Annotated in this window: 50 protein-coding genes and 1 pseudogene (2 of these 51 running past the window's edge); 29 read left to right on the forward strand and 22 right to left on the reverse strand. The window is 70.9% G+C overall.

From position 1 onward, the window contains the following. Positions 1–398, reverse strand: the 5' portion of a protein-coding gene (locus tag KAF39_RS05110) for an RNA polymerase sigma factor (protein WP_246878236.1). It extends 226 nt beyond the left edge of the window; the window shows 398 of its 624 coding nt (coding positions 1–398); it begins with the start codon at positions 396–398; its stop codon lies off the left edge, out of view. An 86-nt stretch (positions 399–484) separates the two neighbouring features. On the opposite strand from KAF39_RS05110, the gene KAF39_RS05115 reads away from it, so the two are divergent. Beyond that, the gene (locus tag KAF39_RS05115; RefSeq protein ID WP_210676247.1) at positions 485–703 is read left to right on the forward strand and encodes an SCO4848 family membrane protein; all 219 of its coding nucleotides are present in this window, start codon (positions 485–487) and stop codon (positions 701–703) included. Between the two features lie 31 nt (positions 704–734). Here the strand turns inward: KAF39_RS05115 and KAF39_RS05120 are convergent, their stop codons facing one another. Further along, positions 735–2,036: an MFS transporter gene (locus KAF39_RS05120; RefSeq protein WP_210676248.1), complete on the reverse strand. Its 1,302-nt coding sequence runs from the start codon at positions 2,034–2,036 to the stop codon at positions 735–737. Between the two features lie 70 nt (positions 2,037–2,106). Here KAF39_RS05120 and KAF39_RS05125 point away from each other — a divergent pair, with 70 nt between their 5' ends. Continuing rightward, positions 2,107–2,697: a transcriptional regulator gene (locus KAF39_RS05125; protein WP_210676249.1), complete on the forward strand. Its 591-nt coding sequence runs from the start codon at positions 2,107–2,109 to the stop codon at positions 2,695–2,697. A 1-nt stretch (position 2,698) separates the two neighbouring features. Here KAF39_RS05125 and KAF39_RS05130 read toward each other — a convergent pair whose 3' ends face one another. From KAF39_RS05130 to KAF39_RS05145, 4 genes are all read right to left on the reverse strand, one after another. Next, positions 2,699–3,811, reverse strand: coding sequence for an aromatic acid exporter family protein (locus KAF39_RS05130; RefSeq protein WP_210676250.1), 1,113 nt, complete (start codon positions 3,809–3,811; stop codon positions 2,699–2,701). A gap of 174 nt (positions 3,812–3,985) precedes the next feature. Then, a complete protein-coding gene (locus tag KAF39_RS05135) occupies positions 3,986–4,672 on the reverse strand; it encodes a hypothetical protein (protein WP_210676251.1) in 687 nt (228 codons plus the stop codon). Continuing rightward, positions 4,672–5,589: an ABC transporter ATP-binding protein gene (locus tag KAF39_RS05140; protein WP_210676252.1), complete on the reverse strand. Its 918-nt coding sequence runs from the start codon at positions 5,587–5,589 to the stop codon at positions 4,672–4,674. The genes KAF39_RS05135 and KAF39_RS05140 overlap by 1 nt, the downstream gene beginning before the upstream one ends. Beyond that, positions 5,586–5,975 carry a GntR family transcriptional regulator gene (locus tag KAF39_RS05145; protein ID WP_210676253.1) on the reverse strand — a complete coding sequence of 130 codons (390 nt, stop codon included), beginning with the start codon at positions 5,973–5,975 and terminating at the stop codon, positions 5,586–5,588. The genes KAF39_RS05140 and KAF39_RS05145 overlap by 4 nt, the downstream gene beginning before the upstream one ends. Positions 5,976–6,086: 111 nt before the next feature. Between KAF39_RS05145 and KAF39_RS05150 the strand changes: the two genes are divergently transcribed. From KAF39_RS05150 to KAF39_RS05180, 7 genes are all read left to right on the forward strand, one after another. Then, positions 6,087–7,283: a class I SAM-dependent methyltransferase gene (locus tag KAF39_RS05150; RefSeq protein WP_210676254.1), complete on the forward strand. Its 1,197-nt coding sequence runs from the start codon at positions 6,087–6,089 to the stop codon at positions 7,281–7,283. A 330-nt stretch (positions 7,284–7,613) separates the two neighbouring features. Continuing rightward, positions 7,614–8,975: a glycine betaine/L-proline ABC transporter ATP-binding protein gene (locus KAF39_RS05155; RefSeq protein WP_210676255.1), complete on the forward strand. Its 1,362-nt coding sequence runs from the start codon at positions 7,614–7,616 to the stop codon at positions 8,973–8,975. Beyond that, on the forward strand, positions 8,975–9,934 hold the full coding sequence (locus KAF39_RS05160; protein WP_210676256.1) for a proline/glycine betaine ABC transporter permease: 960 nt from the start codon (positions 8,975–8,977) through the stop codon (positions 9,932–9,934). The genes KAF39_RS05155 and KAF39_RS05160 overlap by 1 nt, the downstream gene beginning before the upstream one ends. Positions 9,935–10,090: 156 nt before the next feature. Continuing rightward, the gene (locus KAF39_RS05165) at positions 10,091–10,999 is read left to right on the forward strand and encodes a glycine betaine ABC transporter substrate-binding protein (protein ID WP_210676257.1); all 909 of its coding nucleotides are present in this window, start codon (positions 10,091–10,093) and stop codon (positions 10,997–10,999) included. Between the two features lie 145 nt (positions 11,000–11,144). Further along, complete coding sequence (gene bsh, locus KAF39_RS05170; protein ID WP_210676258.1) at positions 11,145–12,122, forward strand: choloylglycine hydrolase; 978 nt, start codon at positions 11,145–11,147, stop codon at positions 12,120–12,122. 56 nt (positions 12,123–12,178) lie between these two features. Next, positions 12,179–13,654, forward strand: a complete 1,476-nt coding sequence (locus KAF39_RS05175; RefSeq protein ID WP_210676259.1) for a lipase maturation factor family protein — start codon at positions 12,179–12,181, stop codon at positions 13,652–13,654. An 82-nt stretch (positions 13,655–13,736) separates the two neighbouring features. Continuing rightward, positions 13,737–14,828, forward strand: a complete 1,092-nt coding sequence (locus tag KAF39_RS05180; protein ID WP_210676260.1) for a hypothetical protein — start codon at positions 13,737–13,739, stop codon at positions 14,826–14,828. A 79-nt stretch (positions 14,829–14,907) separates the two neighbouring features. Here KAF39_RS05180 and KAF39_RS05185 read toward each other — a convergent pair whose 3' ends face one another. From KAF39_RS05185 to KAF39_RS05200, 4 genes are read right to left on the reverse strand one after another with little or no spacing between them, the layout of a single operon-like run. Further along, the gene (locus KAF39_RS05185) at positions 14,908–15,675 is read right to left on the reverse strand and encodes an ABC transporter permease (RefSeq protein WP_210676261.1); all 768 of its coding nucleotides are present in this window, start codon (positions 15,673–15,675) and stop codon (positions 14,908–14,910) included. Beyond that, positions 15,672–16,490 (reverse strand): ABC transporter ATP-binding protein, encoded by an 819-nt coding sequence (locus KAF39_RS05190; protein ID WP_210676262.1) that lies wholly within the window; start codon positions 16,488–16,490, stop codon positions 15,672–15,674. Before KAF39_RS05190 ends, KAF39_RS05185 begins: the two co-directional genes overlap by 4 nt. Then, positions 16,487–16,858, reverse strand: a complete 372-nt coding sequence (locus KAF39_RS05195; protein WP_210676263.1) for a DUF1048 domain-containing protein — start codon at positions 16,856–16,858, stop codon at positions 16,487–16,489. The genes KAF39_RS05190 and KAF39_RS05195 overlap by 4 nt, the downstream gene beginning before the upstream one ends. A 1-nt stretch (position 16,859) precedes the next feature. Further along, entirely contained in the window at positions 16,860–17,204 is a 345-nt protein-coding gene (locus KAF39_RS05200; protein ID WP_210676264.1) for a PadR family transcriptional regulator, read from the reverse strand. 292 nt (positions 17,205–17,496) lie between these two features. Between KAF39_RS05200 and KAF39_RS05205 the strand changes: the two genes are divergently transcribed. Beyond that, entirely contained in the window at positions 17,497–22,695 is a 5,199-nt protein-coding gene (locus KAF39_RS05205) for an isopeptide-forming domain-containing fimbrial protein (protein WP_210676265.1), read from the forward strand. A 56-nt stretch (positions 22,696–22,751) separates the two neighbouring features. On the opposite strand, the gene KAF39_RS05210 is transcribed toward KAF39_RS05205, so the two are convergent. After that, positions 22,752–25,247, reverse strand: coding sequence for a LuxR C-terminal-related transcriptional regulator (locus KAF39_RS05210; protein ID WP_210676266.1), 2,496 nt, complete (start codon positions 25,245–25,247; stop codon positions 22,752–22,754). Between the two features lie 147 nt (positions 25,248–25,394). On the opposite strand from KAF39_RS05210, the gene KAF39_RS05215 reads away from it, so the two are divergent. The 3 genes from KAF39_RS05215 to KAF39_RS05225 all read left to right on the forward strand — a co-directional run bounded on the left by KAF39_RS05215 (position 25,395) and on the right by KAF39_RS05225 (position 27,060). Beyond that, positions 25,395–25,946: an ECF transporter S component gene (locus KAF39_RS05215; RefSeq protein ID WP_210676267.1), complete on the forward strand. Its 552-nt coding sequence runs from the start codon at positions 25,395–25,397 to the stop codon at positions 25,944–25,946. 36 nt (positions 25,947–25,982) lie between these two features. Next, a complete protein-coding gene (locus KAF39_RS05220; RefSeq protein WP_210676268.1) occupies positions 25,983–26,399 on the forward strand; it encodes a DUF6153 family protein in 417 nt (138 codons plus the stop codon). Positions 26,400–26,466: 67 nt separating this feature from the next. Next, complete coding sequence (locus tag KAF39_RS05225; protein ID WP_210676269.1) at positions 26,467–27,060, forward strand: DUF305 domain-containing protein; 594 nt, start codon at positions 26,467–26,469, stop codon at positions 27,058–27,060. A gap of 93 nt (positions 27,061–27,153) precedes the next feature. Here KAF39_RS05225 and KAF39_RS05230 read toward each other — a convergent pair whose 3' ends face one another. The 4 genes from KAF39_RS05230 to KAF39_RS05245 all read right to left on the reverse strand — a co-directional run bounded on the left by KAF39_RS05230 (position 27,154) and on the right by KAF39_RS05245 (position 31,410). Further along, positions 27,154–28,479: a threonine/serine exporter ThrE family protein gene (locus tag KAF39_RS05230; RefSeq protein ID WP_210676270.1), complete on the reverse strand. Its 1,326-nt coding sequence runs from the start codon at positions 28,477–28,479 to the stop codon at positions 27,154–27,156. 1 nt (position 28,480) lies between these two features. Next, the gene (locus tag KAF39_RS05235; RefSeq protein WP_210676271.1) at positions 28,481–29,836 is read right to left on the reverse strand and encodes an anaerobic C4-dicarboxylate transporter family protein; all 1,356 of its coding nucleotides are present in this window, start codon (positions 29,834–29,836) and stop codon (positions 28,481–28,483) included. Beyond that, positions 29,833–30,573 (reverse strand): peptidase E, encoded by a 741-nt coding sequence (locus KAF39_RS05240; RefSeq protein WP_210676272.1) that lies wholly within the window; start codon positions 30,571–30,573, stop codon positions 29,833–29,835. The genes KAF39_RS05235 and KAF39_RS05240 overlap by 4 nt, the downstream gene beginning before the upstream one ends. Positions 30,574–30,672: 99 nt before the next feature. Beyond that, entirely contained in the window at positions 30,673–31,410 is a 738-nt protein-coding gene (locus KAF39_RS05245) for an SGNH/GDSL hydrolase family protein (protein WP_210676273.1), read from the reverse strand. 466 nt (positions 31,411–31,876) lie between these two features. Between KAF39_RS05245 and KAF39_RS05250 the strand changes: the two genes are divergently transcribed. From KAF39_RS05250 to KAF39_RS05290, 9 genes are all read left to right on the forward strand, one after another. Then, positions 31,877–33,709, forward strand: coding sequence for a DUF5979 domain-containing protein (locus KAF39_RS05250; RefSeq protein WP_210676274.1), 1,833 nt, complete (start codon positions 31,877–31,879; stop codon positions 33,707–33,709). Between the two features lie 11 nt (positions 33,710–33,720). Then, positions 33,721–35,136, forward strand: a complete 1,416-nt coding sequence (locus KAF39_RS05255; protein ID WP_210676275.1) for a sigma-70 family RNA polymerase sigma factor — start codon at positions 33,721–33,723, stop codon at positions 35,134–35,136. 104 nt (positions 35,137–35,240) lie between these two features. Further along, positions 35,241–36,980 carry a DUF11 domain-containing protein gene (locus KAF39_RS05260; RefSeq protein WP_210676276.1) on the forward strand — a complete coding sequence of 580 codons (1,740 nt, stop codon included), beginning with the start codon at positions 35,241–35,243 and terminating at the stop codon, positions 36,978–36,980. A gap of 86 nt (positions 36,981–37,066) precedes the next feature. Then, a complete protein-coding gene (gene wecB / locus KAF39_RS05265; RefSeq protein WP_307805087.1) occupies positions 37,067–38,188 on the forward strand; it encodes a non-hydrolyzing UDP-N-acetylglucosamine 2-epimerase in 1,122 nt (373 codons plus the stop codon). Continuing rightward, positions 38,188–38,412: a hypothetical protein gene (locus KAF39_RS05270; RefSeq protein WP_210676278.1), complete on the forward strand. Its 225-nt coding sequence runs from the start codon at positions 38,188–38,190 to the stop codon at positions 38,410–38,412. The genes wecB and KAF39_RS05270 overlap by 1 nt, the downstream gene beginning before the upstream one ends. Further along, a complete protein-coding gene (locus KAF39_RS05275; RefSeq protein WP_210676279.1) occupies positions 38,412–39,770 on the forward strand; it encodes a glycosyltransferase in 1,359 nt (452 codons plus the stop codon). Before KAF39_RS05270 ends, KAF39_RS05275 begins: the two co-directional genes overlap by 1 nt. Then, positions 39,770–40,369 (forward strand): exosortase/archaeosortase family protein, encoded by a 600-nt coding sequence (locus KAF39_RS05280; RefSeq protein WP_210676280.1) that lies wholly within the window; start codon positions 39,770–39,772, stop codon positions 40,367–40,369. The genes KAF39_RS05275 and KAF39_RS05280 overlap by 1 nt, the downstream gene beginning before the upstream one ends. Before the next feature lie 76 nt (positions 40,370–40,445). Continuing rightward, the gene (locus tag KAF39_RS05285; protein ID WP_210676281.1) at positions 40,446–41,117 is read left to right on the forward strand and encodes a hypothetical protein; all 672 of its coding nucleotides are present in this window, start codon (positions 40,446–40,448) and stop codon (positions 41,115–41,117) included. Between the two features lie 26 nt (positions 41,118–41,143). Further along, positions 41,144–42,886 carry a DUF11 domain-containing protein gene (locus KAF39_RS05290; protein WP_210676282.1) on the forward strand — a complete coding sequence of 581 codons (1,743 nt, stop codon included), beginning with the start codon at positions 41,144–41,146 and terminating at the stop codon, positions 42,884–42,886. A gap of 81 nt (positions 42,887–42,967) precedes the next feature. Here the strand turns inward: KAF39_RS05290 and KAF39_RS05295 are convergent, their stop codons facing one another. After that, the gene (locus KAF39_RS05295) at positions 42,968–43,495 is read right to left on the reverse strand and encodes a cytochrome C5 (RefSeq protein ID WP_246878238.1); all 528 of its coding nucleotides are present in this window, start codon (positions 43,493–43,495) and stop codon (positions 42,968–42,970) included. Positions 43,496–43,626: 131 nt separating this feature from the next. Here KAF39_RS05295 and KAF39_RS05300 point away from each other — a divergent pair, with 131 nt between their 5' ends. Then, positions 43,627–45,864: a S8 family serine peptidase gene (locus KAF39_RS05300; protein ID WP_210676284.1), complete on the forward strand. Its 2,238-nt coding sequence runs from the start codon at positions 43,627–43,629 to the stop codon at positions 45,862–45,864. Between the two features lie 69 nt (positions 45,865–45,933). On the opposite strand, the gene corA is transcribed toward KAF39_RS05300, so the two are convergent. The 6 genes and pseudogenes from corA to KAF39_RS05325 all read right to left on the reverse strand — a co-directional run bounded on the left by corA (position 45,934) and on the right by KAF39_RS05325 (position 51,515). Beyond that, on the reverse strand, positions 45,934–46,935 hold the full coding sequence (gene corA / locus KAF39_RS05305; RefSeq protein WP_101847771.1) for a magnesium/cobalt transporter CorA: 1,002 nt from the start codon (positions 46,933–46,935) through the stop codon (positions 45,934–45,936). A gap of 308 nt (positions 46,936–47,243) precedes the next feature. Beyond that, positions 47,244–48,038 (reverse strand): SDR family NAD(P)-dependent oxidoreductase, encoded by a 795-nt coding sequence (locus KAF39_RS05310; protein WP_210676285.1) that lies wholly within the window; start codon positions 48,036–48,038, stop codon positions 47,244–47,246. A 278-nt stretch (positions 48,039–48,316) separates the two neighbouring features. After that, positions 48,317–49,339, reverse strand: coding sequence for a Gfo/Idh/MocA family protein (locus tag KAF39_RS05315; protein ID WP_210676286.1), 1,023 nt, complete (start codon positions 49,337–49,339; stop codon positions 48,317–48,319). Further along, positions 49,336–49,989: a Gfo/Idh/MocA family protein gene (locus KAF39_RS15915; RefSeq protein WP_246878469.1), complete on the reverse strand. Its 654-nt coding sequence runs from the start codon at positions 49,987–49,989 to the stop codon at positions 49,336–49,338. Before KAF39_RS15915 ends, KAF39_RS05315 begins: the two co-directional genes overlap by 4 nt. A 24-nt stretch (positions 49,990–50,013) precedes the next feature. After that, positions 50,014–50,367 (reverse strand): annotated as a pseudogene (locus KAF39_RS15920) (Gfo/Idh/MocA family protein); the annotation flags it as partial. Then, on the reverse strand, positions 50,346–51,515 hold the full coding sequence (locus tag KAF39_RS05325; protein ID WP_210676288.1) for an ROK family protein: 1,170 nt from the start codon (positions 51,513–51,515) through the stop codon (positions 50,346–50,348). The pseudogene KAF39_RS15920 and the gene KAF39_RS05325, both read right to left, overlap by 22 nt. Positions 51,516–51,701: 186 nt before the next feature. Between KAF39_RS05325 and KAF39_RS05330 the strand changes: the two genes are divergently transcribed. From KAF39_RS05330 to KAF39_RS05355, 6 genes are all read left to right on the forward strand, one after another. After that, entirely contained in the window at positions 51,702–52,943 is a 1,242-nt protein-coding gene (locus KAF39_RS05330) for an ABC transporter substrate-binding protein (RefSeq protein WP_210676289.1), read from the forward strand. 64 nt (positions 52,944–53,007) lie between these two features. After that, on the forward strand, positions 53,008–53,913 hold the full coding sequence (locus KAF39_RS05335; protein ID WP_210676290.1) for a carbohydrate ABC transporter permease: 906 nt from the start codon (positions 53,008–53,010) through the stop codon (positions 53,911–53,913). Beyond that, the gene (locus KAF39_RS05340) at positions 53,910–54,815 is read left to right on the forward strand and encodes a carbohydrate ABC transporter permease (protein ID WP_210676291.1); all 906 of its coding nucleotides are present in this window, start codon (positions 53,910–53,912) and stop codon (positions 54,813–54,815) included. Before KAF39_RS05335 ends, KAF39_RS05340 begins: the two co-directional genes overlap by 4 nt. 21 nt (positions 54,816–54,836) lie before the next feature. After that, positions 54,837–55,871, forward strand: a complete 1,035-nt coding sequence (locus KAF39_RS05345; RefSeq protein WP_210676292.1) for an NAD(P)-dependent oxidoreductase — start codon at positions 54,837–54,839, stop codon at positions 55,869–55,871. After that, complete coding sequence (locus KAF39_RS05350; RefSeq protein ID WP_210676293.1) at positions 55,871–56,956, forward strand: dihydrodipicolinate synthase family protein; 1,086 nt, start codon at positions 55,871–55,873, stop codon at positions 56,954–56,956. The genes KAF39_RS05345 and KAF39_RS05350 overlap by 1 nt, the downstream gene beginning before the upstream one ends. Continuing rightward, positions 56,953–57,503, forward strand: partial view of a hydroxyacid dehydrogenase gene (locus KAF39_RS05355; RefSeq protein ID WP_210676294.1) — the 5' portion only. It continues 463 nt past the right edge of the window; the window shows 551 of its 1,014 coding nt (coding positions 1–551); the start codon lies at positions 56,953–56,955; its stop codon lies beyond the right edge, outside the window. The genes KAF39_RS05350 and KAF39_RS05355 overlap by 4 nt, the downstream gene beginning before the upstream one ends.

Raw genomic sequence — 57,503 nt, forward strand, 5'->3', positions numbered from 1 at the left:
GTGGCGTGCTCCTCGGCGGAGGCCTGCTCCGGCAGCAGCGCGTCGAGGTCGTCGGATTCGGCGGTGTCGATGCGTCCGTGCGCCTTGCCGACCTTCCAGGCCTCCCGCCGGGCGGTCGTGGTCAGCCAGGCGGAGACCGCGCGGGGGTCGGCGATCGATCCGTGGCCGCGCACGAGCTGGAGCCAGGTGGTCTGCACCACGTCTTCCGCGAGCGCGTGTCCGAGACCGTAAGCGCGCACGACATGCCAGAGCACGGGCGTCATCAGACGCACGAGCTCGTCCATCGCACGGCTGTCGCCCTCGCGCCACGCACCGAAGAGGTCGGCGGCACGTTCCCATCGCGCGCGGCCGTCGTCGGATGCCGGATCGAAGGCGGCGCCGGGAGCACCGTCGATCATGAAGCCCATTGTGATCACACCTACCAGGAGCGCGGCAAGGCCTCGGTGATACATGCGGCGTCCCGGATGCTCGGTAGCGTGGAGGGGTGATCGCTGTCGTCGTCGTTCTGTTCCTCAATGCGGGCTTCAACGTGCTCGTCTGGCCGCGCTTCTACAAGCGCGTCGCGGACGACCCGCGGGCGCGCGACGAGAACGGCAAGGCGACGCCGTTCCTCCGTGTGCACGTCATCCTCATCGCGATCGCACTGGTGCTCGCCGTCGCATCCGCGGTGGCGGGGGTCACGCTCCTCGCCATCGAGCCGTAGCCCAGCGCCCCGCACGCGCCGCGTCGTGCCCTCAGTCCGTCCCGAACTGGCGGGCATGCGCGGCCCACTGCGCTTCGACCGGGAGGCTGCGCAGGGCGTGGTTCCCGATCGCGAGGGCGGCAGCCACCACGCACAGTGCCGCGCAGAGGAGGAGCGTGCCCTGGCGCCCGACCCACGCCAGGCCGAAGCCGGCGATGAGCGGAGCGAGCGGCATCGCGCCCATCGCGAGGATTCCGATGGCGCTGTTCGCGCGTCCCAGCAGGCGTGACGGCGTGGCCACCATGAAGTAGCCCATCATCCCCGCGTTCAGCGCCGGGACGAGGAAGACGGAGGCGCCGAGGGCGACGGCGACCGCCCACGGGGCCGACACGAACGACAGCACGATAGCGCCCATCGCGACGACCGCGAGGCCGCCGATGGTGAGCAACCCGGCCGGGATCCGCGGCACGAGGAGCGGGGCGACGACCGCGCCCACGAGCATCACGGCGCCGATCGCGGCGCTGATGGTGCCGATGAGCAGCTCGGAGTGCCCCGCCTGCTGCAGCGCGTAGACGACCGTGGTGATCGCGGCGTTGAATCCGAGGTTGATGATCGTCATGATGAGCATCACGCCGCCGAGGTCGGGGCGGGAGAGCAGCCAGGTGAAGCCTTCCCGGAGTTCGCGTCCGGCGTGCGGGCGGACGGCGGGTGCGTCGTCGTCCGCGTCGTCCGCGGCGCCGGTGTCGGCGACGCCCGCGCGCCGGGCCTGACGCCCGAGCAGCCCGGCGGTCACAGCGGCGACGAGGTGGGCGAGGGTCATGACCGCGCCGACGAGCCAGCCGCCCACGCCCAGCAGCAGACCGCCGAGCGGCCCGCCCGCGAGCTGGAGGGCGGCGTCGCGCCCCTGGTTCGCGGCCTGCGCTCGCCCCATCGCGTCGTCCGGGACGATCTCCTTGAGTGCGCTCTCGCCCGCGACGTCGAAGAGGCCGCTGCGTGCGGCCAGCAGCACGTCGATCACGAGGAGGGTGGCGAAGGTGAGCGCGCCGGAGAGGGCGAGGAGGGTGAACGCTCCGGCCAGCGCCACCCCGAGGAGCGAGCCGACGAGCATGAGCACGATGCGCCGGTGCCGGTCGGCGAGGATGCCCCCGACGAGGGTCAGCAGCAGGCGGGCGATCATCCCGGCGCCGGCGATGATGCCGGCCTGGGCCGGATCGTTCGTGACGATGAGCGCCAGGAGGGGCACCGCGAACCCGAACAGGGCGGAGGCCAGTCCCTTGCTCGTGTCGCTCACGAGCCAGGTGACGTAGCGCGTGTTGCGCCACAGGCGGTGGGGCATCGTCGGCGTCGTGGTCATGGCACGAGAATAGTTGCGCAAGAACTATTGCGCAACTATTCGTGCGCAATTGCGTGACTAGGATCGGGGAATGGCCGAGGACGCGGACGCGACTGCGCTGGAGGACGCCGCCTTCATGACGACGGCCATGCTCAAGGCCTACTCGCATCCCTTGCGTCGACAGATCCTCCGCCTCATCGCCCGCCGCGGGTTCCTGCGTGCCGCCGACATCGCGGGAGAGCTCGACGTGCCCGCGAACAGCGCCAGCTTCCACCTGCGGGTGCTCGCCGAGGCGGGTCTCATCGAGGAGGCGCCGGAGAAGGCCAGGGACCGGCGCGACCGGGTCTGGACGGGCCGCAAGGGCGCGCTCAACGTCGGCGGGCCCGGCAACCCCGTCCCGGACGAGGCGCTCGGCGGAACCGTCGTCGCCGCGCTCGCCGAGGATCATCAGGACCTGGTGCGCCGGGTCATCGCCTGGACGCCGGAGTACGTCTCCGGCCGCACCACCGAGGTGCACGCGTCGTTCGTGCAGCGCACGATCCGACTGACCGAGGCCGAGTTCGATGACGCGATGCGGAGGATCAACGATGTGCTCACCGCCGCCGACACCGCGCACGACGACACCGACCCCGAGGGACGCTACTGGCAGATGGACATCGTCGTCGCCGACGACACCATCTGACTCACTCCTCCGCCGGGCGCTCGCCGCTGAGGATGAGGATGCGGCGGAGGTGCATCGCCATCAGAACACCGGGTCCCATCGAGCTGCGCACGTCGAACGTGCGATCGTCGACCCGCTCCAGCAGCACGCGGATCGCCCGTGCCGCTTCCGCACGGCGGCGGTGCGCCGCGTTCGAGGAGGGGTCGTCCTCGGCGATGACGTCGGCGACGGCATGGCAGGCCGCCGACAACGGCTCGGGCAGAGCCGGGTCCAGGGACATGGCGGCCGGACGCTCCCAGATCGTGTCGGCCGTCGCGTCGGCGATGTCCCGGATGAGATGCGCGATGCGGTCGAGCGAGGAGAGCTGCTCGTGGATGTGGGCGGTGCCCGCATGCCGGCGTCGCGCCCGCGGGTTGTAGCGGACGCTCTCGTCGGCCTCGGCCAGGGCCGCACGGAGGTCGGCGGTGGTCTCGGCGAGCGCTGCGGCATCGTCCGCCCACTGCGCGGTCTCCGGGGGCCAGGACTCCGAGACCGCGGAGCCGATGTCGTGCAGGTGCCCCGCGAGCTGTCGTCGGAACTCCTCCACCCGCGCCTCGGCCGATCCGATGAGCGGCGCGGGGGCGAAGAGGAGGTTCACCACCAGACCGATCACGATCCCGATCCCCATCTGCGCCAGGTAGCCGAGGGAGTAGTCGTCCGCGTTCTGACCGCCGATGATGAGCACGAACAGTGCCGCCATCGGGACGTACTCCTTGCCGACGCCGAACCAGCCGGTGCCCGAGACGAGCACGCCCAGCCCCACCACGAGCGGGATCGTCCACCACGTCGGCCCGACCGTGAGCACGATCACCGCCGCCAGGCCGATGCCGGTGGCCAGACCGAACAGGGTCTGCAGGCTCGACCGCATGGACCCCATGAGCGTCGGGTACATGCTCACGAGTGCGCCCAGCGGTGCGTAGTACGGGAACTCGTCGGTGACCCCCGGCATGTGCGGCGCGATCGTCCACGCGAGCCCGACGGCGAGCGCCGTCTTGACCACGAGGAGCAGGCGCGCGGGGCGGACGGCCTCGCGGACGGTGCGGGCGAGGTACGAGCGGCGTTCGCGGACGCGCAGGCGCGAGAGATCGGGCGTCACGTCATCCTCTCCTCGCGGCGGTCGGGTGGTCCTGTCCGGCGAGGATAGGGCGGCGCGCGGCGTGCGGCCACCGGGTTGCCCCGGCTACGGTCGCCGGGTAGAGGGGGGAGACATGGATGCCGCGACCGCGCGAGGTGCGCAGCCGCGGCATCCGCGGGTTCCGGTCTCTGCCGGTCAGGGGGTGGCGCGCCGGAAGGCGAGGAACGAGACGCCACTGAGGATCGCCACGACCACGAGGCCCCACAGAGCGAGCCCGACCGCCCCGAGGTCGAGGATCCCGAGCCACACGTCGCCCCACAGTTCCAGACGCGTCACGAGGAACACGAGCCCGACGAGGAGCAGCGCCAGGGCGACGCCCACGATGGTGAGGACCATCGGACCCCAGCTCTTGTAGATCGTCGCACCGGTGAAGCCGATCACGAAGAAGAACAGAGCGAGCGTGAAGTAGACGATGAAGGCGCCGAGCGGCCCCGCCTCCCACAGCCACGGCAGGTGGAACACCCACCCGTTCACGCCGTACCCGTTCGTGGCGAGCTCGATCGCCCCGCCGAGGAGGAACAGCACTCCCAGGAGCGCACTGCCGAGCATCGCCGTGAGGAGCGTCCCGACGAAGAACTCGCGGCGGGTGACGCTCATCGCCTGCGAGAACGGGAAGGTCAGCGTCATGGCCGACAGCCCGATCGCGAAGAAGTACCACAGCGGGGCCTGGCCGCCTCCGCCGTACTTGGGGGCGTCGCCGGGGATCATCGCGTAGATGAGGACCGAGATCACCACGGCCGAGGCGAGGATGATCAGCGGCACCCAGACGAAGGTCTGCCGGTTGATGAGCTGCAGGCGGATGACGTTGAGTGTGCGTCGCATCAGCGGACTCCTTCCGTGGTGGCGTCGGCTCTGGTGCCGGAGCGGGTCTCGGCCTTCTGGGTGAGGCGGACGATGAGCTGCTGCAGCGAGACGGGGGCGAGGTCGAGGCCGGCGGCCCGCACCTCCGCGCGATCGTCGGCGGTGAGGGCGCCGAGCACGGTGACGGAGGCGACGCGACCGAGCTCGTCCCGGTGCAGCACCTCGCGATCGCCGACCCAGGCGTCGACCTTCGCGGCATCCCCGACGACGGTCACGGCGCGGTCGCGGACGGCATCCGTGTCCTCGTTGAGGAGGATCTGGCCGTTGTCGATCACGATGACCTTCTCGATGAGGTTCGCGACCTCGTCGATCAGGTGCGAGGAGAGGATGATCGTGCGCGGGTGCTCCGCGTAGTCCTCCACGAGACGGTCGTAGAAGATCTGCCGGGCGACGGCGTCGAGTCCCAGATAGGGTTCGTCGAAGAAGGTGATCTCGGCGCGGGAGGCCAGGCCGATGATGACGCCGACCGCGGAGAGCTGCCCCCGGGAGAGCTTCTTGATGGTCTGCTCCATCGGGAGCTGGAACTCGGCGATGAGCTCGTCGGCGAGCTCCTGGTCCCAGTGCGGGAAGAACAGGCGTGCGGCGCGGAAGGCATGCCGCGGGGTCGCGTCGTCGGGGTACTTCTGGCTCTCCCGGACGAAGCAGATCCGGCCGAGCACGTGGGCGTTCTCGTACGGGTGCTCGCCGAACACCTTCACGGTGCCGGACGACTCGAAGTTCTGGGCCGTGAGGATCGACATGAGTGTCGTCTTGCCGGCGCCGTTGCGGCCGAGGAGCCCGTAGATCGAGCCTCCCTCGAGCGAGAGCGATACGTTGTCGAGCGCCCTCTTGTCCTTATAGCGCTTGGTGAGGTTCTGCACCTCGATGACGGCGGTCATGCGGGGGTCTTCCCTTCTGGGGTGGGGGCGGAGGCGGCGCGCTGCCGGAGCAGGTCCGCGAGGTCTTCCGCGCCGAGGCCCAGCGTGCGGGCCTCCGCGAGGAGCGGGTCGATGTAGCGGTCGGCGAAGGCCGCGCGGCGTTCGCCGAGGAGCAGCTCCCTGGCGCCTTCCGAGACGAACATGCCGATGCCTCGGCGCTTGTGGAGCACTCCCTTGTCGGTGAGCATGGCGACTCCCTTCGCGGCGGTGGCGGGGTTGATGCGGTAGAACGCGGCGAGCTCGTTCGTCGAAGGGGCCTGAGCCTCCTCGGCCAGCGAGCCGTCGAGGATGGAGTCCTCGATCTGCTCGGCGATCTGGAGGAAGAGCGGCTTGCCTTCTTCGATCACGAGTCCTCCGTGGTTGCTGGGTTACTTACTTGACTAAGTAACCACGGAACCAGGGTTCCTGTCAACCCCGTGCCGCGGGGGGGGGGTGGACGGGCCGCGTACAGTGGGCTGGTGCCGGAGTTCCCCTACAGTCGTCTGCGTCGCTGGCCCGACGTCGAAGCGGACAACCTCCAGGCGTACGATGCGACCGACCTGCTGCTCGTGGAACGGGCGCTCGCGCTCGACGTGCCAGGGTCCGAGACGGTCGTGATCGGGGACGAGTACGGTGCCATCACGCTGGCTCTCACGGCTGCCGGGCGGAACGGGATCCGGGTGCATCAGGACCTCGCGACCGGTCAGCGGGCTCTGCAGCGCAATGCGGACGAGCTCGGGCTCGACGGCTTCCGCCCTCACGACCTGGAGGAGAGCCTGCTCCGGGGTGCGCGCCTCGTGCTGCTGCAGCTGCCGAAGGCCCTCGCCGAACTGGAGGAGATCGCGGATGCGGTCGCCCGGTGGGCGGCCCCCGACGTCGTGCTCATCGCCGGAGGGCGGGTGAAGCACATGACCCTCGCTCAGAACGAGGTGCTGGGGCGGCGCTTCGCGCGGGTGCAGGCCCAGCGCGCCGAGCGGAAGTCGCGACTGCTCGTCGCCACCGAGGCCCTCCCCGTACCCGAGTCCCCGCCGTTTCCGGTCTCCGCGCGGCACGGCAGCCTCGTCCTCGTCGCCCACGGCGGCGCGTTCGCCGGGCCCCGTCTCGACATCGGCACCCGAGTTCTGCTCGAGGTGCTCGACCTCGACGGTTCACAACTCAGGAGAACACAGACGACACCGGCCGAAAACGCGCCGAACGGCGGCGAGGGCGCCCGGTTTTCCGGAGTTGTGAACAGCTCCGGGCGCCGCGTCCTCGACCTCGGGTGCGGAACCGGAGCGCTCGCCGTGTCCTGGGCGCTCGCTCATCCGGACGATCGGGTCGCCGGCACCGACCGCTCGGCCGCCGCCGTCGCCTCCGCGCGGGCGACGGCGCTCGCGAACGGCGTGGCCGACCGGGTCGGCATCACACACGATGACGCGGGCTCGCAGCTCCCGGACGCATCGTTCGACGTCGTGCTCCTGAACCCGCCGTTCCACCTCGGTGCCAGCGTACACACCCGGGCCGCGACCCGCCTGTTCGAGGCCGCCGCCCGGCTGCTCCGACCCGGCGGAGAACTGTTCACGGTGTACAACTCGAGCCTCGGTTATCGGACAGAGCTGACCCGTCTGATCGGGCCCACCGAACAGCTCCGGCGCACCTCGAAGTTCACCGTGACGCGCACCGTCCGACGGCCGTGAGCACGGCGCGCCGGGATTGCTAGACGGTCGTACTATCCCCCGGTCAGCGCCGGAAACCCGGGCTCGCCTCGGAGGCAGGATTTGCCGCTGACCGGCCATTTCGTTACGTTGGAGGGCGGGCCTGACGGCCCGAAGACCAGTCCGCGGTCACGTCCTTCCTTCGATGAGCTGTGCGGCGAAGAGGCGTGGGCGTATGGTCGATCCCCTCTGCGACGGATCCGAAATCCGCCGCCTGTGCCGCCACAGCGAAGATGTCGAACGGCCTCGTGAGGATCACCCGGGCGTGACCGAAGCAGGCTCAGCCGCCCGAGGCCGAGCCGCAGGGGAAACGTGTCCGAAACAGCACTCGAAGCGCGCCATCTTTACAAGGTGTTCGGAAGGAATCCGAGCGCCGCCGTCCGCCGGCTGAAGGCGGGGGAGAGCCGGACGGCCGTCGCCGACGCGGGGACCGCCGCCGTCATCGACGCCAGCTTCACCGTCAACCGCGGTGAGATCTTCGTCATCATGGGCCTGTCCGGATCGGGCAAATCCACCATCATCCGCATGCTCAACGGGCTGCACGACATCACGGACGGCACCGTCACCGTCGGCGGCGACCCCATCACGGGGATCCCGGCCGGGCGTCTGCGCGAGATCCGCCGCGACCGCATCTCGATGGTGTTCCAGCACTTCGCGCTGCTGCCGCATCGCACGGTCGCCGCGAACGTCGCCTACCCGCTCGAGCTCAAGGGCGTCGGCAAGGCCGAGCGTCAGGCGAAGGCCGAGGAGATCCTCGCTCTCGTCGGGCTCGAGGGCCAGGGCGACAAGCTCCCCTCCGAGCTCTCCGGCGGCATGCAGCAGCGCGTCGGCATCGCCCGCGCCCTCGCGGCTGACAGCGACATCCTGCTCATGGACGAGGCGTTCAGCGCGCTCGACCCGCTGATCCGCCGCGAGATGCAGGAGCAGCTCCTGGAGCTGCAGCAGAAGCTCCAGAAGACCATCGTCTTCATCACGCACGACCTCAACGAGGCCATGTTCCTCGGCGACCGCATCGCGGTCATGCGCGATGGTCGCATCGTGCAGATCGGCACACCCGAGGACATCCTCATGGACCCGGCGAACGACTACGTCGAGCAGTTCGTGCAGGACGTCGACCGCGCCCGCGTGCTCACCGCCGCGAACGTCATGGAGCGCCCGCGACCCGTGGTCGCCGAGTCGGCGGGCCCCCGCACGGCGCTCCGTCAGATGCGCGACGCGTACATGTCGGCGACCTACGTCGTCGGCAAGGACCGCCAGCTCGTCGGCGTGGTCACCGACCGCGACGCCGTCAAGCTCGTCCGGCAGGGTGCCACGCGCCTCGACTCGATCATCAAGCCGGTGCCGCAGAGCGTCCGCGAGGACGACGTCCTCATGAACCTGTTCGTGCCCGCCGTCGAGTCGCCGCTGCCCCTCGCGGTGGTCGACGCCGACGGCCGCCTCGCGGGCGTGATCCCGCGCGTCACCCTGCTCGCGGCGCTCGGCCCCGGGCCCGGAGCGACCGAGGAGATCCTGCTGCCGATGACCCCCATGCCCCAGGCTGAGATCGACGCCGTGCTCGACGACGGGTGGACGGCCGAGCCGAGCCCTTCGACGAGCTCAGGGGCCCAGGGTGGCTCAGGGACCCAGGGGGAGTTCGGCTCAGGGGCCCGGGTTGAGACGGAGGAGGTGCGCTGATGGACGGTTTCCGTATTCCTGTGGGCGACTGGGTCGCCGCCGGCGTCGACTGGATCACCGCCAACCTCGACGGCCTGCTCGACGCGGTGTCGTTCGTCGTGAGCTTCCTCGTCGACGGGCTCACCCGCCTGCTCCTCACGCCCCACTTCGCCGTCATCATCGTGATCGCGGCGCTGATCGCCTGGCTGGTGCGCTCGTGGCAGCTCGCGATCGGCACCATCCTGTCGTTCGGGTTGATCGTCGCCATGGACCTCTGGGTCCCCGCGATGCAGACGCTCGCGCTCGTCCTCGTCGCGGCCGTCGTGGCCGTGCTGATCGCGGTGCCGCTCGGCATCTGGTCGGCGCGCAACGCGACGGTGCGCGCGACGCTGAAGCCGGTGCTCGACTTCATGCAGACGATGCCGGCGTTCGTGTACCTGATCCCGGCGATCGTGTTCTTCGGCATCGGCGTGGTTCCGGGTCTCGTCGCCACGGTGATCTTCGCGCTGCCTCCGGGTGTGCGCCTGACCGAGCTGGGCATCCGCGGTGTCGACGCGGAGACGGTCGAGGCCGGGCACGCGTTCGGGGCGACCCCGGGCCAGATCCTCCGCGGGATCCAGCTGCCGCTCGCGATGCCGACCATCATGGCGGGCGTCAACCAGGTCATCATGCTCGCCCTGTCGATGGCGGTCATCGCCGGCATGGCGGGCGCCGACGGACTCGGGAAGATGGTGGTCGAGGCGATCTCGACGATCAACATCCCGAAGGGCGTCGAGGCCGGACTGGGCGTCGTGTTGATCGCCGTGTTCCTCGACCGGGTGACCGCGGCTCTGGGCGCGCCCGGTGAGAACCGCTCGTCGCTCCTCGGCATGCGGAAGCGACGCGGTTCGTCCCAGCCCTCCGCCCCCGTGGCGTCGGAGCCCGCAGCCGCCGCGCCCGCCGAGCCGGCGCCGGCCGAGTCCGAGCTTACCCGCGCCTGAGGTCCCCGTCCCGCGCCCCACCCCCTTTCGTGCGGGTGCGGGACGGAAAAGGGGCGTCGGGGCCGGGACTCCGGCACGGTTTCGATCCCGGCACAGCTGTCCTGCGGCTCGTCCGCACCTCCTGAATCACATACGGAACGCAAGAGAGAGAGTCACATGAAGAAGAAGATCCTGACCATCACCGCCCTCGGAGCCGCCGCAGCCCTCACCCTCGCCGGGTGCAGCGCAGACGGCGCCGGCGGGACCAGCGGCGGCGGCGACGGCGCGGAGGACAAGGGCACCATCACCCTCGGCTTCCTGCCCTCCTGGACCGACGGCCTCAGCACCGCCTACCTCCTGCAGGACCAGCTCGAGAAGATCGGCTACACGGTCGAGATGAAGACGCTCACCGAGGCCGGCCCCCTCTACACCGGGCTCGCGCAGGGCGATGTCGACATCTACCCGTCGGCGTGGCCGGAACTCACCCACGCCTCCTACATGGACAAGTACGGCGACGACATCGAAGACCTCGGCAAGTACTACGAGAACGCCAAGCTGACCCTCGCGGTGCCGGAGTACTCCGACCTCACCTCCATCGAGGACCTCGCGGGCAAGGGCGCCGACTTCGACGGCAAGATCTACGGCATCGAGCCGGGTGCCGGCCTCACCGCCCAGACCCAGAAGATGATGCCCGAGTACGGTCTCGACGGCGAGTACGAGCTCGTCACCTCGTCGACCGCGGCGATGCTCACCGAGCTGAAGACCGCGACCGACAAGCAGGAGGACATCGTCGTCACGCTGTGGCGTCCGTTCTGGGCCAACGACGCCTTCCCCGTGAAGGACCTCGAAGACCCGAAGGGCGCGATGGGCAAGGCCGAGGGCCTGCACTTCCTGGGCACCAAGGGCTTCGCCGAGGAGTTCCCCGAGGCCGCGGAGCTGATCGAGAAGATCAAGCTCGACGACGAGCAGTACGGCGCTCTGGAAGACCTCGTGGTCAACGAGTACGGCGAGGGCAAGGAAGCCGACGCGGTCGACGAGTGGCTGAAGAAGTACGGCGACCAGTTCGACTGGACCGTCACCAGCTGACGTCCGCCGCACCCCCGGAAGGAGGGTCTCCCCGTGCGGGAGGCCCTCCTTCGTCGTTCCGACCCCTCTTTCATTCGCGCAGGGAAAGTGGAAGCATGGCGCGAAACCGGCGGGTCGACCGGCCCGCGGATGGGGGGATACGACCATGTGCACAGGACTGAGCTTCACGACGGCCGACCACTACTTCGGGAGGAATCTCGATCTGGAGTTCTCGTACAACGAGACCGTGACCGTCACACCGCGGAACTTCCCGTTCCCGTTCCACCGGCTGCCGTCGCTGCCGACGCACCATGCGATCATCGGGATCGCGACGATCGCGGACGGCTACCCGCTCTACTACGACGCGGTCAACGAGAAGGGGCTCGGCATGGCCGGGCTCAACTTCCCGGACAACGCGCACTACCCGGCGCCGGGGTCGGGGGACACCGAGGTCACGCCGTTCGAGTTCATCCCGTGGGTCCTCGGACAGTTCGAGACCGTGGCGCAGGTGAAGGACGCCCTGCGTTCGGTGAGCCTCGTCGACATCAATTTCAGCCCGGAGTTCCCGCTGTCGCCGCTGCACTGGATCATCGCCGACAAGACGGCGTCGATCACGGTGGAGAGCGTGCGCGGCGGCCTCAAGGTGTACGACAACCCGTGGGGCGTGCTCACGAACAACCCCACGTTCGACATCCAGAGCTTCCGGCTCAACGACTTCCAGCACCTGTCGAAGCGGCAGCCGGAGAACACGTTCGCGCCGGATGTGCCGATGGACCTGTACAGCCGTGGCATGGGCGGGATCGGGCTGCCGGGCGATCTGTCGTCGTCGTCGCGGTTCGTGAAGGCCGTGTTCACGCGGATGAACTCGGTGTGCGGCACCTCGGAGTCGGAGTCGATCAGCCAGTTCTTCCAGATCCTCGGCTCGGTCGCCCAGCAGCGCGGCTGCGTGCAGGTCGGCGACGAGGAGAAGTACGAGATCACCATCTACTCGTCGTGCGCCAACACCGCCACGGGCGTGTACTACTACACGACCTACGAGAACAGCCAGATCACCGGCGTCGACATGCACAAGGAGGATCTCGACGGGGCCGAGCTCGCGGCGTATCCGCTGGTGAAGGGTCAGCAGATCGCGATGCAGAACTGACCTGCCGCCCGCGCAACCCCCTGATCGGGCGCGCGCCGGCGGCGTAGCCTGTGGCCGTGGACGGGTTCGCAGCGGTCGACTTCGGGTTCGCCCGTGAGGTCCTGCAGCGGGGCATCGCGGCGCTGTACTTCGTCGCGTTCCTGTCGACGCTGAACCAGTTCCGTCCGCTCCTCGGCGAGCACGGGCTCCTGCCCGCGCCCGCGCTGCTGGACTGGGTGGCGCAGAAGCGCGAGCGCCGGAAGCTGCTGCACCCCACCCTCTTCACCCGCGTCCGCTACACCGACCGGCGCCTCGTCGTGCTGTGCGGGGCGGGGATGGCGCTCGCCGCCCTGCTCGTCGTCGGGGTGCCGCAGCTCGGGCCGCCCTGGGTGCCGATGGTGGCCTTCCTCGCCCTGTGGTTCGGCTACATGTCGGTGGTGAGCATCGGGCAGACATTCTTCTCATTCGGGTGGGAGATGCTGCTGCTGGAGGCGGGGTTCCTTGCGGCCTTCCTCGGTTCGAACGACCAGCCGCCGCCGACGGTGGTGATCGTGCTGTTCTGGTGGCTGCTGTTCCGGCTGGAGTTCGGCGCGGGCATGATCAAGATCCGCGGCGGACGGGAGTGGCGCGACCTGACCGCGATGACCTTCCATCACGAGACCCAGCCGATGCCCGGGCCGCTGAGCCGCCAGGCGCATCTGCTGCCGCGGTGGTTCCACAAGCTCGAGGTCGTCGGCAACCATGTCGCGCAGCTCCTCGTCCCGTTCTTCCTCTTCGCCCCGCTGCTGTCGCTGTGGATGCCCGGTCCGGTGCCGCAGATCGTCGGTGCCGTCGTCGGCGGGATCGTGATCGCGACGCAGCTGTGGCTCGTGCTCACCGGGAACTTCGCGTGGCTGAACTGGGCGACGATCGTGCTGGCGTTCTCCGCGGTCGGCCTCCCCGGCATCGGGACTCCGGAGCGGAGGCCGGAGACCTCAATGCCGTGGACGGTCTCCGGCATGCCGTTGTGGTGGGTCGTGGTGACCTCGGCGGTCGGGGTGCTGTTCGTCGTGCTGAGCGTGCCCGCCGTGCGCAACCTCTTCGCGCGACGGCAGCTCATGAACGCGAGTTTCCACCGCTGGCAGCTCGCCAACGCCTACGGAGCCTTCGGCACGGTCACGCGGGAGCGGATCGAGATCGTCGTGGAGGGGTCGGACGACGAGGAGGGCCAGCACTGGCGCGAGTACGAGTTCCGCGGCAAGCCGGGGGACGTCCGGCGGATCCCGCGGCAGTTCGCGCCGTATCACCTGCGGCTGGACTGGCTGATGTGGTTCCTGCCTCTGGGGCATTCCCTGGACGACTGGTTCTCCGTATTCCTCGTGCGGCTTCTGGAGGCCGACCCTCCGACGCTGCGGATGCTGCGTGTCGACCCGTTCCACGGCGAGCGGCCGCGGTGGGTGCGTGCCGTGTCGTATCGCTACCGCTTCACGACCCGCGCCGAGCACCGCGTCGACGGCGCCGTCTGGGTGCGGACCGGCCGCCGTGTGGTGCTCGGTCCGGTCGGCCTCCGCTGATTCGAGCCGCCCGCTCCACGGCAACTCCGGGCCGGATGGAGCCCCTGGCGCGACTTGAACGGCCGCCGGATACGATCGCGAGGTGACGAACATCGGCTCCCGGAACATGATCCACAGGCTCCGACGGACGCTTGCACGGGCGGGGAGCCTCAAGCCCCACCTCGGTCGCCTTCACGTCGCTCTCGACGCGGCGGAACAGGAGGCGAAAGCGGGCGTCGCCATCGAATGCCTCGTCGAGGCGTGTGCGGAGCGGCCCATCGAATCGCACGTGATCCCCGATGCCTTCCTCAAGAGCGTGGCGGGGTCCGGCCGTCCGATCGCTCCCCACCTGGAGGGTGGGGAGAAGGCAGGCTTCGCTCCTCTGTCGGCGAGAACCACGCCGGTCTTCTCCGGCTACTGCAGCACCCACGACACCGGCCTCTTTCCGTGGGAGACGAAGAAGGACCTCTCGGCGCCCCTCGTGGCGGAGTCCCAGCTCATGCGCGTCGCGGATGCGATGTGGTTCGAGTTCCGGCTGCGTGCACGGATACTCGACAGGACGGCGGCGGCCATCTCGCAGGAGGCGACCGAGGCCTGGGGTGTGTCGATCGGTACCGAGGCGCGGAGCGCCTTGGAGATGTGGCACGACAGCTGGCGGGCGTCGAGTGAGGAGTTGCGCCGCAGCGTCGACGACATGGACGGACTGCGCCTGTCCCTGCGGCGCAATCTGGGGATGGTGGAGGACGGTGGGCCGAGGGCGGTGGTCGGAAGCGTGAGCATTCCTGCCGTGCCCCGCGTCCCTCTTCAGATCGCCGATGGTGGGTGGATCCCGGACTGGCACCCCATCGACGGCGCGTCCCGGCGACCCGCCCCCTTCGTCATCTCTGTGCTCCGCAATGAGCACGGCGCCCGGTTGATGGTGGCCTCGACGCCGGCGGCGGCGACCGTGGTGCAGCGGATGGAGGCCGAGTTCGCGACGGACGCGCAGGCCGCGACGGCGTACGCGATCCACTGGATGAGGCACGGCAACTTCTCCTGGTACCTGGACCCGGAGGCGTGGGACCTCGTGGACGACCAGACCAGAGCGAGACTCGCGGTCGAGCTCGAGCGGAGCCCTTTCGTGGCTGCCGCCATGCATGGCGGGTCACGCCTCGAGTCCCATCCGATTCTCCGATGGGGGAACGGCTGGTCCTAGAGCCGGCCGCCGAGCGCGGCGAAACGCCCCGGCCGGGGGTGAGCCCCCGGTCGGAGCGTTCCGTCTCGCTGGACGTCGATCAGCTGACCTTCTTGCGGTACGAGATGATCGCGAACACGTACGCGACCACGAGGATTCCGACGCACCACGCGAGGGCCACCCAGATATCGGACCCGACCGGCTCCCCCGCGAACAACGCCTGGATCGTGGTGACGATCGACGTGACCGGCTGGTTGTCGGCGAACCACTGCACCGGGGCCGGCATGGTGTCGGTCGGTACGAACGCCGAACTGATGAACGGGAGGAAGATCAGCGGGTACGAGAACGCACTCGCACCGTCGACGGTCTTCGCGTTCAGGCCCGCGATGATCGCCAGCCAGGTGAGCGCCAGGGTGAACAGCATCAGGATGCCGATGACCGCGAGCCAGGCCCCGACGCTCGCCCCGGTGCGGAAGCCCATCAGGAACCCGACCCCGAAGATGATCGCGAGGGTGATCGCGTTCGCCGTGAGGGACGTGAGCACATGGGCCCACAGCACGCTCGATCGGGCGATCGGCATGGAGTGGAAGCGCTCGAAGATGCCGCTCTGCATATCGGTGAACAGCCGGAACGCCGTGTAGGCGATGCCCGACGCGATCGCGATGAGCAGGATGCCGGGGAGTAGGTAGTCCACGTAGTTCTCGGCGCCGGTGCTCTGCTGGAGCGCCCCGCCGAAGACGTACACGAACAGGAGCATCAGCGCGATCGGGGTGACCGCGGTGGTGATGATCGTGTCGGGACTGCGGAAGATGTGCCGCAGGGAGCGGCCGGTGAGAGTCGCCGTGTCGGCGGCGAAGTGCGTGGTCATGCGGCATCTCCTTTCTGAACGTGGGTCCCTGAGCCCGCGTGGGTCACTGAGCCTGTCGAAGGGCCCGAAGGGCCGATGAGGGCGAGGAAGATCTCCTCGAGGGTGGGCTGCTTCTCGACGTACTCGACCGTCGCGGGCGGGAGCAGTCGCTTGAGCCCGGCGAGGGTGTCGTCGGCGATGATGCGGCCCTCGTGCAGGATCGCGATCCGGTCGGCCAGCTGCTCGGCCTCGTCGAGGTACTGCGTGGTGAGCAGCACGGTCGTGCCGCCGCTCGCGAGTTCCTTCACGACGTCCCACACTTCGATGCGGGATTCCGGGTCGAGGCCCGTGGTCGGCTCGTCGAGGTAGATGACCTCGGGGTCGCCGACCAGGCTCATCGCGATGTCGAGTCGCCGTCGCATCCCTCCGGAGTACGTGCCGACCTTGCGGCCCCCGGCATCGGTGAGCCGGAAGCGCGCGAGGAGCCGGTCGGCCACGGTGCCCGGGTCGGGCAGGTGCCGCAGCTTCGCGACGAGCACGAGGTTCTCGCGGCCGGTGAGGATCTCGTCGACCGCGGCGAACTGTCCGGTGAGGCTGATCCGCTCGCGCACGCCGAGCGGGTCCGCCGCGACATCGATGCCCTGCACCGTCGCGGCACCCGCGTCGGCCCGCAGCAGCGTGGAGAGGATGCGCACCATCGTGGTCTTGCCCGCGCCGTTCGACCCGAGGAGGGCGAAGATCGATCCCCGCTCCACCTCGAAGTCGACGCCGCGCAGCACGGGCAGATCCGTGTACGACTTCTCGATGCCGCGCACCGAGAGAGCGGGCGTCGTCATGACTCGTCCTCCTTCTTCTTCGCGTCGGCGACCGCCTTCTTCAGCCGCGCGCGCTCCTTGTCGACCCACTGCGTGCCGCCGTAGGCCTCGGCGTAGTTCTCGGCGAACTCCACGGGGTCGTCGCCGATGATGTCGTCGATCGGGGTGCCGTCGATCGCGGCGCGTTCCCACAGGTCGGCGAGGTCGAGGAAGATCTGCACGAGCGTGTCCCCGTCGGTGATCCCCCCGTAGTACATGGTGTAGCGGTGCTGGGCGTGGGCGACCGTGCGGTACGGCTCCGGCAGAGCCTCGATCCGCGCCTTCGCCTGCTTGTACTGCTTCTTCTGCTCGAGCGATCCGGTGAGCGCTTCGATCCACTTGGCGGCCATGTCAGTTCTCCTTGTTCGTGGTGGTCGTGGGGTGCAGTCGTTCGATGTGCGTGCGGAGGAAGTCCCAGGTCGTCCAGAACTCCTGCAGTTCCTGCCTGCCCTGCGCGTTGAGGGTGTAGACCTTGCGGGGCGGCCCCTTCTCGCTGGGGACCTTCTCGACGTCGACGAGCTTCTTCTGCTCGATCCGCACGAGCAGCGCGTAGACGGTGCCCTCGGCGGTGTCGGTGAAGCCGTGCTCGCGCAGGCGGGTGGTGATCTCGTATCCGTAGGCCGGCTGCTCGGCGAGGAGGGCCAGCACGATGCCCTCCAGGGTGCCTTTGAGCATCTCGGTCATCTGTCTGCCCATGCGGGCTCCCTTCTCTCCCGGCGATCCGGTCCGGTACTCAGTAATGCTGGGTACCGGTACAAAGTAACACTGAGTACCGGTACCTAGCAACACCGAATACCGAATCGGGGCGCGGGGTGAAAAGGCGGGGTGAAGTTCTCGGGAACGGACGGGAACGGGCGCGGCGAGCGGGCAGGCTGGCGGAGGCCCGGACCGAGTCCACCTCTCCCGAGGGTGCTCGGCGGTCGCCTGAGGGGGCGGGGCTTCCGTGTGCGCGTGTGCGTGCCGGAACGCGATGAATGGGGAGAGACTCATGGGATTCCGTGTTGCCCGCAGGGACCACACACCCGATGCGCTTCCGCCGGAGCGGCGCAGCCGCTGGCGGGGCCGGACGAGGAAGCTGATCGGCGGTGCCGTCAGCACGGCCCTCGTCGCCTCGTCGATGATCGTCATCGGCGGCACGCTGACCGCGGCCCCGGCCGCCGCGGCGGAGCCGTTCCTCTGCACGCCCGGCGCGGTGTACGTGCAGAGCGCCACCGAGGTGCGCGAGTTCGCCGTCAACGAACAGGGCGGAGGCCCCGGCAACGGCGGCACCCTCAGCTCCATCAACCTCGGCGCCGACCACTCCAACAACGCGCTCGGCCTCTCGTCGAACGGCCGCTACGCCTACACGGTCACCAACGCCGCCGGCACGAAGGCGCTCGCCAAGCACGACCGCGTCACCGACACCACCACGCGCACGAGCTTCAACCTGAACTCGTCGGTGCTGCGCGGTGCGGTCCACCCCGTCACCGGCGTCTACTACTTCGCCAGCGGCACGGTCAACGGCGCCATCAACCTGTACGCGTGGAACGAGAACGTCACCCCGCAGACCTACGTCCAGGTCGGCACCATGCGCCCCACCTCCGGCAGCAGTGCCTTCGGCGCCAACGGCGACATGGCCTTCAGCGCCTCGGGTCAGCTCGTGCTCGTCGCCGACAACTTCATCTACTCGTCCGATCTGCCGACCACCCTCGAGCCCAGCACGGCGACGATCGACGCCAAGCAGGTGCACGACATGGGCGCCGGCATCCAGGGCAACGGCATCGCGTTCGGAAACCTGGGCCACATCTTCGTCTCGGTCTCCGGTGGCGGCAACCGCATCATCGAGGTGGATCTGCCCCGCGGCCAGACCGTCAACACGACGATGCTCGGGAACTTCTCGCCGACCGACATGGCGAGCTGCACCTTCCCGAACACCCTCACGCTGAAGAAGGACCTCCCCGAGGGGCGTCACGCCGCGACCGACCAGTTCGGGCTCCGCGTGCAGTCGCCGACCGGCTACCAGGTCCCCCGGACCGACGCCGTCACCCGCGGTGACCGTCCCGGTCTGCAGCCCGACTACGCCGGACCGGTCTTCACCAACCAGGGCGACACCTTCGTCCTCTCCGAGTCGGCGGCCGGCACGACCGACCGCACGAAGTACGACGAGTCGCTCGTCTGCCTCCAGGTGAACGCCGACGGCTCGACAACCCCGGTGAGCGTGACCGCCGCCGGTCAGGTCACCCAGCCGGCGGGGCCGCTCGGCACCGACGTCACGTGCACGTTCACGAACGTCCGCCTCGCGCCCGACCTCGCTCTCCGCAAGACGTCCGACCCCGCCGCCAGCACCGCCGTGCACGCGGGTCAGCGCCTCACGTACACGGTCGAGGCCGAGAACACCGGCAACACGCGTCTCGACCCGGTCACCGTGACCGACGACCTGTCCGGCGTGCTCGCCCACGCCGAGTACCAGGGTGACGTGGCGACGGCCATCGACGGCGACCCGGTGTCCTCCGGCGCCGCGACCGTCACCGGCGACGACCTCGCCTGGACCGGTGCGCTGGAGCCCGGCCAGGTGCTCACGATCACGTATTCCGTCGTCGTCGACGAGGGCGTGGAGGGCGAGAGCATCGCCAACCGGGTCACCGCGTCGGGCACCCCGCCCGGAGGCCTGCCCCCGACGGTTCCCCCGGCCGTGACCACCGAGAACCCCGTCGCCGGCTTCGAGGTCACGAAGACCTCCGCGCCCGCCGCCGGCACCGTGGTGGAGCCCGGTCAGACCATCGAGTACACCGTCACCGGCACCAACACCGGAGCGACGATCCTGAACCCGGCCTCGATCGCGGACGACCTCTCGGGCGTGCTCGCGAACGCCTCCTTCAACGACGACCTCGTCACCGCCATCGACGGCACCCCGGTCACCACCGGCGGCGCCACCCTCAGCGGCGACGACCTCACCTGGACCGGGAGCCTCCAGCCCGGGCAGAGCGTCACGATCACCTACTCGGTGACCGTGGGCGCCGAGACTTCGGGTGAGATCCTGCGCAACAGCGTGACCGGATCGGGGACGCCGACCACCCCGAACCCCAACGACCCGGACGGGCCCCCGGTCCCGGGTGACCCCATCGTCCCGCCGACCGTCTCCACCGAGCACCCCGTCATCGGCTCCGGCTTCACCATCTCGAAGTCCGCCGACCCCGCCTCGGGCACGGCCGTGTCCGCCGGCGACACGATCACCTACACGATCACCGGCACCAACACGGGTGACACCGACCTCTCGCCGGTGGAGATCACCGACGACCTGTCCGGCGTGCTCGGTTCCGCCTCCTTCAACGACGACGTCACGTCCGACCGCGGCTCCGCCCGCGTCTCGGGCACCACGCTCACGTGGACCGGCGACCTCCCGCGCGGCTCCTCGGTCACCATCAGCTACACGGTGACCGTGGACGCCGGTGTCGAGAAGGCGCTGCTGCACAACGTCGTCACCGGGTCCGCCACGCCGCAGATCCCGGCCGACCCCGCCGACCCGACCGGCCCGACGACGCCGGGGACGCCCATCGTCCCGCCGTCCGCGGAGACCGAGCACCCGGTCGTCGACACCGGCTTCGAGGTGTCGAAGTCGGCCGACCCGGCATCCGGCACCGCCGTCCGTGCGGGCGACACCCTGACCTACACGGTCTCGGGCGTCAACACCGGCAACACGGTCCTCGACCCCGCGACCATCGTCGACGACCTCTCGGCCGTCCTCGCGAACGCGGAGTACGGCGACGACGTGCAGGCCTCGACCGGCTCCGTCGTCCTGTCCGGCACGACGCTCACCTGGACCGGCACGCTGGCGCCGGGCGAGCGCGTGGACATCACCTACACCGTGACGGTGGACGAGGACGCGACCGGCGTGCTGCTCCGCAACACGGTGACCGGTGAGGGCACGCCCCTGATCCCGGCCGACCCGACCGACCCGGAGAGCCCGACCACCCCGGGCACCCCCGTCGAGACGCCGCCCGCCGACACGGAGCACCCCGTGGCCACCCCCGGGTTCACCGTCACCAAGACGGCCGACCCGGCGTCGGGCACGCGCGTCGATCCCGGCAGCGTGATCACCTACACCGTGACCGGACGCAACACGGGTGACACCGTGCTCGACCCGGTGACGATCGGCGACGACCTGCGGGCCGCGCTGGCCCATGCGTCCTACAACGACGACGTGTCCGCGACCCGGGGCGACGTCCGCGTGGCCGACGGCGCCCTCTCGTGGAGCGGCGTGCTGCAGCCCGGCCAGGACGTGGTGATCACCTACTCGGTGACCGTCGACGCCACCGCCGGCGGCGAGACCATCGCGAACACGGCGACCGGAGAGGCGACCCCGCTGATCCCCGCCGACCCGAGCGACCCCGAGAGCCCGACGACGCCCGGCACGCCGATCACGCCGCCGCCGTCGAGCACGGAGCACCCCGTGAACGAGCCCGGCTTCACGTTCGCGAAGACCGTCGACCCCGCCGCCGGTACCGCGGTGGACGCCGGTGACGTGCTCACCTACACGCTGACCGCGGTCAACACGGGCCAGACGGTCCTCGACCCGGTCGTGATCACGGACGACCTGTCCGGTGTGCTGCCGTACGCGACCTTCAACGCGGACGCCGTGGCGACCGTCGCCGGGGCCTCTGCCGGCGCCGCGACCCTCGATGGCACGGAGCTGTCGTGGACCGGGGCGCTCGCGGTCGGTCAGACCGTCACCGTCACGTACTCCGTGACGGTGAGCGCGGACGGCGTGGGCACGGTGATCGAGAACGCGGCGACCGCCACGGCGACACCACCCGGCGGGTCGACGATCACGCCGCCTCCCGGCACCACCATCAACCCCGTCAACGAGCCCGGATTCTCGGTCTCGAAGAGCGTCGACCCGGCGGCGGGCACGGCGGTCGACCCGGGCAGCGTCCTCACCTACACGGTGACCGGTGTCAACACGGGTGAGACGGCTCTCGACCCGGTCGTGATCGCCGACGACCTGTCCGGCGTCCTCGCGCACGCCGAGTACAACGACGACGCGATCGCGACGATCGGCGGTGCGGCGGCGTCCGCGCCGACGGTCGCCGAGGGACGGCTGTCCTGGACCGGTGCGCTGCAGGTCGGCGAGACCGTGACGATCACGTACTCCGTGACCGTGCGGGCGGACGCGGGCGGCACCGTCCTCGAGAACTCGGCCTCCGGCTCGGCGACCCCGCCGGGTGGGGTGCCGCCGATCGAGACGCCGCCGACGACGACCGAGAACCCCGTCAACAAGCCCGGCTTCGAGCTGCGCAAGTCGGCCGACCCGGCCACCGGCACCCGTGTCGACCCGGGCAGCGTCATCACCTACACGGTGACGGGTGTGAACACCGGCGAGACGGCTCTGGCTCCGGTCAGCATTCGCGACGACCTCTCGGGTGTGCTCGCCCACGCCACGTACAACGGCGATGCGACGGCGACCGTGCCCGACGGCTCGGCCCCGGCGCCCGTGGTCGACGGCGACGAGCTCACCTGGAAGGGTGACCTCGCGGTCGGTCAGCGCGTCACGATCACCTATTCGGTGACCGTCGACGGCGATGCCGGCGGAGCGACGATCGCGAACTCCGTGCAGGGCACCGCGACGCCTCCGGGCGGCGCCGAGCTCACGCCGCCGCCGGTAACGACGGAGAACCCCGTCGGCACCCCGGGCTTCACGTTCGTGAAGACGTCGGACCCGGGTTCGGGCACCGCGGTCGCCACGGGCAGTGTCGTGACGTATACGCTCACCGGTACCAACACCGGGGAGACCGGACTGGACGAGGTCGTCGTCTCCGACGACCTGACCGGAGTGCTGCGGCATGCGGAGATGCGCGGCACGGCGACCGCCACGGTGGGTGACCGTGCGGTGGCTGCGCCGACGATCGACGGCATGTCGCTGCGCTGGACCGGTAGCCTCGCCGAGGGCGAGAGCGTCGTGATCACGTACGCCGTGACCGTGCACGCCGATGCGGCGGGCACGACGCTGCGGAACGTGGCCACCGCGACCGCGACGCCTCCCGGTGGGGAGACGATCACGCCGCCGACGAGCGTGACCGAGAACGGTGTCCTGACGCCGCTCGCCCTCACCGGCGGACAGCTGGCGCCGTGGGTGCTGGGTCTCGCGATCGCGCTGCTGATCGGTGGTGCCGTGCTCCTGATGGTGCGCCGACGCCGTCTGCAGGACTAGCCGATCCGGCGAGAGGCCCCGCCCGTCACCTCTGACGGGCGGGGCCTCTCTGCGTCCTATTCGGGGAGGAGCCCGTGCCGGGCGGCCTGCTCCAGGGCTTCCGTGCGGTTGGCGGCGTCGAGCTTGCGGTAGATGCTGCGCAGCTGGGTCTTCAGCGTGTTGAGCGACACCCGGAGGTCCGCCGCGATCTCGGGCAGGGGTGCCCCGGTCGTGAGTGCGTGGAGGACCACCTGCTCCCGGGACGACAGCCGTGGCCGGGTCGCGAGCGACGGCAGAGCGGCGCGGGTGGGCAGCGGCGCGCCCCCGACGGGCGCGAGGTCGGCGCGCACCGCGGCGAAGTCCTCGGCGCTGAGCAGCGCGAGCGGCGTGCGCAGCTCGCGATCGGCGAGCTGCGCGCTCAGTGCGTCCGTCGCCCGTTGCGCGGCCGCGGGCGTCACGCGGTGCAGCGCAGCGCTCTGCACCGCAGCGGCCTCCGCCCGCTCGCGGGACGTCGACGGCTCCAGCCGCGTCTGGGTGAGCAGGCGGACCGCGTCCGGGGCGCGTCCGTCGAGGAGCGCGAGGCGCGCCCGTTCCAGGATCGTGCTGAAGCGGTCGGAGGGCGCGTCGCGCTGCTTCGTGCTGCGCGCGGTGCTCACGTCGCCGAGGGCCAGGTGGAGCAGGGCTCGCGGGCGGAACAGCGCCTGTCGGGCGTGCGTGGTGCCGGCTTCGCGGCCCCGCATGCGCGCGAACGACTCGAGCCGCTCCAGGCCGCCCGCGGCATCGCCGTCGTGCAGGGCGATCCACGCCTCGACCGTCGCCATCGTCGTCCAGTGCTCGCTGGTCGCCCGGTGCGGGAGGAAGGCGCGCACGTGCTGCTTGGCGGCGGCGAGGTCGCCGTCCTCGACCGCGAGCATCGCCTCCGCGACCCGGTAGAAGGTGCCGCGGTAGCCGTCGAGCAGGGCGGGGTCCCACGAACCGGAGCGGATCAGTTCCACGTGGTGGCGGGCTTCCGGGATGTCGCCGTTCAGGGCGTGGATGCCGCTGAGGAGGCTGATGGCATGGAACGCGTTGCCGGTGCCCTGCGACGCGGCGAGGGCGGCGGCTTCGTCGAAGAGGCGCAGGGCCTGATCGCGTCGGCCGCCGTAGTAGAGGGAGATCCCGAGGTGCGCGCACAGCAGCGGCATCTCGGTGGCGTACTGCTGCCACTGGGCTTCCGGGGTCTCGGTGAACAGGGCCAGGGCCCGGGCGGCGACCTGCCCGGCACGGTCCGGCATGCCGATCACGCGCAGAGCGGCGCTCTCCGCGGTCCAGATGAAGATGCGCTCGGTGGGGGAGAGCGTGCTGCGGCGCGCGTTCGCGGCGGACACCGCCATCCGCAGCAGCTGGAGGCCCCGGATGCGACGGAGGCGGTTGGCGTTGAGGCAGATTCCGAGGAGCATCGCGACGAGCGGCTCCTGCTTGAGGCGCGCCAGGGGCAGGTCGCCGAGGAGCGCGACCACGGCACGCCCGTCGTGGTCGAGGAGGTGGCTCCAGCCGGACATGATGACGTGGGCGGCGAGGGGGAGGTCATCCTCTTCCATCGCCAGGCGCAGGCCTTCGAACGGGGCGTCGCGGCGGAGTGCGCCCTCGATCGCGAGGCGACGGAGCATCCGGATCTCGGCGGGGTACCGCCGCGCGAGCTCCTTCCGCAGCAGGGCGCGGGCGGAGGGTGCGATCGTGAAGATCCGTTCGCCGCCGTCGGCCGACCACCGTCCGAACCCGAAGGTCTCGGCTTCGTCGAGGGCGGCGGCGATGTGCGGGTCGCTGCTCAGTGCCTGTGCCAGCGGCAGGTCGACGCTGTCGGCGATGCTGATCCGGACGAGAGCTTCGAGGACCCCCTCGCCGAAGTCGCTCCTCTCGATGCGGCCGCGGAAGTAGGCCTCGACCGCGGTGACCGCGTCCTCCAGGATCGGGCTGCCCGCGGGATGGTCTCCGCGGAGGGCGATGGCCCGCACGACAGCGGCGAAGCCCCCGGTGGCCTCGCGGACCGCGATCGCGGTCTCCTCGTCGACGTCGAGGGCGCGGCGGATCTCGGTGGTGTCGAACGCGAGATCGGCGGGGGAGATCACGGTGGTGTCGATCACGAGGTCGAGTCCGTCGCTGTCGAACGGGCTGGGCCGGTTCGTCGCGACGACGAGACGGACCTCCGGGGGTGTCACGATCGTGCGGCACAGGGCGAACACGGCGTCCCGTTCCAGTCCGGCGGCGTCGTCGAGCACGATGACGAGCGGCTCCCGGCTCTCGCAGAGGCGCGCGGCGACGGCGGCCCACGCCTCGTCCGCGGAGGGGCCGGCCTCGGAGGGCGCGGTCTCGTCGGCGGAGGCGAGCGCGCGCAGCAGGGCGGTGGCCAGGCCGGTGCGCGTCGTCATCGCGGAGCTCACGGTCAGCCACACGACGCGGGCGGAACAGGTGAACGCCCAGCCGACCAGGGCGGTGGTCTTGCCCGAGCCGGAGGCGCCGCGGATCAGGGTCAGCGGAGCGCCCTCGTCCAGCAGTGCATTCAGCCGCGGTCGTCCGATGACGTGCGCGGACACCCGCGGCAACCTCTTGTCCCCATGCGCGCCGGAAGTCGGCATCGTCCCTCCCCAGGTCCGCATCCCCTCTCCCATACGATATTCCGAAATGCCTGAACCCGGGGACGGTGACGTCGTCCGTGTCGGCGCGGATCTATGCTCGGACGAGTGAGTGGTCCCTCATCGCCTGCAGCCCGTCGCGTGCCGACGAGCGCGCTGCTGATCGGCGCCGCGCTAGGGGCCGTGCAGGCCCTCGTCTTCCTGGCCGTCGTGCCCGCGACGAGCGTGCTGGCAGCCGTCTCGCCTCCGGTGTACGCGCTCGTCGCCGCCGTGCACACGGCGCTGCCCTTCCTCGCACGGGTCGTCACCCGCGTCCCCGGCACGGCAGCGCTCGCCGCATTCGTGACCGGGGTGCTGACCGTCGCGGTGTCGCCGATCGGGCTGCTCGGTGTGGTGCCGCTCGTCCTCGGCGGCGTCGTGCTGGATCTCGCGCTGCCCCTCCGGCGCGACGCCCCCGTCTCGGCGGCCCGGATCCTCGCGGCCGGAGCGGTGACCGGCGTGGTGCTGTTCTTCGTCGCGCTGCCGGTCTTCTCCCCGGAGCACCTGACCCCGCCGATCCTCCTCGCCACCCTGCTGGGACGCGTGGCGGGCGAGCTCGGCATCGCGGGGATCGTGGTCGCCGTGCGGCGTCTGCTGCGCCGGGCCGGCGTCGCGCGCTGACTCTTCCCGAATACCCCCAGGGGGTAAGGTGGGGGCATGGCCGGCCGACGCATGCTCCAGGGGGCGCTGCTCGCGGTCGTCCTCGTGGGCGGCGTCCTGCTCGGGCTCCTGGGCATGCACGCCCTGGACACGCACGGCACCGGCGGGCACGCGACGGGCGGTCACGGAGTGTCGACATCCGTCTCTGTGCCCGCGCCCTCCCCGGTCGCCCATCCGGCCGTCGCCCATCCGCAGGCGGGCGCCGACGCGGCCTCCGTCGCCCCCGCCGACCCGACGGACGGGGGAGGGGCCGCCTGCGTCCTCGCGCTGCTCGGCGGCCTGCTCCTCCTCCTGCGGCACCCCGGCTCCGTCGTCTTCGACCCGGTGGGCCGCCGGCGCCGCTCGCCCCGCGCCGCCGCGACGGCGCCTCCCCGTCCTCCCTCCCTCCACGTCCTCTGCATCAGTCGCACCTGACAGCGTGCCCGCGCGCCCGGGCGCCGCGACCGCGGCCGCCCTCCCGACTGACAGAGAAGAGACAGAGATGAAGAACCGAACCACTGCGCTGGCCGCGCTCGCGCTCGCCGGCACCCTCGCGCTCGCCGGATGCAGCGGCGCCGAACCGGCTGGCCCCGCCGACCACTCCGGCATGGACCACTCCTCCTCGGACGCTCCGCTGGCCGGAGCGAACGAGGCCGACGTCATGTTCGCGTCGATGATGATCGTGCACCACGAGCAGGCCGTCGAGATGTCGGACATCGTGCTCGCGAAGGAGGGTGTCGACCCACGGGTCGCCGATCTCGCCGAGCGGATCACCGCCGCGCAGGGCCCCGAGATCGAGCAGCTCCAGGGCTGGCTCGAGGAGTGGGGTGCGGAGCCGGGCGACTCCGGCGCGATGGACCACGGCGACGGCATGATGAGCGACGACGATCTCGCCGCGCTCGAGGCCGCGGCGGGGCCGGAGGCGTCGCGGCTGTTCCTGGAGCAGATGATCGTGCACCACGAGGGCGCGGTCGAGATGGCCGAAGCGCAGATCGCGGACGGCGAGAACGCCGACGCCGTGGCGCTCGCACAGGACATCGTCGATGCCCAGACGGCCGAGATCGCGGAGATGACGGACATCCTCGCCACGCTCTGACCGGAGACCGGACCCCGCGTCGCCTCCGCGGCGCGGGGTCCGTGCCTCCCTGCCGGGACGGGGTCCTGACCGTCCTCGTCGTGAGGCGGACCGCTAGCGCCGGCGCAGGCGGCGCAGGGGCGCGGAGAGGCGCTGCCAGAGCGTCGGCGCGGGCTCGGCGTCCGCGGCGGGTGGCGGGGCGACGACGAACTGGACGATCTCCTCCGCGCCGTGGTGCACCACGCGGTAGAGGGCGGTGCCGATGAGCACCCCGAGGGCGATCGACATGACGGACACCAGGGCGGTGGTGAAGTCCGCGAGGCCGTTGCCGGTCGCGAAGGCCTCGGTCAGCCCGACCAGTCCTGCGGCTCCCGGCACCAGCAGCCAGAAGGCCGGGAGGAACGTGAGCTGCGAGGGCGGGCCGTGCCGCAGTCCGGCCACCCAGAACACGACCGGGGTGACGGAGACCGCACCGATGAAGCCGCCGACCGTCGGGTCGATGAACTTCGCCCCCGCCCACTGGCCGACGTAGGCGACGACCAGCGCGAGCAGCACCCAGCCGAAGGTGGACGGGGGCGCGGAGAAGTGCAGGTAGTTGCCGAGCGCGAAGACGAGGATCCCGAGCAGCGCGACCCACCACGGCAGGAACGACGACGCGTCGAGGGGCTGGTACGAGCGGGACGAGACGCCCACGACGGCGCCGGCGGCGAGGATGCCGAACGCGAGGAGCGCCAGCTGGACGAAGCCGTAGATGAGGCGGGAGGCGCCGGAGATCATCTGCCCGGCGGCGAGCTCGACGGTCGCGGTGGTGAGCACACCGCCGGGCAGGAAGGTGGCGAGCGGGGCGATGAGCAGCCGGATGGGGTCGCCGATCTCGACCACCTCCGCGAGGAGGAACACGGCCGTGGCGCACACGAAGGCCGCGGCGATCGGCATGATGAGCTGCAGGGTGGGCGACCGGACGAGTTTGAGCAGACCGATCCCGAAGCCGAGGCCGAACGCGATGAGCGCCCCCTGCCAGGTGGGGGCGAGCAGCAGTGCGAGTCCGGTGGTGAGGATGGCGTGGCCGAGCGTGCGGGTGAACCAGCCGAGCCGTGGACGCATCGCGCCGATCTCGTTGAGCCGCCGGATGCCGTCGAGCGGGTCCACGGTGCCGGTGCGGGCCTGCGCGATGAGGTCGTAGAGCGCGGCGATCTGGTCGAAGCGGAACGAGGCCGTCGTCACAGATCGGAAGGCGACCCGTTCCTCCTCCCCGTCCCCGGTCTCCACGATGATGATGGTCGGCAGGACGACGAAGTCGATGTCGGCGCCGTCGTAGGCGGCCGCGATCTCGGCGATCGTCTCGCCGATGCGGTCCACGGATTCCGCCGAGGCGTTCATGCCCTGGGCCAGTCCCAGCAGGAACTGCCGCAGCGCTGACCGGTCGACGGCGTCGGTCATGTCACGAGAACAGGAACGAGAGCGTCACCCCGACCACGATGGCGGTGCCCACATAGAGGAGGTTCGGCAGCTGGAACGAGTGGTCGATGACGAACCGGCCCATCTTCGTCGTCCCGGTCTGATCGAACGCGACGGTCGCCACCTGGCTGCCGTTGGCGGGCAGCGTGTAGATGCCCATCGCCGCGGGCCACAGCCCGACGAGCAGGGGTGCGGGGAGGCCGATCGTGATGCCGATCGGAACGATGGCGTTCGTGGCACTCGATTGGCTGGTGGTGAGCATGGCGACCGCGAACAGGGCGAGCGCAAACAGCAGCGCGCCGAGGAACGCGGACGACCCGGAGACCACGGAGCCGAGCCCGTCGACGATGAGGGTCTGGTTGGCGGCGACGAACGTGTTGGCGAGCCAGGCGATGCCGAACAGGGCGATGGCGCCGACGATGCCGGCGGGGAAGGTCGACTGCTTCGGCACGTCGGCGGCCTTCACCTTGCAGAACACGAAGATCAGCGCGGCGATGATGCCCATGACGACCTCGATGATCACCGTGACGCTGAGGCGCAGCGGGTCGCCGTCGTCGTCGGTGCCGATCACCGGACGGAGGTTCTCGAACAGGCCGAAGAGGACGATCACCGCGACGCCGGCGAGGAACAGCGAGGCGGAGAGCACGGCGGTCGGCGGGAGCTTGTTCTCGTGCGCGTCGACGACCGGCGGCTTGATCTGTCCCTCCGCCAGACGCTTCTGGTACTCGGGGTCGTCGTCGAGGTCCTTGCCGTGGCGCATCATCACCAGCGCCGCGACGAGGAGACCGGCGATCGAGGCCGGCCACATGATGAGGAGCAGACCGCCGAGGTCCACGCCCTGCGGGGCGAGCAGCACCACCATCGAGGCGGTGGCCGCGGAGACCGGCGAGCAGAGGATGCCGACCTGCGAGGCGACGGCGGAGACCGAGAGCGCCCGCTCGGGCCGGATCTTCTGCTGGTAGGAGACGTCGTAGATCACCGGCAGCAGCGGATAGAAGATGTTGCCCGTCCCCGCGCCGACCGTGAAGAGGAACGACATGGCCGGTGCGAGGAACACCACCGACTTCGGCCGTCTGCGGATGACCTTCGCCGCCACCGACACCATCCAGTCGATACCGCCCGCGGCCTGCATGGTCGAGGCCGCGGTGATGACGGTGATGACGATGAACACGGCGTCGACGGGAGCGTTGCCCGGGGCTTCCCCGAAGACGAAGACGAGCACCGCGACGCCGACGAGACCCCACACGCCGAGGCCGATCCCGCTCGTGCGGGTGCCCATGAAGATCGCCAGGACGACGACGATGAGCTCGGCGACGAGGATCCAGACGCTGTCGTTCACGACGACGGTCCCGGCACGATCGGCGCGGATCCGGTGAGGACCTGTACGGGCAGCTCGGTCTCGACGATCTTCCCGTCGACCGCCTCGACGCGGAGGGCCAGCGGGTCTTCCACCGGACTGATCGCGGTGACGAACTCGCCGTTCTCGAAGTGCAGCGACTGCAAGTTGCCGACCGCGTAGCCGGTCGAGAGCTCGCCGCTGAGGAGCGCGGAGTGGAAGAGGGGCCGGCGCTGATCCTCGGCGTCGTAGTGGGGGCAGAAGCTGCCGTGCAGGAAGCCGAGGCCCTCCGGCAGCACCTGCAGCGTCGGGCCGTAGCTGTCGGTCGTGCCACCGTCGAACCAGCAGATGCCGCCGGCGCTGCCGCCCGTGAACACGACGTTCGATGAGGGGTCCTCCCACATCTCGCGCATGATCTCGTCGAGGCCCTGACGCTTCCAGACGTCGAGCATGTTGGCGGTGTTGCCGCCGCCGACGTGGATCACGTCGAAGCCCTGCACGAACCCGGCGAGGTCGTCCACCGCCCGGTGGAAGAGCGGCAGATGATGCGGGGCGCAGCGGTCAGAGTCGTAGGTGGCGTAGAAGCTGACGATGTACGCCGGATCGTCACCGGTCGCGGTGCCGACGAACAGGACCCGAGGGCGTTCCTTGCCGGTGAGCCGCAGGATGTACTCGTGCGTCGGGTCGTTCCGACGTTCCATCATGGCCTTGCCGGCCCCGGTTGCGACGACGTGTGACATGCCCCCACCTCACTGTCGGTATGCGAATGCGCTCAACCTACTGCGCGGTCGTCACGTCGTCCAGGGGGGGCGCCCGCGGGGTCGTCGGGCGCGGACGGCTCAGCCGAACACGCGCGCCGTGCCCACGATGCCCTCGAGGAGGGGGATCGTGCGGGCGCGCGGTCCTTCCGGCGCGATGCCGAGCACGCGGGCGAGCTCGACAGCGAGGGCGGCGTGCCCGGCCGCGCTGGGATGGAAGGGGTCGTTCATGAGGCCCCACGGCACGCCACCGTTGCCGAGCTCCGCGAAGTGCGCGTGCTGGTCGACGAGGATCACGTCGTCTTCGCCCGCGACCCGGCGGACGGCCTCCGCGAAGGCGTCGATCCGTGCCCGCTCTGGCGCATTGCGCACGTCGATGGCGGGTGGCGTCTGCAGCACGGGGATCGCCCCCTGCGCACGCACCCGGCGCACGAAGTCGTGCAGCGAGGCGGCGTAGTCGTCCGGTGAGATGACCGGGCGCGGGCCGCCGTCGGAGGCGTCGTTGGTGCCGATCATCAGCGTCACGACGTCCGGCTGCCAGGCGCCGACGCGGCGCTCCCAGTCGTCCAGGATGTCGACGATGCGGTTGCCGCTGATCGCCGTGTTGACGACGATGTCGCGCACCCGCTCGAGCTCGCCGCGGATCAGCTCGTGGAGGTGCTCCGGGTAGCTGCGCCCGCCCTGCGTATGCACGAGGCCGTGCGTGATCGAGTCGCCGGTGATGACCCAGGTCAGGGGCGCGGAGGTGCGCAGGGCGTCGGCGAGGCGGCGCAGGTCGTCGGCAGCGGTGGCGGGGGAGGCGGAGGGAGCGATCGGCACGCCTCCGAGCCTATCCGGCGGGCGGCGCGATGTTCCTGACCCTCGGCGCGTAATGCCCGGGGCGCCACCCCGTCCTGTTCCCGAGGGTCGAGGCCGGGTACGAGAGTGCGCACGGTCTCCGCGATCTCGGCGTCGGCGGGACCCCTCCCCGATGACGCCGGGGAATCGATCCCCTCGTGCGGCGGGCTGCTCCCCCGGCCCGCCGCACTCACTCGCTGCCCTCTCTCGCCGCGGTGAGAACCCATTCCGGTACGCCGATATACACGTGGCCCGGAACGGGAGTGATCGCGCGGACCCCGGGTACTGTCGCTGACCGCGGCCGTCGCGTCCTCGCTCGGAGACAGGAGCAGGGGCGGTGTCGACGGCCCGCGAATCCTGCGCTGCTCGCGTAGTGCACGGTGCGTTTTCGCGTCTCATCTTCGCCCGTGCCCTGACGCGTGCACGCCTGTCACCGGAGGAACACATCATGACCCACACCGCACCCGGCCGACCCCCGGAAGGGCGGAGCGCCCGACTCTCCCGCCGGCTCGCCGCCGCCGCCGTGATCGTCGGAGGACTGATCGGCGCCCTGCTCACCCCGCTGACGGCCGCCGCCGCCCCGCCCTATGCCACGACCGCGACCGTCGAGTCCCTCGCCTTCACGCAGAAGGCGGTCGCGAGCGGGACGAAGACGGAGCTGACCGGGACGTGGTCGCTGCCCGACAATCCGGCCGTGCCCGCCGGGTTCGTCGTCGATCTCCCCGACGGGCTCCGTGGTCTGCCGGACGCGTTCCCGCTCCTGGACACCGCCGGCGCCGAGGTCGGACGATGCGTGACGACGGCGACGCAGCTCGTGTGCGACCTCGACAGCACGTATCTCCAGGAGCACCCGCTCGGTCTGTCCGGCGACTTCTCGTTCTGGGCGACCGTGACGACCGAGGTGACCGAGACCACGACGGTGACGTACGACTTCGGTGACGTCACGGCCTCCGTCGACGTCAAGCCCGACCCCTTCATCTGCACGACCGACTGCGCGTTCAAGGGGAGGAACGACTACAAGAGCGGGGAGTACCAGAACACCTCCGACACCATCGCCTGGGATGTCGCCGTCGGGGCCGGCGCGACGGGCATGGCCGCCGGCCAGGAGGTCGTCGTCACCGACACGATCGGGCCGGACCAGGAGCTCCTCCGCGAGTCCGCGACGGGGGAGCGCTACCCGTCCCTCTGGGTGGCGAACGGCCTGCAGACGCTTCCCAGCGGCCTGGTGGTCCCCGGACCCGTCGTCGAGGTACCCGCCACCGACTACACGGTCTCCGCCGACGGGACCACGGTCAGCTTCACCGCGCGGGAGGGCTCCTTCTACAACGTCCACTACCTCTCCCGCGTGACCGACGGCGGGGCCGCCGGCACGTATCGCAATGCCGCGGAGATCCGGGTGGGCACCGCGACGTCTTCGACCGTCGCCGCGGAGGTCACCCGACACGGGGGCTCCGGCTCCGGCACAGGCACGCGCGTGGGGACCTTCAGCATCACGAAGGCCGTTCGGGGCGACGTCACCGGGCTCGACGACCTCACCTATCGGGGAGGCTACGTCGTCTCCACGCCCGGCCGCGATGACACGACCGGCACGTTCGAGGTGCAGGCGGGTGAGACCTGGACGAGCCCGGAGATCCCTGCGGGAAGCACCGTCGCGCTGACCGAATCGCTCGCCGGGCTCCCGGAGAACATCGACTGGGCCGCCCCCGAGTTCTCGCCGTCGACGCTCGTCATCGTCGGCGGAGCCCGCACCGAGGTCACGCTCACGAACACCGCCACCGTGCGCACGCGTCCGTTCACCGCGCTCAAGACCCTCACCGGACCGGCCGCCGCGGTCGATCGGGTGCCGGACGACACGCGATACGTGCTGGAGTACTCGTACCCGGCCGGCCCCGGCTTCGCCGCCGGTTCCGGTGAGCTCACCCTCCGGGCCGGCGCGCCCGTGACGAGCCCGGCGCTTCCCGTCGGCGCCGAGGTCACGGTCAGGGAGCGGCGGCCGGAGCCCGTCGAGGGTGTCACCTGGGGCGACCCGGAGATCAGCCCGGAGCGGTTCACCGTCGGCGACGAGACCGTCACCGTCGCCGTGAGGAATCCGGTGTCGGTCACGCCGCCGCCCCCGGCTCCGCACACGCCCGAGAAGCCCGGCACGCCGGTCGCCTCCGGCGGGTCGCTGGCCACGACGGGTGGCGAGCCGGCATCGGCGGCGCTGCTCGCCGGGGCGCTGCTGCTGGGGGCGGGAGGAGCACTCGCAGCCACGCGACGCGCGCGTCGCGTGAACCGCTGATCGGGAGCCGTATGAGTGACGAGGGCAGAGACGAGGAGCGGGCCCGCGATGCGGACCTTCTCGGCCGTGTGCGAGAGGGCGACCAGCAGGCCTACGCGGAGCTGTGGGAGCGGTACGCCCCGGCGGCGATCGCGGTCGCCCGCACCTACTGGTGGTCCACGGATGCGGACGACCTGGTGGCGGAGGCCTTCACCCGGATATTCCAGGCCATCCAGGCCGGTAAGGGACCGACCGCGGCCTTCAAGCCGTACCTCTTCGCCACCATGCGCAACCTCGCGGTCAGCTGGGGGCGGTCGCGCCGCGAGGTGCCGATCGAGTACATCGAGGCGGTGGAGGATCCCTCCACCACGGACGCCGCTGCGGACGCCGACTTCGACGCCTCCCTCGTCTCCCAGGCCATCCTCGCCCTGCCGGAGCGGTGGCAGGACGTGCTCTGGTTCGGGGAGGTCGAGCACCTCTCGATGCACGAGATCGGTCAGCGGCTCGACATCAGCGAGCGCGCGGCCGCGGTGCTCGCGTTCCGGGCCAGGGAGGGTCTGCGGCAGGCGTGGATCACCGCGCACGTCGCGGCGCGTCCCCCGGCCTCACGGGAGTGTCAGTGGACTCTCGGGAAGCTGGGGGCGCACGCGCGCCGCCGCCTGACACCGCGCGACACCGCTCGCATCCACGCCCACCTCGACGAGTGCGCGGAGTGCCGCGCGAAGGCCGCCGAAGCGCGCCACGCCGGTTCGCGCATGCTCTCCGTCCTCTTTCCCGCCGGGATCACAGTGGGGGCCGGCGCGCAGGTGTGGCAGTCGTTCACGACCGCCGGGCTCGTCGCGAGCGCGACCCCGGTGCCGCCCGCGGTCGGCGCTCCCGTGGCGGGCCTCGCCGCAGCCAAGGGGGCTCTGGGGCTCGCCGCCGGCGTCGCGGCCACGACCCTCGCCGCGGCGCTCACGGTGACGGTGGTGGGAGCCCCCGCCGTGGTCGCGCCGCCCGCGGCGGCGCAGGTCGTGACGTGGACGACGCCGACCCCGACGGCATCGCCGTCGGCCCCGCCCGCCCCACCCGTGACCCCCGCTCCGGCCGCGCCCTCCGCGCCGCCGGCCGCCCCCGCCCCTGCGCCGTCGCCACCGCCGGCGCCCGAACCGGCACCCGCGCCGGCCGTGCCCAGCCCGCCGGTCCTCCTCGACATCCCCGCGCAGGTCTCCCGCACGCAGCTGGCCTCGGCCACCGTGGGCTGCGAACCGGGCGCCGACCTAGCCGTCTCCGCCTTCGGCGTCACGCTCGCCGCCGGCGTCTGCGGCAGCGACGGGCGATGGTGGACGAGCTTCCCCGTCGCCGCGTTCCCGGTCCCCCCGGGAACGTCCGTGACGCTGAGCTTCGCGCAGTCCAACGGTGCCGGAACATCCGGACAGTCCTCCGCCCAGGTGCTCATCCTGGATTGATCTGGAGGCCGCGCGTAATCATCCGGTCACGCCCCCGTCCTGTTCGCGTCCGCCATCGTCACGGATGCCACGGATGTCGAGATCGAGATTGGAAAGCACACGCCATGAGGAAACGATCGGGCGCCTTCATGCTCGGACTGCTGCTCGCCCTGGGGGTCGCCGCGACGGGGTCTCCCGCCGCCGCCGCGCAGGGAGAAGCCACCATCGTCGACCCGCACACCGGGACGTTCACCCTTGCGGACGGCACGATCGCGACCGCGACGCTCTCCGGCGGCGAGCGCATCTTCGGAGAACAGGGAAAGTCGCTCGGCGACTGGAGCGGGACCGATGCGATGTACGCCGACGGCGTCTCGGCGAAAGATCTCCCGACGCTGATCGTGCACTCGACTCCGGACTGCGGGTCCGCGCCGCGCTGCGGCGAGGGGCAGCTCACGATCACGTTCGACCGTCCCGTCGACGACCCGGCGATCCACCTCGCCGAGTTCGGGGCTGGGACAGGGAGGTCGGACACCGGATGGGCCTCCGCCGACGGCATCCGCTTCGCCTCGGCCGACGACGGCGCCACCCGCGCCGTCGTCTCGGACGGCGCGACCTTCACGGACGGCGGCGACGGCTACATGCGCGGTGACGTGCGCATCTCCTGCTCCGCGGCAACGAATCCGGGCGGATGCGGCAGCCTCACCGTGCCCGGCACGGGGATCACGCGGATCGTGTTCGACATGGCTCGTTTCGCGCTGTCCGCGGAGCAGACGAACGGACTGGACGGCTACGCCCTCGGGGTGACGGCCACCGCTACGGAGACCCCCGCGCCTCCAGCACCCCCGGCCCCGGCACCCCCGGCCCCGGAGCCCGTCGCCACGATGCCGGCATTGACCCTGTCGAAGAGTGTCGATCGGCCGGTCGCCGGTCATGACGAGCCGCTGTCGTACACGGTGGTCGTCGGTAACGCCGGCACCGCCGCCGCGAAGGACGTCCCCGTCGCCGACCTGCTCCCGGCTGGCCTGACCGGCGTCGCAGCAGATCAGGGCGGCGTCGTCGCGGACGGGCAGGTGCGCTGGATGCTTCCCGAGGTCCCCGCCGGCGGCGAGGTCGTCCTCCATGTGACGGGGAGGACGCCCGCAGGGCTGGCCGAGGCGCAGCTCGTGAACCGTGCGACCGTGCAGAATCCCGCCGACGCGCCCACCGGGACCCCGGCCCCGACCGTGGCCACGCCCTGCCCGGACGACCCCCAGCAGGCGTGCGCCCTGACCGCGGTCGGCGCTGTCGCCTCGCTCGAGATCGACAAGACCGTGGCGCAGACGACCGCGTCCGCCGGGGCGATCCTCGATTACACGATCACCGTGTCGAACGACGGCCCGGGGACGGCGATGCTGATCCCGGTCGTCGACGACCTGCCGGACGGTGCGCGGTTCATCGCCGCCTCGGCCGGAGGCGTCGCGGTGAAGGATCGCGTCGGCTGGATCGTCCCGGAGATCCTCCCCGGGCAGTCGGCCACGCTGACCCTCCGTGCGCAGGTGCCGCCGGACGCCGAGGGCACGGTCGTCAACCGCGCGACCGTCGCGTACGACGAGACGATGGCCGCGGGCCTGAAGGCTGCCGCGGTGCAGGCGGGGATCGCCGTCCCGGCCGACCTGTCGGCCCTCCCCGCGCTCCCGCCGCTGACGGCCGCCCATGTCTGCGCCGACGACGCGCAGTGGTCCTGTGCGGCGACGGTCGTCCGGGCACCCGCCGCGGGCCTCGCGCAGACCGGCGGCACGCCGGTCGCCGTCCTTCCGGCGCTCGCGCTGCTGGCGGGTGGGGCTGTGCTCCTCCTCGTCTCCGCGCGCCGTTCCTCCCACCGATAACCACTGATCGCGTCAGCCACGGGGGAGCATTCTCCGGGGGCTGATCGGAGTACCCAGAAATGCACCTCTCGCCGTCTGCATCGTCCGTGTCCCTGCCGAAGGGCGCCGTCATGATCGTCTTCGGGACCCGTCCCGAGATCATCAAGCTCGCGCCGCTGGTCCGCGAACTCGGGGACGCCGCCTTCGTCGTCCACACCGGCCAGCACTACGACCCGGGAATGTCGCGGGTGTTCCTCCGCTCGTGCGGAATCGAGCGGGTCGATCTCCAGCTCCACGTCGGCGGGCTCCCGCGTGCCGCCCAAATCGGTCGGGCGGCCGAGCAGATCGCGGAGGCCATCGGCCGCTTCGAACCCCGCTACGTCGTAGTGCAGGGAGACACGAACGCGACGTTCGCGGCCGCGCTCGCGGCGAACGCGGCGGGGGTGCGGCTCGGGCACGTCGAGGCCGGACTGCGAGCGAACGACCGCCGGATGCCGGAGGAGCACAACAGGGTGATGGTCGACCACATCGCCGACGACCTGTTCGCGGCCACGGAGGCGAACAGGGCGAACCTGCTCGCGGAGGGGATCGAGGACGACCGCATCGTCGTCACCGGCAACCCCGTGGTGGAGGCCGTGCGGGCGCAGCGTGAGGACGCGTCGGGCGATGCCGACGAGCTCGCCCGGCTCGGCCTCGTCCCGTCCGGGTACGTGCTCGCGACGCTCCATCGCCAGGAGAACGTCGACGACCCGGAGAACCTGCTCGCGACCCTGCGGGCTTTCGCCGCGATCGCGGAGTCCGGATGGCCCGTCGTGTTCCCCGTGCACCCGCGCACGAGGGCGATGCTCACCGCGCTCGACGCGACCGACCTCCTCGACGGCCTGATCGCCGAGGAGCCGCTTCCCTACGAGCGCTTCCTCGCGCTGGCGGCGCAGGCGGCGCTCCTCGTCTCGGACTCCGGGGGCATCCAGGAGGAGGCCACCGTCATCGGCCGGCCGGTCCTGGTGGTCCGGGACTCGACGGAGCGCCCCGAAGCCCTGGGAACGTTCACCGCGCTCGTCTCGCCGCAGGAGCTCGCCACGGCGGCCTCCGCCCAGCTCCGCGTCATCGAGCCCACGCTCGCCCATCTGGCCACGGTGCCGTCGCCCTTCGGAGACGGCCGGGCCACCGCACGAATCGCAGCGCACATCCGCGCCTGCGTCGCCGAACCCCGCACGGAGGAGTCCTGATGTACGGCCACACGCTCTCGACCCCGCTCGCCACGGTGGGCGCCCTCGCGGTCACCGGTCCGACGTCCATGACCACCTGGGTCCTGGGTGCCGGGATCGCCCTGGCCGTGGGCGCCGGGCTCCTCGTCCGGACCCGGATGCTGCGCAGAGCCGAGCCGGTCCCTGGTCCGCTGCGCCGGTCGGCCGTGCCGGAGGACGAACAGGACCCCGGACGGACGCCCTGATGTTCCCGCTCCTCAACGCCTTCACCGTCCTGCTCGGCGTCGCCTTCGTCACCTACGTCATCCTCATCCTCGTCCCCTTCCTCCGCTACCCGAAGACGACACCGGGGGATCCGGCGGCCTTCGAATGGCACTTCTTCATCCCGTGCCGGGACGAGGAGGCGGTGATCGACACCACGATCTCGCGGGCCCGCAGGGACTTCCCCGGCGCGCACGTCTGGGTGATCGACGACGACAGCGAAGACGCCACGGCCGCTATCGTCAGCCGGTGGGCCGAGGGCGACGGACGCGTGCACCTGGTGCAGCGGCGCCGCCCCCAAGCCCGGACCGGCAAGGGCGACGCGCTCAACGCCGCCTACCATCAGCTCCTCGAGTGGCTCCCCGCGGACGCCGACCACGACCGCGTCGTGATCGTCGTGATCGACGCGGACGGCGAGATGGAGCCCAACGCGCTGGAGATCTGCTCGGCCGACGACATCTTCGGCGACGACAGCGTGGGGGCCGCGCAGATCGCCGTCTGGATGAAGAACCGCGACGATCCCCGCCCCGTCCCGCACGGCGGGCGCTTCGCGAACCGCTTCGCGCGCTATCTGCTGCGCATGCAGGACCTCGAGTTCCGCACCACCATCGCCGCGATGCAGTCGCTGCGGGCGAAGACGGGGACCGTCGGCCTCGGCGGCAACGGCCAGTTCACCCGGCTCTCCGTCCTCGACGCGATCGGCGACACGTTCGGCGAACCCTGGCACGGCGCGCTGCTGGAGGATTACGAGCTCGGCGTCCATGTCGTGCTCGCGGGCTTCCAGGTCCGCCATGTCTACGACACGCACGTCAACCAGGAAGCCCTGCCCTCGATCCGTCGCCTGCTCACGCAGCGCACGCGCTGGGCGCAGGGGAACATCCAGTGCGTCAAGTACATCCGCGAGGTGGTGAAGTCGCCGTACGTCGACAACGCCGGGGTCATCGAGACCGTGTACTACCTCGTGCTCCCCTTCCTCCAGATGCTCGGCGGGCTCGCCTTCCTGATCCTGTTCGGAGCGCAGGTGGGGTACTGGCTGGAGGAGCCCGAGCTGTTCCAGGTCGCGGTCGGCGACCTCCTCGGGGTCATCGGCCTGCTGTTCGCCTTCTCCGTCGCCCCGTTCGCCATCTGGGGATTCGTCTACAAGACGCGCTGTGAACCCCAGGTGAGCTGGCTGACCGCGCTCGGATGGGGCCTCGGGGTCTGGCTCTACGTCTATTACATGTACATCTGCATCGCGCGGGCATTCCTGCGCATCGTCCGGGGGAAGAACGGGTGGGCCAAGACGCGACGCAACGCGGAGGCCCACATCGTCGTCAACGGATCCGTCGCCGTGGAGGTCTGATGAGCGCTGTCACCGAGAACCTGATCCCGTCCGCCCTGCGGGCACGCCGGCTGCCGCGCATCTCGCTCCCCCACCGGGTGGCCCGCGTCGCCGTGGCGCTGCTGATGCTCGCGGCGGGTGCCGCCCTGCTCCAGGTCAACGCCGCCTTCCGCGCGTTCGAGGCCGTCGTGACGACGTGGCTGCTGTCCCCGTTCGTGTCGGGGCAGCGCGCCGCCATCGGCGAGCACTACCTCGTCTGGACCCCGACCGACGATCTGATCGCGCTGCAGGTGACCGTCGAGTGCACGGCCCTGCTGGTCGGGCTGCCGCTCACGGTCGTGGCCGCGGTGATCCTCGCGTTCACCGCCGTGCCCTGGGAACGGCTGTTCGCGGGACTCGCGGCCATGTGGGGCATCGTCTTCGCCGTCAACATCATCCGTCTCGTCCTCATCGGCTGGGCCACGCAGACCTGGGGCCTGGACCCCGGCTACAAGGTGAGCCACGTGTTCGTGGGGTCGGTGGTCGGCGTGCTCGGCTACGTCGTGGGGCTCATCGTGATGCTCCTGATTATCGGCGTGCGCGCGCCCCAGCGCCGGAATATCCGTCGGGACCGCGCGTAATCGGCCAGCACTCCTCCCGTCTCATCCGCGGCGAAGCACCCTGCTCGTCGTGTCCACATCAAGAAAGAGGCTCAAGATGAAGAGCATCGTCAAGACCGCCTGCGCCACCGGTGTCGGCCTGCTGATCGCCGGGGCATCGCTCCTCGGCGCCCAAGGCGCGACGGCCGCCGAAGAGCCGGTCACGCCGGACTCCCCCTCGTCGACCAGCGGGCTGTCGTCGGTCCAGACCACGGAGGGCACCGACGGGGCCGTCTCGGTCCGGGGCTACCTCGGCCGCGCCACCCAGACGGCTGCCACGGGCGTGACCCCGGGCTCGGAGATCAAGGAGGGTGCGATCGTCCAGCTCGTGAACGACGAGCAGATCGACGGCGTCTACAAGGTGATCCTTCCCGTGCCGGAGCACACCACGTTCACCTCAGCGACCTACGGCGGCCAGCTCATCGGCGGGAACGTCGTCTGGACCTTCAACGTCGCCCACGACGGTGGCACCAGCATCGTGACGCCGATGGCGAGCTTCACCGTCGACGACGGGTACTGGGGTCCGGAGATCACCAACAGCGCCAAGGTGGTCTACACCGGCGGCGTCTTCACCGACGACCTCCGCTACACCTACAACTACAGCCACACCTTCGCCGAGCAGGCTCCGGTGCCCGCGGTCGACCCGACCGTCGGACTCGCGAGCGCCGGTGTCATCGCCGCCGGCGGGGCCGGAGCCCTGCTGGTCCGGCGCCGGTCGGTCCAGAACTGATCGTCGGACGACGTAGGAGCGATCACGTGAAGAAGAGATCCATTCTCCGAGGCACACTGACGGGAGGGTTGCTCGCCGCCATGGCGGTGGGCGCCCTCGCGGCAGCCCCGGCGGCCTCGGCCGTCGACATCAACGGCTGGTCCGGGTCGGGAGACACCCGGACGGCCGCGGCGGCGGGCGGCACCGCCCGCATCACCACCACCGACAAGATCCAGGTCAAGAGCTCGGGCGACGTCGTGAACCTCGCCACCGTCCGCGACGGCGGCGAGGCGGGCCTGAACGTGATCGGGCTGAACGAGGGATACCCCTGCAAGAACGGGTACGAGTGCGTCCGCGGGAGCGTCATCGTCGACTTCGGTCAGCAGGTCAAGAACCCGAAGATCAAGCTCGCCAACCTCGGTGGCGACGTCTACTCGCTCGGCGGCATCGTGCGGAGCTCGGCGAAGTACACGCTGAACACCGCGGGGGTGAGCCTCAGTGCCGTGTCGGGCAACCTCAAGGTCACCGGGACCACCATCACGTCGACCGACTTCGCCGCGCGCAGCGGGAGTGTCCAGGTCAACGGCACGGTCTCCAAGGTCGAGTTCCGGGTCACGATGCGCTCCCAGGGCGCGTTCGTCGGACTGGTGCCGCTGTGGACCAAGGTGCCCAGCGATCTGCACAGCATCGACATCGACGTGGACAAGCCGACCAAGCCCGTGCTGGCCGTCGACAAGAACGACCACCGGGATGCGGCCGTGATCGGCGACCAGCTGTCGTACGACATCGTGGTGCGCAACACGGGTGACGCGACGGCGAACAACGTCGTCGTGAGCGATGACCTGCCCGCCGGCCTCACCGGCGCCACCGCGTCGTACACGGCCGGCGCGACCGGACAGGTGTCGGTCACCGGACAGCGGGTGCAGGGCACGATCCCGTCGCTCGCTCCCGGTGCGTCCTCGACGATCACCGTGAAGGCGACGGTCGGCTCCGCCACCCCGATCGGGAACCTGCACAACAACGCCTGCGCCGTCGGCACCTCGACCAACCAGGCGTGTGACTGGGACGACACGACGATCTCCAAGAAGACGGCGCCCGTGCTGACCATCAGCAAGGACGACGGTCAGGGCGACGTCTCGCTCGGACAGAACCTGACGTACGACATCGTCGTGAAGAACACCGGTGACGGTGCGGCCACGAACGTCGTCGTCAGCGATCCGCTTCCGGCCGGTCTCGACTTCGTCTCCGGCAGCGGTCCGTCCGGTGTGACGGTGAGCGCCGCCGGGCGCTCGGTGACCGCCGAGGTCGGCACGCTCGACCCGGGTCAGTCGGTCACGCTGAAGGTGAACGCCAAGGTCAACCAGTCGGCCCCGCCGGGTGCGCTGACCAACCAGGCGTGCGCGGTCGCCGGCAACGCGGCGAACGTCTGCGCCACCGACGTCGACACCGTCAAGCGCGAGTTCTTCCAGTACACGTTCAACTCGAACCCGACCGACCCGCAGCCGGGTCAGGCCGTGACGTACCGGATGGAGTACGGCAACAACGGCAACATCGACTCGGCGAACGCGGAGATCGCGTACGCGCTGGCCGGTGTGCTCGACGACTCCAGCTGGGATCCGTCGAGCGTGACCGCCGACCGCGGCACCGTCACGGTGAGTGGCGACAGCATCGACTGGAAGGGACCCCTCGCCTCCGGTGAGACGGTCGTGATCACCTTCACCGGTGTCTGGAACGGGAACGGCGACGGCTTCGCCTTCCCGGATGTCACCTACTACGGCAGCGCCCGCTAGCCGGTAGTCCGGCGAACGCGCGGGTGCAGGCTGATTCCGCTGGGGATGCCTGCACCCGCGCGTTCGTCTGTGCGCGCGGGGTCAGTCGCGGTCGGCGCGGCTGATGAGATCCAGGAGTTCGTCGAGCGTGTCGACGTCGATGACCTCGGTGCCGTCGGGCTCCCGCACCTCGATGCCGTCGACCTCCAGCTCCTCGTCGAGCTGCACGAGGATGCGCGACTCCGGGAACTGCTTGGGCGCGACGAACGCGAGCAGCACGGCGTCGGCGAACACGACCACGGACGTCGCCTCCAGGTCGTCCCGCAGGTCGATCTGCTCGACCACGGGCTCGTCGTCCACCGCGTCCTCGATGTCGAGCGCCACCTCCTCGACGATCGCCCGCCAGCGCTTCTCGCTCATCGAGAGCACCCGCGCGATCGCGGCCACGAGGGCCTCCGGATCCACGTCCTCCTCGCTCTCGTCGCCCTCGAGCTCGGGGTCGACGTTCACGTTCACGACGGTGCCGGCGGCGTCCAGGCTCGCACGTCCGTAGACCAGGCCGTTCTCCGCGACGGGGTCTTCGAGCAGACCGCTCTCGACGATGCGGGACAGGAGGAGTTCGAGCGCCATGCTTCCAGTCTCCCGCATCCCGCCGCGAACGGAACCGTCGATCTGCGCGCGTAATCGATCGCGCTCTGCGCGCTCCTCTTCTTCGGACCCCGATTCGACGGCCCTGGGCCGTCCGCGAAAGGCAGGCTGCTGTGATCCGTCGTTCCCTCTCCCGCGGCATCGGCGTCGCGCTCGCCATCGGCGCGGCGCTCGGCGTGGCCGTCCCATCGGCCGTCATCCCCTCCGCGGCCGTCGGCGCGGCGCTCGGCGTGGCCGTCCCATCGGCCGTCATCCCCTCCGCGGCCGTCGCCGCCGAGGCGCCCGCGCTGAACTGGGTGATCAACACCGCTCCCGACGGCCCGAGCGAGGAGACGCTCCGCCCGACCATCGCGGAGGCCGGCGGCACGCTGCTGATCTCGTACCCGGAGATCGGGGTCACCGTCGCCCGCGCCCCCGAGCAGGGCTTCGCGGCCGCGCTCCGCGCCGTCCCCGGAGTGCAGTCGGTCGGGCCCACCCGCACCTCCACCGCGCCCGACCGCCTGCCGGAGCCCGCCGTCTCCGCCGCCGGGGTCACGGACGAACCGGCATCGATGCCGGCCGAGGGGACCGCGTGGGACATGGTGGCGCTCGGTGCCACCACCGCGGGCGGAGCCGGTGTCGTCGTGGGTGTCGCGGACAACGGTGTCGACGCCGGCCACCCGGATCTCGTCGACCGCATCGACCCGGCGCTCTCGGCGGGCTGCGGCGTCAACGGCGTCCCGGACACGCGCCCCGCGGCCTGGCACCCGGGTGCCGGGTTCGCGGGAGCGCACGGCACCCACGTCGCCGGCAGCGTCGCCGGCGCGGCCGACGGCACGGGCATCCGCGGCGTGGCCCCGGACGCCCGCATCGCCGCCATCAAGGTCGACAACCAGGCCGGGCACATCTACCCGGAGGCCAGCATCTGCGCCACGATGTGGGCGGTGCGGCACCACATCCCGGTGGTCAACCACAGTTACTACGTCGACCCCTGGTACGTGTGGTGCGCCGACGCCGACACGCAGTCCGCCGCCCTCGAAGCCCTCCGCCGCGCCTACGCCTACTCGCACGCGCAGGGCGTCGTGAACGTCGCCGCCGTGGGCAACGAGAACCAGGATCTGGCGACGATGACCTCCGACGTCCTCAGCCCCGACGACGGGGCCCCGGAGCCGCGGCCGGTCGACGCCTCGTGCCGGAAGGTGCCGGCCGGTCTGCCGGACGTGATCTCGGTCGCGGCCGCCGATCAGGACGAGACGAGCGGTGCCGTGGTCCGTGCCGGGTTCTCCAACTACGGCGCCGGCATGGTGACCGTCACCGCCCCCGGCATCGCATGGTCCTCGACGACGCGTCAGGGCGACGGGGCGATCTACACGTCACTGCCCGGCACCTCCATGGCCTCCCCGCACGTCGCCGGACTCGCCGCCAGGCTGCTCGCCGCAGACCCGATGCTCACCCCCGACCAGGTGACGCGCCGCATCCGGGCCACGGCCGACGCGGTCTCGGACGAGGGCCCGGACCGGGTCGGCGCCGGGCTCATGGACGCCCAGATCGGCACCGCCGTCCCCGCCGTCGGGGTCTACTCCCGGATCGCGTTCACCGGACAGCCGTTCCGGGTGACCGGGAGCGGGCACCCGGCCCGGAGCACCGTGGAGCTGCGCGTGGGGGCGGCGACCACCGAGGTGCGGACCGATGCGCAGGGCCGCTTCGCGACCGTGTTCCCGATCCCGGCGAATGCGGCGCCCGGGGCCGCCACCCTCACCGCCGGCGCCGCCCGGGCGCCGATCGTCATCCGCACGTCCCCGCCCGCGCCGATCATCCTCACCCCGAGGGCGGGCTCGACGGTCGCCGCCACGACGACCACGATCTCGGGCACCGGCGTCCCGGGCTCCCGGGTGCGCGTGCAGGTCCGCGACGGGGAGCTGACCCCGTTCCTCCGGTTCGTGACCGTGCGGGACGACGGGACCTGGAGTGTCGGCGCCCCGCTGACCCAGGGAAGCTACGAGGTGGTGGCGCGGACCGTCCTCGACGGGGAGGTCTCCGCGATCACCGCGCCGGTGGGCTTCTCCGTCCGCACGAAGTCCGCGATCGGCTACTCCGTGCAGCTGTCGCCGCAGCCCGGGGTCGAGGACGACACCCTCGTCGTCCTTGACGTCGTCAACGCCGGTGCGACCGCCGGCCGGGCCGTGGTCGACATCGATCTGACCGCGTTCGCGGACGTCGGGATGCCGGTGCCGCCGGTGGGGGAGATCGAGCGCACGGCGCGCGGCCTCCGGTGGACGCTCCCGCTCGACTCCGCCGAGACGGCGCAACTGCAGATCCCGGTGCGCACGACCTCCGACGACCCCGCGTTCCCCGTCATCAGGGTGCGTTGAGGCAGGCGGCCGCGCCGGTTCAGGCTTCTTGCGTGCGCTGGGGCCTGAACTCGCGCGGCCGCCTGCGTGTCAGAGCCACTTCTTGTACTTGAACACCCCGTACAGTCCGACCGCGAAGGCCGCCATCGCGCCGATCGCCATCGGATACCCGAACGCCCAGTGCAGCTCCGGCATCACGTCGAAGTTCATCCCGTAGACGGTGCCGACCAGGGTGGGCGCGAAGATGATCGCCGCCCACGACGAGATCTTCTTGATCTCGTCGTTCTGCGCGAGACCCGCCTCCGAGTGCCGGCGTGCGACGAGCGCCGACTGCACGGTCAGGGCGTTCTCGAGGATCGCGCGGAACGAGTCCACGCGCTCGTTCACGCGAATCGTGTGGTCGAGCACATCCCGGAGCGAGCGCTGCAGCTCCTCGTCGATCCGGTACTTCTCGGATCCGCGACGCAGCCACTCCAGCATTCCGCTGAGCGGATGGACGGCGCGCTGAAAGTTGATGACCTCGCGGGACAGCTCGTAGATGCGGCGGGAGAGGGCGTCGTCGTCGCTGTCGCCGAAGAGCTGATCCTCGATCTCGTCGATGTCGTTCTCGAGGCCGGCGACGACGGGCTCGTACTCGTCCACGACCTCATCGAGGATCGCGTAGAACACCGCCTCCGGACCCATCGCGAGCAGCTCCGGGTTCGCCTCCATCCGCCGGCGGACCGCGGCGAGGTTCGGGGACTCGGCATGCCGGATCGTCACGACGAAGTCCGGGCCGATGAACAGATGCAGCTCGCCGAACTCGATCGACTCCTCCTTGTCGCGGTACCGGGCCGGGCGCAGCACGGCGAAGAGGGTGTCGCCGTAGCGCTCCACCTTGGAGCGCTGATGCCCGGACAGCGCATCCTCGACGGCGAGGGGATGCAGGTCGAACTCGCGGGCGACGGAGGCGACCTCTTCCGGACTCGGTCGGTACAGGCCGATCCACGCGATCCCGCCGGCGGCATCCAGCATCCGGTAGGTCTCGTCCAGGTTCTTCGGGGTCTCCACGCGACGTCCGTGGACGTACACGCCGTTGTCGATGAGCGCCATGATGCGACTCCGTTCTCGCAGGCGCACGGACGCGGCGGTCCGTGCGGGTTCGTCAGGGGGCGGGAGACGCCGCCGATGACTGCGAGGCGGGACGCACGGGCGCGGAGCGGAGGCTCAACGCGCGCGTGCGGGGAAGCGCGACGCAGCGAAGGCGGCGTCGTTACTATCGTCGGACATCGCCATCACCGCCTTTCCGTGCTCCTCCGGGGCCACTGGGCCCGACGAGCCAGCATACTCTCGTCCACCTTCGAATCGCCCGAACGGTTCCATCCGGGTCGGAGATGGAGCACAGTGCGCGATTCGAAATGTCAGGGGACGATCGCGTCGATGTAACCGCCGTCGACCCGGACGGCGGCACCGGTCGTCGCCGAGGCGAGGGGAGACGCGAGGTAGGCGACCATGTTCGCGATCTCCTCCGGCTCGATCAGCCGCTGCAGCAGCGACTGCGGACGGTGCACGCGCATGAACTCACGCTGCGCTTCCTCCCACGGCAGCTCCGGATCCACGAGCGAGTACACGAAGTCCTCCACGCCGCCGGTGTGGGTCGGCCCCGCGAGCACGGAGTTCACCGTCACGCCGGTGCCGGCCGCTTCCTTCGCGAAGCCCCGGGACACGGCGAGCAACGCGGTCTTCGACATCCCGTAGTGGATCATCTCCGCGGGGATCACCACCGCGGAGTCGCTGGCGATGTCGAGCACCCGTCCCCAGCCGCGGGCCATCATTCCGGGCAGGGTCGCGCGGATGAGCCGGACGGCGGCGAGCACGTTCACCTCGAAGTACCGCCGCCACTCGTCGTCGGAGATCTCGAGAGCCGGGGTGGCCCCGAAGATGCCGAGGTTGTTGACGAGGACGTCCACATCTCCGACGGCGGCGAGGACCGCCGCGGCGCCGTCCTCCGTGGTGACGTCGCCGGGGGCGGGGACGAGGTTCCGCTCCGGATTCTCGTCCTGCAGCGCGGCGATGACCGACGACACGGTCTCGGGGTTCCTGCCGTTGATGGCCACCCGCGCGCCGGCGTCGGCCAGGGTCGTCGCGACGGCGAGCCCGATGCCCTGGGTGGAACCCGTGACGAGGGCGGTCTTTCCGTCGAGGTCGATGCGCATGCTCTCTCCTCCGTGTCGCAGCGGCATCCGGTGCAACACCCGCCGCGCCGGTTTCATGCCCACCCCTTCGCTCCGGGACGGGAGGGGCTGGGACTCCGGCATGCGCGCACCGTCCCGTGCGGGACGGGAAACGTTCCTGACGAGGCGGAGCGGGGAGCGTTTTCGATCCCGCGAGGTGGGAACTCGGGGCGCGGAGAAGGGTGCGGGACGGGAAACGTGCCGGGGGAAGCCGGAAGGGGAGCGTTATTGATCCCGCACCGTGGAGGGGGGGACGGGGGTTAGAGGGGGATGGGGGTGCCGGCGCGGGAGGCGGAAAGCTGGGCGGCCTTCACGATCTCGACGGTGCGGATGCCGACGCCGGCGTCCGGCTGGGGCTGACGGCCCGCGCGGACGGCCTGCACGAACTCCTGGAGGAGCAGCGCATCGAGGTCGGCGCCGACCGGGGCCCAGGTCTCGCCGTGGGCATCGTGCCCGGCCACGCCCTTCGCGAAGGGGCTCACGGTCACGGTCCCGCGCTCGGCCACGACCTCGAGGGTCAGGCCGCCCCAGGTCGGCGAGCTCATCGGCCAGCTCCAGGAGCAGTCGATCGTGGCGATCACGCCGCTCGGATACTGGATCGTGACGAGGCCGCCGGTCTCGACGGCGAGGTCGCGGTCGCCGTGCAGGATGCTGTTCGACACGGCGCGGACGGACTGCGCCCGCTCCCCGAGGAGTTCGTCGAGGAGGTCGGCGCAGTGCACGACGTGGTCGACCAGGGCACCGCCGCCGGCCAGCGCGGGGTCGGTGAACCACGCCCGGTCCTGCGGGAGCTTGCCGTTGTTGATGCCGGTGACGCCGAGGATCGCCCCGAGACGTCCGCTGCGCAGCTCGGCGATCGCCTCGCGCACCGCGGGGGAGAAACGCACCGGGTACGCCACCATGAGCAGCACGCCCGTACGGTCGCAGGCGTCGCGCATCGCGATCGCGTCCTCGACGGTCGTCGCCAGCGGCTTCTCGCACAGCACGTGCACGCCCGCGGCGGCGGCCTGCTCGACGAGCACCCGGTGGCGGGAGTTCTCGGCGGCGATGACCACCGCGTCCGGCCCCCAGGCGAAGGCGTCCTCGTAGGTGTCGACGTATGCGACGCCGAGCTCCGCGGCGAGGGCGGCGCCGCGCGGGGCGTCATCGGGGGCGGAGGCGCCGTCGGGATCGGCGGCGATCAGTTCGACGTCGGGCATCTGCTGCAGCGCGTGCACGTAGCTGAGGGCGTGCGTGTGCGCGAACGACAGCACGGCGATCCGCAGCGGGCGGGGAGCGGTCATCGGGTGGCCTCCTCGGCGACGGCGGCGGATGATGCGGGGAGCGCGACCGGGGCTCCGGACGCGATCGAGGCGTAGGCGGCCTCGGCGACCGCCACCGCCTGGATCCCGTCCTCCGGAGACACCCGGGCGTCGCGCCCTTCGGCGATCGCGCCGACGAAGTCGGCGATCTCCGCGTAGTACGGGCTCTCCTCCGGCGACATCGGCGGCAGGTAGTCGCTCGCGCCCTCGACGAGCACGGCGTCGGTGCGCAGCGTGTGGTCTTCGGCGCTGTCGTAGCGCAGCCGTCCCTCCGAACCCGCGACCTCGACGCTCGTGCGGAACGGCATGCCGGGCTGCACCCAGCTCGCGTGCACGTGGCTGATGACCCCGCTGCGGTGGGTGAGCACGACATGCGCCGTGACCGGGGCCGGCACGCGGTCGTCGACCGTGGGCGGGTTCTGCACGGCGGAGACGCTGTCGACCGGACCGGCGAACCACAGCGCCTGGTCGATGTCGTGGATCATGAGGTCGCGGATGACGCCGCCGCCCGCGCGCTCCGAGAAGAACCAGGGCGCCTGGGGGGCCGAGCCGAGGCGGCGGAAGCGCTGCACGGCGGGGGTGCCGATCTGGCCGGCGTCGATGCCGGCCTTGATCCGGGCGTACTCCCCCATGTAGCGGACGACGTGCGCGGGGAACAGCCGCACACCCGCGGCCGCGGCGGCGGCGGTCACCTCGGCGGCGGCCTCCGCGGTCGCGGCGAGCGGCTTCTCGCAGATCACGTCGAGCCCGCGGGCGATGGCGCGCAGGGCGAAGTCGGCGTGGGTGCTGCTGGGGGTGACGATGTCGACGAGGTCGACCTTCGCGAGGAGCGCATCGACGTCGGGCACGACCTCGAACCCGTACTCGGCGGCGATCTCCTCCGCGCCCTCCTTCGAGGTGACGAAGCCCTGCACCCCGAGCGCCCGCCAGGCGTCGGCGTGCACACGGGAGATGCCGCCCGCGCCGATGAGTCCGACCTTCAACGTGCTCACTGCTTCTCCTCGGTGTCGTCGCCGGCCGCGGGGTCGTGCGGCAAGGGGGTGATGGGCGGGGCCGGCATGTCTTCGATGCCGTAGATGTCGCCGGGGTGCCGTTGGAACGCGTGCACGACGGCGCCGTGGGCGGCGGCCTCCGCGCCCAGCCGTGCCTCCGCGAGCGGCACCTGGAACGGCAGTCCGAGGTGCCCGGGGAGGGCGGCGCGCAGGGGATCGAGCAGCTGTTCGTGCGCGGCCGAGAGCCCGCCGCCGATCACGACCATCGCGGGATCGACCGTCATGATGAGGGTCGCGATCCCGTGGGCGAGCTCGTCGATGAAGCCGTCGAGCTCCTCGCGGGCGGCCTGCTCTCCGCTGCGCGCCCGGGCGAACACCTCGGCGGCGGTCGGAGCGGTGCGCCACGAGATCTGCCCGGTCTCGGTGTTGAGGCCGCGGAACGCGAGACGGCCGATGTCGCCGGCGGCGTTGTGGATGCCGCGGCGCGGCCGGCCCCCGAGGATCAGGCCCATGGCGATGCGGTTGCCGACCGACAGGTAGATGACGTCGTCGACGAGCTGCGCGACGCCGAGGTGGTGCTCGGCGACGGCGGCGAGCCGCACGCCGTTGTCGACGGCCACGGGGCAGCCGAACGCCTGGCGCAGCTGCGAGCCGATGTCGATGCCGGACCACTCCGGGATCACGACCGAGGTGGTGACGCGCCCGTCGTCGTCGACGATGCCGGGGAGCGAGACGCCGATCGCCCGCAGACCGGTCCGTGGCAGCGGGATCCGGGCGAGCGTGCGGCGGACGTCATCGATCACGGCGGCGAGCTTGGCCGGGCCGTCGGCATGATCCGCGACTCCGAGGAAGGTGCGCTGGGCGATGACCACGCCGGCGAGGTCGGCGACGACGACGCGCACACTGGCGACGCCGATGTCCACGCCCACCACCACGCCGGCGGCGGCGTGGAACGAGTAGCGGCGGGCGGGCCGACCGGCGCCTCCGCCGATCTGCGCGGGGGCGTCGACGAGCAGGCCGGAGTCGGAGAGCACCGCCACGGCGTTCTCGACGGAGGTGCGGGAGACCTCGAGCGACCGCGAGAGGTCGCTGACGGTCGCCGGTCCGGCGTCGCGCAGCCGGAGTGCGGACCGCGCCACGATCGAGAGCGGACTGGTCGCGCCCATCGGGTCCCTCCTTCGTCTCCGCCGTTGGTGCGATCAAATTAGCACACCCGATTCTCAGATCGAGGATTGGTGTTCACGGCCGGGAAACACGGTGGAAACATGCCTCTGAGAACTTGTGCTTGACGAATTATCCAAAGCCAATGTCATAATGAACCGTACTCAGCACGGTTTACGCAAAGGAGCACCATGCGCGTCAGCAAGATCACCGGCGTCGTCGCGGGAGTCGCGGCCGCCACCCTGTTGGCCGGATGTTCGGCCGGCGGAGGCAACACCGCAGAGGGCGAGCAGGACATCACGGTCTGGCTCTACCCGGTCATCGCCGACGAGGCGGTGCACAAGGACTTCTGGGACTCGACCATCGAGGCGTTCGAGAAGGAGAACGAGAACGTCAACGTGAAGTACGAGATCTTCCCGTGGGCGAACCGTGACGAGGCTCTGCAGACGGCGATCGCCGCCGGCAAGGGCCCCGACGTCGTCTACCTCATCCCCGACCAGCTCGCGGCGTACCAGAAGTCGATCGCCCCGCTCAACGACCTGCTCAGCGAGGAGCGCCAGGGCGACCTGCTCCCCAACGTCAAGGAGTCGGTCACGCTCGGCGGCGACCTCCTCGGCGCCCCGATCCTCACCAGCGCGCAGCCGCTCATCTGCAACGCCGCCGCCTTCGAGGCGGCCGGCGTGACCGAGTACCCGGAGACCTGGGACGACATCGTCGAGATGGCTCCCGCCTTCGTCGACAAGGGCATGTACGCCCTGAACTACCCGGCCTCCGCCGAGAACACCCTCAACCTCACCTACTACCCGCTGCTGTGGCAGGCGGGCGGCGAGGTCTACACCGAGGACGGCGAGGTCGGCTTCGACAGCAAGGCCGGCGAGAAGGCCCTCACGTTCCTCAGCGACCTGGCCGAGGAGGGTGCGCTCGACCCGGAGGCCCTCACGACCAACGTCCCGCTCGAGCAGACCGCCATCGCCCAGGGCAAGGTGGCCTGCACCTGGAACAACGCCGTGACCGAGGTCGCGCCGTTCTGGGGCGAGGAGAACGTCAAGGTGCTCGCGCCGCTGACCGAGAAGGAGTCCGTGGCCTACGGCACCGTCGGCTCGCTCTCCGTGCTCAAGGGCTCGAAGGCCCCCGAGGCCGCCGCCGCGTTCGCCGAGTTCGCGACGGGCGCCGACGTCGTCGAGCCGTACCTGAAGGCCGCCGGCTTCTTCTCGGCGCTCAGCACGACCGAGCCGCTCTACGCCGACGACCCGCTCCTCGGCGAGGTCGAGAAGTACGTGCCCGACACCACGGTGGGCGAGCTCGACGCCAGCTCCCGCGCGCTCATGGGTGTGCTCTCCCCGGAGATCCAGGCCGCCCTGCTCGGCCAGAAATCCCCGGCCGACGCCCTCAAGGACGCCGCGGCCGCCGCAGCCCCGCTGCTGCAGAAGTGACACCCGGGGGCGTGCGGGTACCCGCCGCACGCCCCCTTCCCGCCCCCCACGTGAGGAATCGACAATGACGACGGCCACCACGGCGCCGAAGCCCGCAGGGCGCGTCGCCCGGGTGCTCGCCCGACGGGAAGCGCGCGTCGCGTTCCTGTTCGTGCTCCCCGCCTTCCTGCTGTTCATCGCCTTCCGCTTCGGCCCGAGCATCGCGGGTGTGGCGCTGAGCTTCTTCGACTACGACATCTCCGGCGAGATCGCCTGGCGCGGCCTCGACCACTTCCAGCGCCTCGTCGCCGATCCGCTGTTCTGGCGGGCGTTGGGGACCACGCTCATCTACACGGTCTTCGCCGTGCCGATCGCGCTGGTGCTGTCGACGATCATGGCCCTCGGCGTGCGGCGGGCCTTCCGCGGGGCCCGGTTCTTCCGCTCCATCTTCTTCCTCCCCGTCATCACCTCCCTCGTGCTGGCCGGCTCGATCTTCGTGTGGATCTTCTCGGCGAACGGCCCCTGGTCGGCGCTGATGGAGCCGCTCGGACTCGGCGGCTCCTGGCTCGGGAGCACCGTGCTCGTCATCCCCGCGATCGTCGTCGTCGGCGTCTGGTCGCGGTTCGGCTACGGGATGATGATCCTCATCGCCGCGCTGCAGGACGTGCCGCGTGAGCTGGAGGAAGCGGCGCTCGTCGACGGCGCGAACGCCTGGCAGCGCTTCCGGTGGATCATCCTGCCGCACCTGCGCCCCACGTTCTTCTTCCTCGCGGTGATCGAGACGACGGCCGCCTTCCAGGTCTTCGACGTCATCTACGTGATGACCCAGGGCGGGCCGGCGAACGCCAGCTACTCGCTCGTCTACATGCTGTACGACCAGGGCTTCCGCTACTTCGACTACGGCTACGCGGCCGCCGTCGGCGTCGCCCTGTTCGTCATGACCCTCGTGGTCGCCCTCATCCAGCGCCTCGTGATCGGAAAGCAGAAATGACCGCCCTCCTGCAGCCGCCGACGCAGACGACGCCGCCCGCGACCCGTCCCACCGCGCGGAAGCGCCGCTCGTTCCGCGCGCTCGAGCCGACCGGCTGGGGCATCGCCGTCCGCTGGATCTGGCTGAGCCTCGCCGGCATCCTCAGCTTCTTCCCCTTCTACGCGATGGTCGTGCTGAGCCTGAAGCCGGGCATGCTCGTCGAGCTCCCCGGCTCGCTGCTCCCCTGGAACGACATCTCCTTCGATGCGTACGAGCAGGTGCTCGGCGGGCAGAACATCATCGTCTGGCTGTTCAACACGCTCGTCTACTCGCTCGTGTCGGTCGTGGCCGTGCTGTTCCTCTCCGCGCTCGCCGGGTACGCCTTCGCCAAGAAGCGCTTCCGCGGCAAGGAGGTCATGTTCTGGTCGTTCCTGGCGATGGTCATGGTGCCGTTCCACGTGACGCTGATCCCGACGTTCATCCTGATGGCGAACCTCGGCGGCATCGACACCTATTGGGGCCTCATCCTGCCCACGCTCGCGAACGCGCAGGCCGTCTTCCTCATGCGCCAGTTCATCCAGGGTCTTCCCGATGAGCTCTTCGAGGCCGCCCGCATCGACGGTGCCGGCGAGTTCCGCATCTTCCTGCGGATCGTGCTGCCGCTGTGCAAGCCGATCCTCGCGACGCTCGGGATCTTCGTCTTCCTGTGGCACTGGAACGACTTCCTCTGGCCGCTCATCATCGCCAAGTCCAACTCGATGTTCACCCTCACCGTGGGCATCTCGTCGCTGCAGCAGCAGGATGTGCCGCTCAGCACCATGCTCGCCGGCTCCGTCGTGGCGTTGCTGCCGATCTTCCTCGCGTACCTCATCGCTCAGCGGTACGTGCAGGAGGGCGTCACCGGCACCGGGATCAAGGGCTGAGAAGAAGGGAACCGCACGACAATGACGCAGTACGCATTCGCCTCCGAGGCCGAGCTCGAGGAGGCGCTGGCCACCCCGAGCGACGGGCTCGTGGCCGACCTCGCCCAGGGCTCCGGAGACCTCGTGATCCTCGGCGCCGGCGGCAAGATGGGACCGACCCTGGCGATGCTCGCCCGACGCGGTCTGGACGCCGCGGGTCGCACCGGCGACGCCGTGTACGCGGTGTCCCGCTTCGGCGACGCCGCCATCCGCGAGCGCCTGGAGGCGGCGGGTGTGCGCGTCGTGCCCTTCGACCTCATCGAGAACGACGACCTCTCCGGCCTCCCCGACGCGCCGAACGTGGCGTTCATGGTGGGCGCGAAGTTCGGTGCCGCGACCAACGCCTCCTGGGCCTGGGAGGTCAACGCGGCTCTTCCCGACCGCATCGCCCGACGCTACCGGGACAGCGCGATCTCGGTGCTCTCCACCGGGAACGTCTACCCGTTCGTCCCCGCCTCGTCCGGGGGCGCCGCCGAGGAGACCGCGCCCGCGCCGATCGGCGAGTACGCGCAGTCCTGCCTCGGCCGGGAGCGCGTGTTCGAGTTCGGGGCGCAGGAGCGCGGCACGAAGGTCGCGATCATCCGCCTGAACTACGCCGTCGACCTCCGCTACGGGGTGCTCGCCGACATCGGCAGCGCCGTGCACGCCGGGGAGCCGGTGTCCGTCGCCACCGCCAACGTCAACGTGATCTGGCAGGGCTACGCGAACGAGGTCGTGCTGCGGAGCCTGGTGCATGCCTCGACCGACCCCTTCGTCATCAACCTCACCGGGCCGGAGCTGCTCAGCGTCTCGTCGATCGCCCACCGTTTCGGTGCGCTGTTCGAGAAGGAGATCGAGATCGTCGACGAGCCCCAGCCGACCGCGCTGCTCAGCGACGCCCGGCGCTGCATGGCCCTGTTCGGCTACCCGTCGGTCTCGGCCGAGGAGCTCATCCGCATGCAGGCCGACTGGATCAGCGACGGACTGCCGATGATCGCCAAGCCCACCAAGTGGGCCGTGCGGGACGGGAAGTTCTGATGACCGACTCCGCCGCACGGACGGCCACCGTGCCGTCGCTGCGCCCCGAAGCCGCCGCGACCCTCGCCCGTGGCGCCGTCATCCCGGCCCATCCGCTCGCCCTCACCGCCGCGCGCACGCTCGACGAACGGCGGCAGCGGGCGCTGTCCCGCTACTACCTCGACGCCGGGGCCGGAGGCCTCGCCGTCGGCGTGCACACGACCCAGTTCGAGATCCGCGACCCGGAGCACGCGCTCTTCGAGCCGGTGCTCGCGCTGGCCGCGGAGGAGATGGACGCCCGCGACGACGCGACCCTCGTGCGCATCGCCGGAGTGGCGGGCGACACGGCCCAGGCGGTCGCCGAGGCGGAGCTCGCCCGCTCCCTCGGCTACGACGCCGTGCTGGTGAGTCCCCGCGTCGCGGGTGCGGACGAGCGTGCCCTGCTCGACCGTGCCCGCGCCGTCGGTGAGGTGCTGCCGCTGGTCGGCTTCTACCTGCAGACCGCGATCGGCGGTCCCGTGCTCGACCGCGAGTTCTGGCGGGAGTTCGCCGCGATCCCGTCGGTCGTCGCCGTGAAGGCCGCGCCGTTCGACCGCTACCGCACGCTGGAGCTCGTGCGGGGCGTCGCCGCCTCGGGCCGCGCCGACGAGATCGCGCTGTACACGGGCAACGACGACGCGATCGTCGCCGACCTGCTCTCCGAGTTCCACGTGGACTCCCCGTCCGGACGGCGCACCCTCCGCTTCGTCGGCGGGCTGCTCGGCCAGTGGGCCGTGGGCACGCAGGCCGCGGTCACCCTGCTCGAGCGGGCGCACCGGGCCCTCGCCGGAGACGCGGAGGCCTACCGCGAGGTGGGGCGCCGGGCATCCGACATGGTGGACGTGAACCAGGCCGTGTTCGATCCGGGCAACGACTTCCGTGGCGTCATCGCGGGCGTGCACGAGATGCTGCGCCAGCAGGGACTCCTCGAGGGGATCTGGTGCCTGGATCCCGACGAGGGCCTGTCGCCGGGCCAGGCCGAGGAGATCGCGCGCGTCCGGCAGGCGTACCCGGAGCTGAACGACGACGCCTTCATCGCCGAGAACCTCGAGGCCTGGCTGCGATGACCGCGGGGGCGAGCGCTCCGACCGTGGTCGCGGTCGTCTCCGCGGAGCTCTTCGCGGAGTTCTTCACCCCGGCCGATGCGGCGCGCCTGGAGGCCGTCGCGGCGCGGCTCGGCGGCACGTTCGCCCGCGTGGACCGGCTCGCGGATGCGGTGTGCGACGAGGCCCGCGTCGTGGTGACGAGCTGGGGTGTGGGTCCTTTCGACCACGCGGTGCTCGCCACGCTCCCGAAGCTCGAGCTCATCGCGCACACCGGGGCCACGATCAAGCCGTTCGCGACCGACGAGCTGTTCGACCGCGGCGTGCGGGTGACGCAGGCCGGAGCGGGGATGGCCCGGTCGGTGGCGGAGGTGTCGCTGACCTTCACGCTCGCGCTGCTGCACCGGGTGCCCGAGATGCACGACGCGCTGCGCACCGGAAGCGGCTGGTGGGACGCGGAGGCCGTCGGGGTGCAGCACGAGATCCTCGGCGCCCCCGTCGCGGTCATCGGGGCCTCCCGCACCGGCCGGGCCTACCTCGCGCTGCTCCGTGCCCTGGGCGCCGAGCCGCT

The organism is Microbacterium sp. BLY (assembly GCF_017939615.1).
Lineage (GTDB): Bacteria > Actinomycetota > Actinomycetes > Actinomycetales > Microbacteriaceae > Microbacterium.

Excerpts from the sequence above, each read along its gene's own strand:
- KAF39_RS05120 (WP_210676248.1), bottom strand. The coding sequence starts at position 2,036 with ATGACCACGACGCCGACGATGCCCCACCGCCTGTGGCGCAACACGCGC.
- KAF39_RS05125 (WP_210676249.1), top strand. The coding sequence starts at position 2,107 with ATGGCCGAGGACGCGGACGCGACTGCGCTGGAGGACGCCGCCTTCATG.
- KAF39_RS05135 (WP_210676251.1), bottom strand. The coding sequence starts at position 4,672 with ATGCGACGCACACTCAACGTCATCCGCCTGCAGCTCATCAACCGGCAG.
- KAF39_RS05140 (WP_210676252.1), bottom strand. The coding sequence starts at position 5,589 with ATGACCGCCGTCATCGAGGTGCAGAACCTCACCAAGCGCTATAAGGAC.
- KAF39_RS05160 (WP_210676256.1), top strand. The coding sequence starts at position 8,975 with ATGGACGGTTTCCGTATTCCTGTGGGCGACTGGGTCGCCGCCGGCGTC.
- KAF39_RS05165 (WP_210676257.1), top strand. The coding sequence starts at position 10,091 with ATGAAGAAGAAGATCCTGACCATCACCGCCCTCGGAGCCGCCGCAGCC.
- bsh (WP_210676258.1), top strand. The coding sequence starts at position 11,145 with ATGTGCACAGGACTGAGCTTCACGACGGCCGACCACTACTTCGGGAGG.
- KAF39_RS05185 (WP_210676261.1), bottom strand. The coding sequence starts at position 15,675 with ATGACCACGCACTTCGCCGCCGACACGGCGACTCTCACCGGCCGCTCC.
- KAF39_RS05190 (WP_210676262.1), bottom strand. The coding sequence starts at position 16,490 with ATGACGACGCCCGCTCTCTCGGTGCGCGGCATCGAGAAGTCGTACACG.
- KAF39_RS05195 (WP_210676263.1), bottom strand. The coding sequence starts at position 16,858 with ATGGCCGCCAAGTGGATCGAAGCGCTCACCGGATCGCTCGAGCAGAAG.
- KAF39_RS05200 (WP_210676264.1), bottom strand. The coding sequence starts at position 17,204 with ATGGGCAGACAGATGACCGAGATGCTCAAAGGCACCCTGGAGGGCATC.
- KAF39_RS05205 (WP_210676265.1), top strand. The coding sequence starts at position 17,497 with ATGGGATTCCGTGTTGCCCGCAGGGACCACACACCCGATGCGCTTCCG.
- KAF39_RS05220 (WP_210676268.1), top strand. The coding sequence starts at position 25,983 with ATGGCCGGCCGACGCATGCTCCAGGGGGCGCTGCTCGCGGTCGTCCTC.
- KAF39_RS05225 (WP_210676269.1), top strand. The coding sequence starts at position 26,467 with ATGAAGAACCGAACCACTGCGCTGGCCGCGCTCGCGCTCGCCGGCACC.
- KAF39_RS05230 (WP_210676270.1), bottom strand. The coding sequence starts at position 28,479 with ATGACCGACGCCGTCGACCGGTCAGCGCTGCGGCAGTTCCTGCTGGGA.
- KAF39_RS05240 (WP_210676272.1), bottom strand. The coding sequence starts at position 30,573 with ATGTCACACGTCGTCGCAACCGGGGCCGGCAAGGCCATGATGGAACGT.
- KAF39_RS05250 (WP_210676274.1), top strand. The coding sequence starts at position 31,877 with ATGACCCACACCGCACCCGGCCGACCCCCGGAAGGGCGGAGCGCCCGA.
- KAF39_RS05255 (WP_210676275.1), top strand. The coding sequence starts at position 33,721 with ATGAGTGACGAGGGCAGAGACGAGGAGCGGGCCCGCGATGCGGACCTT.
- KAF39_RS05260 (WP_210676276.1), top strand. The coding sequence starts at position 35,241 with ATGAGGAAACGATCGGGCGCCTTCATGCTCGGACTGCTGCTCGCCCTG.
- KAF39_RS05270 (WP_210676278.1), top strand. The coding sequence starts at position 38,188 with ATGTACGGCCACACGCTCTCGACCCCGCTCGCCACGGTGGGCGCCCTC.
- KAF39_RS05275 (WP_210676279.1), top strand. The coding sequence starts at position 38,412 with ATGTTCCCGCTCCTCAACGCCTTCACCGTCCTGCTCGGCGTCGCCTTC.
- KAF39_RS05280 (WP_210676280.1), top strand. The coding sequence starts at position 39,770 with ATGAGCGCTGTCACCGAGAACCTGATCCCGTCCGCCCTGCGGGCACGC.
- KAF39_RS05285 (WP_210676281.1), top strand. The coding sequence starts at position 40,446 with ATGAAGAGCATCGTCAAGACCGCCTGCGCCACCGGTGTCGGCCTGCTG.
- KAF39_RS05295 (WP_246878238.1), bottom strand. The coding sequence starts at position 43,495 with ATGGCGCTCGAACTCCTCCTGTCCCGCATCGTCGAGAGCGGTCTGCTC.
- corA (WP_101847771.1), bottom strand. The coding sequence starts at position 46,935 with ATGGCGCTCATCGACAACGGCGTGTACGTCCACGGACGTCGCGTGGAG.
- KAF39_RS05310 (WP_210676285.1), bottom strand. The coding sequence starts at position 48,038 with ATGCGCATCGACCTCGACGGAAAGACCGCCCTCGTCACGGGTTCCACC.
- KAF39_RS05315 (WP_210676286.1), bottom strand. The coding sequence starts at position 49,339 with ATGACCGCTCCCCGCCCGCTGCGGATCGCCGTGCTGTCGTTCGCGCAC.
- KAF39_RS15915 (WP_246878469.1), bottom strand. The coding sequence starts at position 49,989 with ATGGGGGAGTACGCCCGGATCAAGGCCGGCATCGACGCCGGCCAGATC.
- KAF39_RS05325 (WP_210676288.1), bottom strand. The coding sequence starts at position 51,515 with ATGGGCGCGACCAGTCCGCTCTCGATCGTGGCGCGGTCCGCACTCCGG.
- KAF39_RS05330 (WP_210676289.1), top strand. The coding sequence starts at position 51,702 with ATGCGCGTCAGCAAGATCACCGGCGTCGTCGCGGGAGTCGCGGCCGCC.
- KAF39_RS05335 (WP_210676290.1), top strand. The coding sequence starts at position 53,008 with ATGACGACGGCCACCACGGCGCCGAAGCCCGCAGGGCGCGTCGCCCGG.
- KAF39_RS05340 (WP_210676291.1), top strand. The coding sequence starts at position 53,910 with ATGACCGCCCTCCTGCAGCCGCCGACGCAGACGACGCCGCCCGCGACC.
- KAF39_RS05345 (WP_210676292.1), top strand. The coding sequence starts at position 54,837 with ATGACGCAGTACGCATTCGCCTCCGAGGCCGAGCTCGAGGAGGCGCTG.
- KAF39_RS05350 (WP_210676293.1), top strand. The coding sequence starts at position 55,871 with ATGACCGACTCCGCCGCACGGACGGCCACCGTGCCGTCGCTGCGCCCC.